We start from the raw sequence: 47750 nt of genomic DNA, 5'->3' as shown, positions 1-47750 counted from the left end.
ACCCACCGACCTTCAACTGCATCTCCTGGACCTTCTCGACATCGATCCACGAGACATCCGCTGAAGATCACTCACGTGCGGAAAACGGGGCTAGCGCCTCACCGCAGGGCGGCGACGGCCTTGTCGACGTCGTCGTGGAAGGACAGCAGGCGGGTCAGCCCCATGATCTTGAACGCGTGCTCGATGTCCGGGCTGAGCCCGGCCAGCGCCAGGCCGGCGCCCGCGTCCTGGGCTCGCTGATGGGCGCTGACCAGCACGGAGATGCCGGTGGAGTCGCAGAACCGCAGCCCCGACATCTCGATCACCAGGCCGTCGCCCGGCGCGAGGCCGAGCTCGTCCAGGGCCTCGTGCAGGCGGGGGGAGGTGTGGTGGTCGAGGTCGCCGGCCACCGCGAGGATGCGGATGCGCGCCGAATGGGGCCGGGAGGTGATGGTCAGACCGTGGTCGTGCTGCACTGGGGCTCCTCAGAAGAGACGCCCGTCGAGCGGGCGGGGACGGACAGGGCGAGCACCGCGGTGTCGTCCGACACGCCGTCGCCGAGGGTCGTGATCAGTTTGTGCACCGTGGCCAGCAGGCCGTCGGCGCTGGTGGGGGCGGCGGCGGCCAGGTAGGCGGCCAGGCCCTCCTCGTCGAGCCTGGCCCCGGTGCCGGTGCGCGCCTCGGTCAGACCGTCGGTGTAGAGCAGGAGGGCGTCGCCGGGCCCCAGACGGGTGCTCACCTGGGCGAAGTACGGGTCGCGCAGGATGCCGATGAGCTGGCCGCCCTCGGGATGGACGGCCTCGACGGCGCCACCGGCGCGCACCACCAGCGAGGGCGGATGCCCACCGCCCGCCAGGGTGACCTCGAAGCCGCCGTCCACGGGGTCGAGCACCCCGAAGACCGCCGTGCAGTACGGCGGCGGCATGACCTGACCGGCGTGCTCCTGCTGCAGGACCGCGTCCAGGTTGGCCAGCACCGCGCACGGGTCGGGGTCGTAGACGGCGGCGGCGCGCAGGGTGTAACGGACGAGCGAGGTCAGCACGGCCGCGTCGGCGCCCTTGCCGCAGACGTCCCCGAGGAAGAACGCCCAGCGGTTGCCGTCGAGCGGGAACAGGTCGTAGAAGTCGCCGCCCACCTCGTCCACCGAGACGGGATGGTAGGCGGCGGCCGCGCGCAGGCCCGGCACCTCCGGCAGGGTGTGCGGGACGAGCGTCTGCTGCAGGGTGCGCGCCAGGCGCTCGGCGTCGGCCCGCAGCCCCCGCTCGGTGGCCAGGGTGCGCGAGGCGGCCAGGCGCAGCTCCAGCTCGTCCATGACCAGGGCGGCCAGGTCCCGCAGGGCGCTCACGTCCTCGTCCGCGGCCTGCCGGGGACGGAAGTCCATGACGTTGACACTGCCCACGCAGCGGCCGTCGGGGCCGGTGATCGGGGCCGCCGCGAAGAAGCGCACGCCGGTCCCGCCGGGCGGATCGGCGGCCACCGCCGAGTCGGTCGTGACGTCCGGGATCACGCACACCTCGCCCCGCGCGAGCACGGCGGCGTACAGGCTCTCCTCCGAGCCGCCGGGGAACGGGCCGGCCGGCGGGCCGTGGGCGGCCACCCGGCGCACCCCGTCGTCACCGGCGAACGTCACGGTCGCGATGGGAGCGTGGAACATGCGCGCCGCCAGCGAGGCCACCCGGTCCAGTGTCGCCTGGCCCGGCACGGCGGGGAGTTCGTGCCGCCGGCGGGCCGCCGCGCGGTGCGTCTCATCGGCGGTGCTGACGTCCGGCTCCTTCCGCTCGCTCCGCTCGGCACACGCGCCGAGCAGGGACGGAGGCCCGACCCCCGGAGTGATTTGCCCTATTCTACCTACGGTCGAGGTGGTACCTGACCTGCCGGTCCACAGCCGCGACGGCATCACCGGCGCGACGCGGGGTAGACGCGCCCGCAGCGAACAAGGGGGAGCCGGATGACATACGACGACCACGGTGAGCGGCGGCCCGCGGCGGCGGCCGGTGCCGGGATCTTCACCGTGGACGACGAGGTCGGCCGCGACCTGGCCGAGGTCGACTGGGAGGCGACCCCGCTGGGCCGTCCGGAACACTGGCCACAGAGCCTCCAGACGGCGGTCAGCATCCTGCTGTCGTCCCGCTTCTCCATGTGGATGGCCTGGGGGCCGGAGCTGACGTTCTTCTGCAACGCCGCCTACCGCCGCGACACGCTGGGCCAGAAGTACCCGTGGGCGCTGGGCCGGCCGGCCCGCGAGGTGTGGGCGGAGATCTGGGACGACATCGGCCCGCGGATCGACACCGTCCTGGCCACCGGGAAGGCGACCTGGGACGAGGCACTGCTGCTGTTCCTGGAGCGGGCCGGCTACCCGGAGGAGACGTACCACACCTTCTCCTACAGCCCGCTGCGCGACGACCACGGCTCGGTGATCGGCATGCTCTGCGTGGTCAGCGAGGAGACCGAGCGGGTCATCGGCGAACGCCGCATGGCCACCCTGCGCGATCTCGGCTCCGACCCCAGCGTGGTCCGCACCCAGCAGGAGATGCTCACCTTCGCCTGCCGCCAGCTCGGCCGCAACCTCCAGGACCTGCCCTTCACCCTGACGTACCTGTTCGACGGCGACGGCCGGGCGCGGCTGGCCGGGGCGACCGGGCTGCCCGCCGAGCATCCGGCGGCGCCGGCCGTCCTCTCGCCCGGCGACCCGGACGCGGTGTGGCCGGTCCAGGCCCCGGCCCGCGGCGAGCCGGCGCTCGTGGCGCTCGACGCGGCCCCCCACGCCGGGCTGCCGCCCGGAAACTGGCCGGAGCCGCCCACCCACGCGCTGGTGGTGCCGCTGCTGCAGCAGGGAGGCAGGCCGTACGGGTTCCTGGTGGCCGCGCTCAACCGCTACCGCGCCCTGGACGACGGATACCGCGGGTTCGTCGAGCTGGCCGCCGGGCACGTCGCCACCGGCATCTCCTCGGCCCGCAGCTACCAGGCCCAGCAGCGGCGGGCCGAGGAACTGGCCGAGCTCGACAGGGCGAAGACCGTCTTCTTCTCCAACATCAGCCACGAGTTCCGCACGCCGCTCACCCTGATCATGGGCCCGGTGCAGGAGCTGCGGAACACGCTGGCCGGGGCCGCCCCCGAGGTGCGCCAGGACCTGGAGGTCGTCCACCGCAACGCCCTGCGCCTGGGCAGGCTCGTCAACACGCTGCTCGACTTCTCCCGGATCGAGGCCGGCCGCATGCAGGCCCGCTACGAGCCGGTCGACCTGGCGGCGGTGACCGCCGACCTGGCCAGCGTCTTCCGCTCGGCGGTCGACAAGGCCGGCCTGTCCTTCCACGTGGACTGCCCGCCGCTGGACGAGCCGGTCTACATCGACCGGACCATGTGGGAGAAGGTCGTGCTCAACCTGCTGAGCAACGCGCTGAAGTTCACCTTCGACGGCTCGATCGCCGTCCGGGTGGGCGTGCGGGACGGGCAGGCCGTGGTGACCGTCTCCGACACGGGCATCGGCATCCCGGCCGAGGAGCTGCCGCGCCTGTTCGAACGGTTCCACCGGATCGAGAGCGCCCGCTCGCGCTCCAACGAGGGCAGCGGCATCGGGCTGGCTCTCGTCCAGGAGCTCGTCGGCCTGCACGGCGGCACGATCGCGGCCGAGAGCGTCGAGGACAAGGGCACGACGTTCACCATCCGGCTGCCCTTCGGCGCCGACCACCTTCCGGCCGGGAGCCTGGTGCCGGGCCGCCCGGCGAAGGCGGTCTCGTCCGGCGCCGAGCCGTTCGTGCAGGAGGCGCTGCGCTGGCTGCCCGAGGACGACGTCACCGGCGCGGGGACGTCCTCGGACGTCTCGGCGGACGGCGGCGGCTCGCCGGGCCCGAGCGGCGGCCCGCCGGCCCGGGTGCTGATCGCCGACGACAACCGGGACATGCGCGAGTACCTCGTCCGGCTGCTCAAGGGCGCCGGCTACCACGTCACCGCCGTCGGCGACGGTCTCCAGGCGCTCGACGCCGTGCACGCCGACGAGCCCGACCTCGTGGTCAGCGACGTGATGATGCCGCGCCTGGACGGCCTGGCCCTGGTCGCCGCGCTGCGGGCCGATCCGCGTACCGCCGGGGTGCCGGTGCTGCTGCTGTCGGCGCGCGCGGGGCAGGAGGCCTCGATCGAGGGCCTGGCGGCGGGCGCCGACGACTACCTGGTCAAGCCGTTCTCCGCCGCCGAGCTGCTGGCACGGGCGCGGGCCAACGTGGAGCTGGCGCGGATGCGCAACCACCACACCCGCTGGCGCAACGCCATGATCGACTCCTTGCAGGAGGCGTTCTTCGTCACCGACGAGGACGGCGCGGTGATCGAGATCAATTCGGCGTTCACCGACATCCTCGGCTACGGCCCCGCCGGCCTGCCCTACCGGCCCCGCCACCCCTGGTGGCCGGACGAGGAGCGCGACCCGCAGGCCCACGGCCTGGTCGCCGAGGCGTTCGGGCGGCTCGTCGGCGAGGGCAGGGGCAGCGCGGTCATCCCCGTCACCCACCGTGACGGGCACCAGGTGTGGGTCGCGGTCACGTTCAACTCGGTCACCGACCCCGGCACTCGGCGGCGCCGCGTCGTCGGCACCCTGCGCGACGTGACCGCCGAGCACTACCTCGTGCAGCGCGAGAGCGCGCTCGCCGCGCTCGGCCTGCGCGTCTCGCAGGCCGGCAACCTGAACGACGCCCTGGCCGGCGGGCTGGACGCGCTGCAGGAGGTCTGGCACGCCCGGCAGGTCACGGCCGTCGTCTGGGACGAGGACGGTTCCCGCGGCCTGGTCACCGCCCCGTCCGGCCCGGCCTGGCAGGACCTGCCGGAACGGGTGCGGGCCGAGCTCACGGGCCTGCGTGAGCAGCCGCCCCTGCGGGCCGTCGCCTCCGAGACGGACGGGGCCGGCATCACCCTGGAGCATCCCGAGGGCCTGCTCGCCGTCTGGATCGACCTGGGCCGGAACCGGCCGTTCACCCGCGAGGACCAGACCCTGCTGGCGCTGCTGGCCGGCCACCTGGGCCAGGCCCTGCACCGGGTGCACCAGCTCGACCAGCAGCGTGAGGCGGCCGTGGCGCTCCAGCGCGCCATCCTCGGCCCGTCCCGGCTGCCCAGCGGCTTCGCCGTGCGCTACGAGCCGGCCACCCGCCCGCTGGAGGTCGGCGGCGACTGGTACGACATCGTGCCGCTGACCGGCGAACGCATCGGGATCGTCGTCGGCGACTGTGTGGGGCGCGGGCTGGAGGCCGCGGCCGTCATGGGACAGCTGCGCAGCGCCTGCCGGGCCCTGCTGCTCCAGGACGCCGGGCCGGCCCAGGTGTTCACCGCGCTCGACCGGTTCGCCGCCCTCATTCCGGGCGCCAAGTGCACCACCGTCTTCTGCGGCGTCCTGGACACCGCCACCGGCGACCTCGTCTACTCCAGCGCCGGGCATCCCCCCGGCATCCTGGCCCACGCCGACGGCGCCACCGAGCTGCTGGAGGGCGGCCGCTCGACCCCGCTGGCCGTACGGTCGGCCCGCGGGCGCACCGAGGCCCGGTGCACCATGCCGGCCAGGTCCACCCTGCTGCTCTACACCGACGGGCTGGTGGAGCGGCGGCGGCGTCCGCTGACCGCGGGCATCGGCGAGGCCAGCGCCGCCGTCCAGGTCGGGCGGTCCACCCCGATCGAGGAGCTGGCCAGCGACGTCATGTCCTCCCTCACCCCGGACGGCGGCTTCAACGACGACGTCGCGCTGCTGCTCTACCGCCAGCCCGCCCCGCTGGAGGTGGACTTCCCCGCCGAGTCGAGCCAGCTCGCCCCCGTGCGCTCGGCCCTGCGGGAGTGGCTGGCCCGCTGCCAGCTCACCCCTTCGCTGGTGCAGAACGTGCTCGTGGCGGCGGGCGAGGCGTGCGCCAACGCGATCGAGCACGGCCACCGCAACGCCCCCGGCCGGACGATCCGCCTGCGGGCCGTCGCGACCCCCGGCGACCTGCGGCTCACCGTCGCCGACACCGGCCGCTGGAAGCCTCCTGAGCCCGAGGCGAACCCGCACCGGGGCCGGGGCGTGGCGCTCATGCGCGCCCTGATGAACGAGGTCACCATCGAACCCGGCGCGGCCGGTACCACCGTCGACATGCATGCGAGGATCAGCTCATGACCACCCCTCTGACCCTTGCGGCCTCGACGCGGCCGGACGGCACCCAGGTCGTGGCCGCCGCCGGCGAGATCGACATGAGCAACGCCGGGGCCCTGGAGGAGGCGCTGGCCCGTACCGGCGAGAGCATGGTGCTCGTCGACCTGAGCGAGGTGGCGTACCTGGACAGCGCGGGCCTGACCGTGCTGTTCACGCACGCCGCGCGGATCCGGCTCGTCGCCAACCCGCTGCTCGAACCCGTCCTGACGATCGCCGGCTTCGCCGACGTCGCCGCCATCCAGGAGATCACGTACGCCGACCCGCCCCAGGACGGCCACAGCGCCTGAAGCAGCTCCGATCCTGCTGACCGGCGGGGGGAAGCGTTCAGGCCGGGTAGGCGTGCGTCTCGGTGGCCTTGACGGAGGCCCAGATCCGCTGGCCGGGGGTCAGGTCGAGGTCGGCGACGGCGGCGGGGGTGATGTCGGCGAAGGCCGTCAGGGGGCCGTCGAGGTGCACGCGCACGTTGTCGCCGTGCCGTTCGATGCCCTCGATCCGGGCGTGCCACAGGTTGCGCGGGCTGCCGTCGGGGCGGCTGCGGTACAACGCCACGGCGGCGGGCGGGAAGGCCACGAACGCCGGCCCGTCGAGCTCCTCGGACGTGTGCAGCAGCACCTCGCCGACCTTGACCCGCACGCCCTCGGCCACGCCGCGATAGAGGTTGAGCCCGACCAGGCGGGCCACGTAGTCGGTGCGCGGATGGCGGGCGACCTCGGCCGGCGGGCCCTCCTGCACAACCGTGCCGTGCTCGATGACGATCAGCCGGTCGGCCAGCACCATCGCGTCGAGCGGGTCGTGGGTGACCAGCACGGTGGCGCCCGCGAAGTCGGCCAGGTGGCGGCGCAGCTGGGAGCGGATCTCCAGCCGGGTGTGGGCGTCGAGCGCGGCCAGCGGCTCGTCCAGCAGCAGCAGCTCGGGCCGTACGGCCAGCGCGCGGGCGAGGGCGACCCGCTGCGCCTGCCCGCCGGACAGCCGCCGCGGCCTGGCCGCGGCGTGGGCGGCGAGGCCCACCCGCTCCAGCAGGGCGGCGGCCGTCCGGCGGGCCTCGGCCTTGGGCACGCCCTGGCAGCGCGGCCCGAAGGCGACGTTGTCGAGCGCCGACAGGTGCGGGAAGAGCAGGTAGTCCTGGAAGACCATGCCGATCGGGCGGCCCTCGGCGGGCAGCGTGTGCAGCGGCGCGCCGCGCAGGCTGATCCGCCCGCCGGTCATCGGGGTGAGCCCGGCCAGGGCGCGCAGGGCGGTGGTCTTGCCGGCGCCGTTGGGGCCGAGCAACGCCACCACCTCACCGGCGGCGACCCGCAGGGAGACGTCGAGGGTGAAGGCCGGCCGGGTGACCACCAGACGGGCGTCGAGGGTCACGGCGCGCTCACCCACCGGTCGCGCAGGCTGGCCAGGATGACCACCGAGACGGCCAGCAGCACCAGGCTGAGCACGATCGCCGCCTCCGGCTCGGTCTCCAGCGCCAGGTAGACCGCCAGCGGCATCGTGCGGGTGGTGCCGGGGAAGTTGCCGGCGAACGTGATCGTCGCCCCGAACTCGCCCAGCGCCCGCGCCCAGCACAACACGGCCCCGGCCACCACGCCCGGCATCACCATGGGCAGCGTCACCCGGCGGAACACCGTCCAGCGGGAGGCGCCGAGCGTCGCGGCGGCCTCCTCGAAGCGCTGGTCGGCGCCGCGCAGCGCGCCCTCCACGCTGATCACCAGGAAGGGCATCGCGACGAACGCCTCGGCGACGATCACACCGGCCGTCGTGAACGGCAGCGTGATGCCGAAGGCGGACTCCAGCCACTGCCCGGCCAGGCCGCGCCGCCCCAGCACCAGCAGCAGTGCCACGCCGCCGACCACCGGCGGCAGCACCAGCGGCACGGTGACCAGCGCGCGCACCAGCCGCCGCCCCGGGAACGACACCCGGGCCAGCAGCCAGGCCAGCGGCACGCCGAGCAGCAGGCAGAAGGCCGTGGCGACGGTGGCGCAGAGCAGCGACAACCGCAGCGCCTCCAGCACGTGCGGCTCGGCCAGCCGCCGGAGCAGCGTGGACCAGGGGGCCCGGATCAGCAGCCCGGCCAGCGGCAGCACCAGGAACGCCAGCCCCGCCAGCGCGGGCACGATCAACATCCACGGCGCCCGCCCCGAGACCTCACGGCCCGCGAGCGGACGCCCCCCGGGCGGCTCTGCCGGGCCGGGACGTCGGGAGCGAGCGGTCACGGGGCCTCGAAACCGGCCTTGGCCAGGACGTCCTTGCCCTGCTGGGACAGCACCAGGTCGACGAACCGCTTGGCCAGGTCACCGGCCGGGGCCTTGGTCAGGGCCGCGATCGGGTAGTCGTTGATCGCCTGGGCGGCCTCGGGGAAGTCGATGCCGGTCACCTTGCCACCGGAGGCGATCACGTCGGTCCGGTAGACCAGCGCGGCGTCCACCTCGCCCAGCTGCACCTTGGTGAGCGTGGCCTTGACGTCCTGTTCCAGGGTCACCGGCCTGACCTTGAGGCCGGCCGCGCCGAGCGCCTTGACCGCGGCGGCCCCGCACGGCACCTGCTCGGCGCAGAGCGCCACCTTCACCGCGGGGTCGGCCAGGTCCTTCAGCTCGTCGACCTTGGCCGGGTTGGCGGCGGGCACCGCGATCTGCAGCTTGTTGCGGACGAACGTGGCCGGGGCGCCCGCGAGGGAGGCGTCGGTGACCGTCTTCATGGTGGCCGGGCTGGCGGCGGCGAACACGTCTGCCGGGGCGCCCTGGACGATCTGCTGGGCCAGGGTGGCGCTGGAGCCGAAGTTGAACCTCACCGTCGTGCCCGGATGGGCGCTCTCGAAGCTCTTGCCCAGCTCGGTGAACGTGCCGGTCAGCGAGGCCGCCGCGAACACCGTCACCTCCCCGGCGCCCCCGCCGGCGGACGCGGCGGGAGCGGACGAGGCGGACGTGGCCGGCGCGCCCGAGCCGCAGCCGGCCAGCGCGAACGCGACGGGCAGGGCGATCGTCCATCGGGAAAGACGCCTGAACACCAAGGGGGGCTCCTCACACCTGACTGGCCACGCGCTCGTGGCCGGGGATCTCCACGACGACGTTGGTGGACTTGATCACGGCGACCGCCACCACCCCCACCTGCAGGCCCAGCTCGTCGGCCGCCTGCCGGCTCATCAGCGACACCACGCGGAACGGCCCGGCGGCGATCTCCACCTGGGCCATCACCGCGTCGCGGATCACCTCGGTCACGATCCCGCGGAAGCGGTTGCGCGCCGAGGAGCGACCGCCCTCGCCGTCGCTCTCGATCTGCGAACGGGCGAAGGCCGCCAGATCGGCGCCGTCGACCCGCCGATGGCCGTGCTCGTCACGCTCGGCCGCCAGCCGGCCCGCGTCGACCCACCGCCGGACGGTGTCGGAGCTGACCCCGAGCAGCGCCGCGGCCTCGCTGATCCGGAACGTCGTCACAAGCCCACACCCTACCTTCCGCATATTCCACCCTGAAGCCCGGTCTGGCTACGCAACAGCGAGATGATCGCCGGACATGCCATCGCATCCACGAGGGCACATCCGGCGACCGCGCCCGGTCACTGCCGCCGGACCATCTTCCCGCCCCCGGTCAGCGCGGCGTGACGCTCGCCGACGACCTGTGGACGAGGGCCGCCACGGCGAGCGCCACGACCACCAGCAGGGCGCTGACCCACAGCGCCGACCGGTAGCCGAGCCCGGCGGCGATGGCCGCGCCGCCGAGCGCCGGGCCCGCGGTGGCCCCCACGTTGAGCGCCGCCGTGGCGAAGGAGCCGCCGAGCGAGGGCGCCGCGGCGGCCGCGTACAGGACGCGGGCGATCAGGGTCGAGCCGACCGCGAAGGACAGCGCGCCCTGGACGAAGACCAGCACGAACACCGCAGCCGGAACAGCCGCCGCGAACGCGAACAGCGCCCACCCGACCGGCAGCGCGAGCCCACCCGCGACCAGGACCAGCGCCGGCCGCGCGTCGGACAGCCGGCCCGCGGCGGTCACCCCGGCGAACGACCCCAGCCCGAACAGCGCGAGCAGCACCGGCACCCACCCGTCGGAAACGCCGCTCACCTCGGTGACCAGCGGTGACAGGTAGGTGAAGGTGCAGAAGGTGGCGGCGTTGACCAGCGCGCCCAGCGCCAGCGCGACCAGCAGGCGCGGCTCGCGCAGCGCCCGCAGCTCGTGCCGGGCGCGCGGACGGTCGCTCTCCTGGCCGCCGGCCGGCACCGACCGCACGACGGCCAGGACGGCCGGCAGCGAGACCAGCGCCACCGCCCAGAACGCCGACCGCCAGCCGAACGCCTGACCGAGCACGGCGCCCGCGGGCACCCCGGCGACGCACGCCAGCGTGATGCCGCCGAGCAGGACGGACGTGGCCCGCCCCTTGGCGTCGGGGGCGACCATGCCGGCCGCCGTCGCCAGGCCCACGGCGAGGAAACCGGCGTTGGCCAGCGCCCCGAGGACGCGGGTGGCCAGCAGCACGGCGAAGTCGGTGGTGAGCGCGCCCGCCACGTGCACGAGCACGAACGCGACGAGGAAGACGAGCAGCGCCTGCCGGCGTGGCCAACGCAGGCTGAGCAGCGCCATGAGCGGCGCCCCGACGACCATGCCCGCGGCGAACGCGGACGTCAGCGCGCCGGCGGCCGGGACGGACACGCCCAGGTCGGCGGCGATGGCCGGGACCAGCCCGGACAGCATGAACTCCGACGTTCCCTGGGCGAACACGGCCAGCCCGAGAACGTAGATGGCGAAAGGCACGAGCGGTACTCCAAAAGGCAGCACGAAGGAACGCGGCGCGCCGGCGGCGTAGCAAGGGCGCGGGCGCTACCGCGAGGGGGAGAGGCCCGGGTTCGACGCCACGACGGTGGCGGAACAGCCGGGAGGAACCGGTCCGTACGAAGGTGATCGGATGACGGAAGGGCGCGCGGTCTCAGGGACGGCGCGGCCGCATGACATCACGAGAAGCCACCGACGATCGGTGGCTAGCGTCTTGACGCCTCGGGACCGGACACGCGCCATACCCTAGCCGGAGATCACGGAAGCCGTCCACCGGGTTCGCGCGCGGCCGGTCACGCGGTCTCGGCGCCGAGTGCCTGGGCCACGGGCCGGCGGGCGGCCAGCCGGGCGGGCAGGGCGACGAACGCCGCGGTCGCCAGGAGGGTGGCCGGCACGGCCGCGGCCAGCCAGGAGAAAGGCGCCTGCACCGAGTTCCCGGCCGCGAAGAGCGAGAGCAGGCCGAGGCCCAGGGGGACGCCGACGACGGCGCCGGGCAGGCTGGGCAGCAGCTGGGCGCTGGACAGGCCCGCAGCGACCTGCCCGGGGGTGGCGCCGAGCGTGCGGGCGACGGCCATGGTGGCGCGCGCCTCCATGGCGGTGGTCCAGGTGAGCGTGACGGTGTTCACGACGGCCAGGACGATCAGCAGCACGGTGACGGCGAGCATCGGCCGCCGGTCCTGTACGCCGCGCAGGTTGGGCAGGACGGAGGAGCCGTCCAGGCCGTAGCCACGCTCCGGCTGGGCGTGGAGGGTCAGCAGGGCGACCATCGCGATCACCGTGGTGGCGGTGGAGCACGCCTGGAGCACCGCCCGGCCGGGGCGGCGGGCGGTCAGCCGCAGTCCGAGCAGGAGCGGCGTGGGCAGCAGCGCCGACAGGGCGGTGATCCGGGGCCGGTGACGGGGCGGCCGCGCGGTCGCCGACAGCGCCGTGACGGTGGCCGTGCGCATGGCGCGCAGCGTGGGACGCAGCGTGGGACGCAGCGTGGACAGCACCGCGACCACCACGGCCAGGACGGTCGCGGTGACCACGACGGGGCCGCCGAGCTCGGCCGCGTCGCCGATCCGGCTGGCCGTGGGGCCGGCCAGGGCGGGCGCGGTCAGGCGGGCGATCGCCAGCCCCAGGGCGTCGCCGGCCAGCGCGAGCGCCAGGTATTCGGTGAGCAGGACGGTGGCGATCAGCCCGGGGGTGGCGCCGACGGCCTTGAGCAGCCCGGCCCGGCGCGCCTGCGCGGCGGCGCGCCCGGCGGCCAGCGCCGCGACGCCGGTGACGGCCAGGAAGCTGAGCAGCCAGCTCCCGACCACCAGGATCGGCCGGCTGTCCTTGAGGATGACGGTGTCCTGCGCGGCCGTGAACTGCCAGGAGTGGAAGTCGACCCGCAGCTCCGGGTCGCGGTGCGCGTCGCGGAACGCCTCGGTGGCGGCGGGGTCACGCAGCTTGAGGTCGATGGCCGTGGTGACCGGCAGGTGCCGGGCGGAGGCCAGCGTCCGGGCGTCCGAGCTGGTCAGCCAGGCCAGGCCGCCGTAGTCGCTGGGGCCGCCGCCCGGCCCGATCTGCGCCGCCCAGGGGTAGACGGAGGTGGCCGCGGTGACGGCGATCCCGACGACGGGGTACGGCCGGCCGGCGATGGTGACGCGGTCGCCCACGCCGACGCCCAGGGCGGTGGCGAAGCCGCGTTCGAGGACGGCGCCGCCGGGGCGCACCCACCGGCCCGAGGTCACCAGCGGCCGGTTGACCGGGCCGCGCCGCTCGGCGAAGCCGTGCACCACCACCTGGGACGACGTCGAGCCGCGGGTGGTGAGGTCGGCGTAGACGATGCGGTAGGGGCCGTGGCGGGCGACCACGTCGGGGTCGTCCGCCAGCGAGGCCACGAAGACGGCCGGTTCTCCTCGACGAACGTCCGCTCTCCTGATGGCACATTCAGGATATTGAACGGTCATTCAAAGACCGGCAAAGACTGCCTTGACCGAGGCCACCCGGCTGATCGTCGCCTGCCTCACCTGGCCAGCCCGTACCGGGTGGTGAGGGCGCGCAGCCCCTCGACCACGTCGGCGGCCGAGGGCGCGGCCTGCGGGTCGTTGAGCCACTGGGCCATCACCCCCAGCAGCAGCGCGAGCTGCACCGAGCCGACGGCGCGCACCTCGCCGTCGCCGATCTCCTCCTCCGGCACCCCGGTGAGCTGGGCGGCCATGCCCCGCCGCCCCTCGCGCTGACCGGCCACGAGCTGCTCGCGCAGCTCCGGCGAGTGCTCCGCCTGGACCAGCGCCTCCAGGTTGGCCAGCCACAACGTGCGGTGCTCGTTGATCGAGCCGATCAGCTGCTCCCACAGCGCCTCGAAGCTCTCGGCGGGCGACCTGCCGGGGTCGTCGAGGGCGGCCAGCGCCGCGCCGACCTTCTCCCCCCATTCGCCCATGGCCTCGACCAGGGCCGCGTTGAGCAGCGCCTCACGCGAGCCGAAGTGGTAGCCGATGGCGGCCATGCTCACGCCCGACGCCGTGGCGATGTCGCGGACGGTGGTGCGCCCCCAGCCCTTCTCCTCCAGGCAGCGCCGCGCTCCGGCCAGCAGGTCTTCGCGATTTCCCATGGCCGGAAGCCTAGCACGGACGCCTTAGACGCACGTCTTGCGCATTTGCCCAAATCTGCGTACGGTGTGGAGCGTTCACCCGACGAAAGAGGACATTCCAATGCGGATCCTGATCTCCGGCGGCAGCGTCGCCGGCCCCGCCCTTGCCTACTGGCTGCACCGTCACGGCCACCAGGTCACCGTCGTCGAGCGCGCCCCGGCCCCGCGCGGCGGCGGCGCGGCCATCGACTTCCGCGGCTCTGCCCTGGACGTGCTGGAGCGCATGGGCCTGCTGGTCGAGATGCGCCGGCACGCGACCACGATGACCTCCATGACGCTGGTCGACGAGACCGGCGACGCGCTCGCCGTGCTGCCCGCCACCGCGATCTCCGGCGAGCTGGAGGTGCTCAAGTCCGACGTCACGAAGGTCCTGTACGAGGCCACCCGCGACACCGCCGAGTACCTGTTCGACGACACCGTCACCGCGATCGACCAGGACGCGGCGGAGGTGCGGGTGCGGTTCGAGAAGGCCGCGCCGCGCACGTTCGACCTGGTGGTCGGCGCCGACGGGATGCACTCCAAGGTGCGCGCGCTCGCCTTCGGCCCCGAGTCGCGCTACGTGCGCGACCTCGGCATCTTCGGCGCGCTGTTCACCACCGGCAACATCCTGGACCTGCGGGACGCGGGCCTGATGCACAACACCCCCGGCCGCAGCGCGCTCGCCTTCACCGCCCACGGCAACACCGAACTGCGGGTCGGCCTGTCGTTCGCCGCCGACGACCTCGTCTACGACCGGCGCGACCGCGCCCAGCAGGAACGCCTGGTGGCCGAGCACTACGCGGGAGCGGGCTGGGAGGTGCCCCGGCTGCTGGCGGCCATGCGGGAGGCGGAGGAGTTCTTCTTCGACTCCTCCGGCCAGGTCGTGATGGACACCTGGACGAACGGCCGGGTCACGCTGCTGGGCGACGCGGCCTACTGCGCGGCGCCGACCTCCGGCCGCGGCACCTCACAGGCCCTGATCGGCGCGTACGTGCTGGCCGGGGAGCTGGCCGAGGCCCCCGACCACGTCACGGGCCTGGCCGCCTACGAGCACCGGATGCGCGACTACGTCGAGCGCAACCAGCGGCACGGCCGGGCCGCGGCCCGCTGGTTCTTCGGGGCGCCGGACGAGCCCATGCCGGACGACGTCGACGACGCGGTCGCGCTCAAGGACTACGCGGTCTGAGGTCGTGGCCGAAGACCCCGGCGGCTCAGAGCCAGCCGGCGTCGCGGGAGATGCGGATGGCGTCGATGCGGTTGCGGCCGCCGACCTTGCTGATCGCGTTCGACAGGTAGTTGCGCACGGTGGCCTGCGACAACGAGAGCTGGGTGGCGATCTGCGCGGTGCGGATGCCGGACGCGGCGGCGCGCAGCACCTCGGTCTCCCGGGCGGTGAGCGGGCTGCTGCCGGTCTCCAGGGCGGCGGCGACCAGCTCGGGGTCGATCACCCGTTCGCCGCGGGCGATGCGCCGGATGCCGTCGGTCAGGGTCTGGGCCGGGGCGTCCTTGACGATGAACCCCCGCGCGTGCACCTTCAGCGCGCGCAGCAGGTTTCCCGGCTGGCTGAGCCCGGTGAGCACCAGCGTGCGGCACTCCGGCAGCCGCCGCGACAGCTGCTCGGCGGCCGACAGGCCGTCCAGGCCGGGCATGTCGATGTCCAGCACCGCGACGTCCGGGCGTACCCGGAGGGCGGCGGCCAGCACCTCGTCGCCGCGCTCGATCTCGGCCACGACCTCCATGTCGTCCTCCAGCGAGAGCAGGGCGACCAGGGCCGAGCGGATCATGTGCATGTCCTCGGCGATCAGTACGCGGATCACGGGCCTTCCTCGGGAACCTCGACCGACAACCGGAAACGGCCGTCGTGGACGGCGGTGGACGACGAGCCGGACGCCGCGCGGGCGCGTTCGGTCACCCCGGCGAGCCCCGACCCCGGCCCGCCGACGCCGCGCACGCCGTCGTTGACGATCTCCAACCGTACCGTGCCGTCGCCGCGGGCCACGGTGATGGCGCAGGTCGTGGCCTCGCTGTGCCGCAGCAGGTTGGTGGTGCCCTCGCGGATGGCCCACGCCAGCGCGTCGTGGGCCGGGCCGGACAGCGGCGGCAGTGCGGCCACGTCGAGCCGGGTGTCGACCCCGGCCGCGCCGAGCAGGGCCGCCGCGCCGTCGATCTCGGTGCGCAGCGACACGGCCAGCTCGTCGCGGGTGATCGCGCGTACGTCCCTGAGGGCGTCGCGGGCGACTCCGGTCAGGCTCTCGATCTCGGCACGGGCCGCGCCGGCGTCCTTGGCGAGCAGCCGCAGGGCCAGGTCGCCCTTGAGGGAGATGGCCGACAGGCTCTGGCCGAGCAGGTCGTGCAGGTCGCGCGAGACCCGGACGCGCTCCTCGCCGACCGCGGCGGCGGCCAGCTCGGCCCGGGTGGCCTCCAGCTCCTCCAGCAGCAGCACCAGGCGGGCCCCGGCGACCAGCGCCCCGCCGAACACGACCAGGCCGAGCACGGGGTAGACGGCCAGCAGCAGGGCGTGCGGCACCGTGTCGCCGTCCCGCAGCATCTGCGCGACCTCCAGCGCGGCGGGGTGCAGGACCTGCGCGACGGCGGCCACCGCCCGCGCGGGGCCGCGCAGCAGCATGACGATCGAGGCCAGGGCGAAGACGGTCACGGCCTCCCACTGCGTGGCGAGCCACCACAGGGGCAGGTTCGCCAGCAGCAGGAGCGCCGCCAGGGTCCAGGGCCAGCCCGCCGGGCGGGCGCCGCGGGAGGCGGCCAGGCTGTGGCGGAGCTGGAGCGCGAGGGCCGCCAGGACGCCCAGGCCCGCCAGGACGGGGTTCCTGGGCGGCCCCTCCATGCCCATGCCGATGTAGACCGGCACCTGCGCGGCCAGCGGGACGTGCAGCGCGACGAACGGCCGGTGCGGATGCCGCAGCACCCAGGCCGGCGGGATCTGCGCGGTCATGCCGGCACCTCGATCGTCTCGGTCACGTCGTCGGCGCGGACCTCCAGCAGCACCCGGCCGCCCGCGACGGTGGCGGCGATCGTGCAGGCGCGCACTCCGTCGGCGCGCAGCAGGCGGGTGACGGCGGCGCGCAGGGCCGCGCGCGGCCGGGGCGGGATCGTCTCGGGGACGCCCTGCCTGGGCAGCTCCAGGCGGGTCGGCACACCCGCCGCCGACAGCAGCGTGGCGGCCGTCTCCAGCTCGGCCCGCAGCGACGGCTGCCGGTAGCCGCGCACCCGCCGTCTGGCCTCGGCCAGCGTGCGGCGCGAGTCGTCGGCGAGCCGCCCGAGCTCCGCCGCCAGCCCGGGGGAGGGTCCGGGATCGCTGCCAGGGGTGTTTCCGGTGGTCAGGGCCGCCGCCGCGCGCTCGCCGCGGGCGGCGAGCGACTCCAGCGCGCCGCCGAGCGTACGGCGCAGGTCGTCGTCGATGCGCCGCCGCTCCTGCGCGACCGCCTGCTGGGCCAGCGCCTGCCTGGCCGCCTGCAGCCGGGTCAGGGCCGCGGCGAGCCAGACGAGCAGCAGCACCGCCCCGCCGCCGCACAACACCGAGAACACCGGCCACGACGCCACCTGCCACGGCAGGCCCAGCAGCAGCGCCACCGGCGCGGCCGCCGCCACCAGGGTCACGCAGACCAGGTACGACCACGGCGCCGGCAACACCAGCACGGCCGACACCAGCAGCCCCGCGTACGCCCGCGGCCACATGTTCCCGGCCAAGGGCGTCACGCCGAGCACGACGACGGCCATGACCGCGAACGTCCAGCGACCGGCCGGCGGACGGCGGGCATGGGCGGCGTACCAGACGTGGCGCAGGTGCAGGGGAAGGTAGGCCGCGGTCGCGGCCAGGCTCCACAGCCCGGTGCGGCTGTCGTTGCCCTCGTAGCCGAACGACAGCGTCACCTGCAGCAGCGGCAGCAGGGAGCTGCACACGACGGCGACGACCGGCGCCAGCCGGACGACCCGGTCGGACCGCCAGAACTCCGCCCTGCCCGCCACCCTGCCCACCGCCCGTCGACGTTCCCCGGCTGACCAGGGTAGGCCGCCCGGCCGGACGGCGGCAGCGTCCGGCCGCCGAGGCCGGACCAGGGTGAGCGGCAGGGCCATGAGAGGTCGTCGCCGCCTTCCTCGGGGGGATGTCGAGGCCTCAGCCTGCACCCCGGAGGACGGCGGCGAACAGATGCAGATGTCATCGGACGGCCCGTGAGATTCGCGGGCTCGTCCGGGTTCAGCCGGTCTTGCGGATGGCCAGGCCGTGGTCGCCGCCGGCGGCGATGAACGTGAGCCCCGGCCCCCACGCGTTCGGCCGCGGCGGCATCGGCACCGGGACGCCGGTGCCCGTCTGGCCGGAGTTGTACTGCCCCCAGCCGTACGCCTCGCCGCCGCCGGTCAGGGCCAGGCCGAAGGCGCAGCCGGCCGCGACGTCCTTGACGTCCGACAGGCCCGGGACGAGCTGCGGCTGCTTGACGAGCGCGCCGGTGAAGGCCACCTGGGCCTCGGTGTTGTCGCCCCAGCCCCACACGTTGCCCGAGCCGTCCACCAGGTAGCTGTGCCGGCAGCCGGCGGCCACCGCGCGCACCTGGCCGTACCTGCCGACGACGTGCACCGGGCTGTAGGACGCGGTGACGGAGGTGGTGCCGTTGCCGAGCTGGCCGGAGTTGTTGGCGCCCCAGGCCAGCAGCGTGCCGTCGGAGCGGACGGCCAGCGAGTGGGAGAATCCGGCGGCGATGTCGTAGACCGGCCCGCTCTCGCCGCCCAGGCCGGGCAGCATGGTGGGGCTCGCCTTGGCCACGCCCGTGCCGTCGCCGAGCTGGCCGCGCGAGTTGTCCCCCCAGACCAGCACGCTGAAGTCGTTCCGCAACGCCATGCTGTGGAACCAGCCGGCCTCGATGTGGGTGATGCCGCGCAGCTCGCCGAGCGGCTGCGGGGTGGCGTACGAGCCGCCGAACGCGCCCAGGCCGAGCTGCCCGGAGTTGTTGACGCCCCAGGCCCAGACGTGGCCGTCGGCGGTGCGCGCCAGGCTGAACCCCCAGCCCGCCGCGACCTCCGCGACGCCGGTCAGGCCCTGGACCTTGACCGGGACGTTGCTGTCGGTGTGACCGCCGTCGCCGAGCTGGCCGTTGTTGTTCTGCCCCCAGGCCCAGACCGAGCCGTCGGCCGCGATGGCCAGGGAGTGGGTGAGGCTGCCGGCGACCTCGGTGAAGCCCTGCTCCTCGGCGCGTACCTTGACAGGGAGCTGCTGGTCGGCGTAGCCGCCGTCGCCGAGCTGCCCGAAACCGCCCTTCCCCCAGGCGATGGCGTGCGTGGTGGGCGGCGCCGCCGCCTGGGCCGGTACGGCGGCCGCGAGCGCGGCGGCCGCCACGGCCGCCACCAGGACGGCCCGCGATCGTCTGCCGAGCCTCCTCGGGATGGAGAGCTGCATCTGACCTCCTCATGGTCCGGGCGCCGTCGACGACGGCACCTCAGAGCATGGGCGTTCCGCGGCGTTCCATCCCGTTCCATCCGCGGGTCTTGCTCACCGGCAGGCAGCGGCCGATGACGGAGGTCGTCCCGCTGTTCGCCGGGATCGGCAGCGAGCAGGGGCACGAGGGGCTGGGCTCCGGCTACTCCAAGCGCGCCGGCGGCGGGGCGCGGCGGTGGCCGCCGACCCGCCCGCCGGGAGCACGGCGGACGGGACGGAGACGGCTAGTTCACCCGGGTGACCCGGTTCAGGGCCGGGGCGGCCAGCGGGCTCTTGGCCCGGATGTAGGACTCGAACGCCTCGATGTCGCGGACCTTCTCCACCCGCTCGGTGCCCTCGGTCAGCACCGAGAAGCCGTCGCCGCCGGTCGCGATGAAGGAGTTGGCGGTCAGGCGGTACTTCGCGGCGGGGTCGACGACGGCGCCGTTGAGCTTGATGCTCGCCGGGTCGACGCGGTCGCAGGCGGGCCTGGCGTTGTCGTAGGTGTAGGTGAGTCCCTGCGAGACGCCGAGCACGCGCGCGGTGCCCTGGCCGCACCACTGCTGCTCCAGCAGCCGTTCGAGCTGGGCGCCGGTGAGCGTCATGGTGACGAGCATGTTGGCGAACGGCTGTACGCGCAGCGCCTTGCCGTGCGTCACCAGGTTCGACATCTCGTTGCCGGTGGGGTTGACGATCAGGTCGCCGCCGATGCCGCCGCCGTAGGGCGGCTGGACGGCGATCTGGGCGCCGCCGTTCTCGGCGGCGGAGGTGGCGAACAGGCGGGCGTCGGCCAGGGCGTGGCCGACGGTGGACTCGCCGGCGGCGTTGCGCTGGGCGGTCAGGTCCCGGGCGAGCAGGCCGACCGGCCGGTCGAGCAGCTTCTGCGCCTGCTCGTCGGTCCTGCGGCGCAGGGCGGCGATCCGGGCGTCGGGCTTGATGTCGTGGGTGACGGTGATGTTCTCGGCCTTGGCGGAGGTCGGGTTGCCGGTCGTCCGGTCGACGGTCAGGACGACCTTGGTGAGCTCGCGCGTGTGGGCGGAGGTCTGCGTGACCGGGATGCCGTTGACCAGGCAGTTGTAGGGGTTGTGCGTGTGCCCGGAGATCACGGCGTCGACCTCGGGGTCGAATCGCTGCACGATGTCCTTGATCGGCCCGGCCAGGTTGTTGCACTCGTTGGGCAGGCCGCCGCCGGTCTGCCCGCCGCCCTGGTGGATCAGGACGACGATCGTCCGCACGCCCTTGGCCTTGAGCTCGGCCGTGTAGGTGTTGACCGCCTCGGCCTCGTCGCGGCCCTCCAGCGGCTTGGTGGGGCCGGGGGCCTCGTTGAGCGCGTTCTTGTAGTCGACGCCGATGATGCCGACCTTGACGCCCTTGACCTCCTTGACGATGTAGGGCGTGAGCGCGGGCTTGCCGGTGGTGGTGTCGACGATGTTGGCGCCCAGGTAGGGGAACGCGGCGCCCCTGAAGCCCGGCAGCGCGCACCCGTCGATCGGGTGGCAGCCGCCGTTCTCCATCCGGCGGAACTCGGCGATGCCCTCGTCGAACTCGTGGTTGCCGACGCTGGAGGCGTCCAGGCGCATCAGGTTCAGCGCCTGGATGCCCGGCTCGTCGTGCAGGGCGGTGGCGTTCATGGTGCTGGAGGAGTAGTTGTCGCCGGCCGAGAGCCGCAGCGTGCCGTCGGGGTTGTCGCGCTGCAGCCGGTCCATGTGGGCCGCCAGGTACTCGGCCCCGCCCGCCTCGACCGGCCCGGACGGTGTCGTGGCGAAGCTGGTCGGGAAGCCGGAGTGGAAGTCGTTGAAGGCCAGTAACTGGATGTCCACGGCGTCGGCGCGGGCGGGCAGCAGGCTGGTGCTTCCGAGCACCAGCGCCATGAGGAGGTTGCGCATGGCCACGAAAGTGACATAGTCCCATCGAGTCACACAAGAGGGAAATTTTCTAACATTGGACGTTGAATGTGAACTATTGACATACCTCGCGGGAAGCGGGAGGGTTCCTCCCATGTCACCGATCCTGGCCAGAATCCGAGGGATCGAGCCCACCCTCACGGCCACCCACCGGCGCATCGCCGAGACGATCCTCGCCGAGCCCGCCACCGTGGCCGCCTCGACCATCGGCGAGCTGGCGGAGCGGTGCGGCACCTCGCTCACCACCATCACCCGCTTCTGCCGGCAGCTCGGCCTGGCCGGCTACCCCGAGCTCAGGCTGGCGCTCGCCGCCGAACTGGGCCGCAACGACGCCGCCCCGCGCGAGCAGGGCCTGATCGCCTTCTCCCCGGACGACCCCGCGAGCCTGGTGCTGCGCAGCCTGCTGGCCAGCGACATGCGCGCCATGGAGGAGACGGCGGCCCAGCTCGACCTGGAGGCCGTGGACCGGGCGGTCGACGCCCTGGTGCGGGCCCGGTTCATCGACTTCTTCGCGGTCGCCGGCAGCGCGGGCGTGGCCATGGACCTGCACCTGCGCCTGCATGCCATCGGCCGCCCCGGCGCCTTGTGGACCGACGTGCACAGCGCCGTCTGCAGCGCCAACGCCCGCGACCGCGACGACGTGGCGCTCGGGATCTCCCACTCGGGCACCACGGCCGAAGTGGTCGAGCCGCTGGCCATCGCCAAGCAACGCGGCGCCACCACCGTCGCGGTCACCAACTTCCCCCGCAGCCCGCTGGCCGAGGTGGCCGACATCGTGCTGACCACCGCCGCGCAGGACACCCCCTTCCGCGCTGGCGGCGTGGCCGCCCGCCACACCCAGATGCTCGTCCTGGACTGCCTCTACATCGGCGTCGTCCAGCGCACCCACGAGACCAGCAACCAGTTGCTCACCGCGGCCACCGACGCGGTCAGCAAGCACCGCCTGCCCCCACGCTAGGAGCCCCCATGCGCCTTGCCGCCGCCGCTGTCGCCTTGGCGATGGCGGTCACCGCCTGTGCCCCTTCCGCCACGACGAGTGCCGATTCCGGCAAGATCACCCTCTCGGTCTGGGGCTGGGGCCCCGAGGCGAACTACGACAAGATGTTCGCCGAGTACGAGAAGCTCCACCCCGGCATCGACGTCGACGCCCGCTCCTTCACCACGGCCACCGAGTACGACACCATCCTGTCCACCGGCCTGGCCGGCGACAGCGGCCCCGACCTGGCCTGGCTGCGCGCCGGCGCCAACCTCCAGCCGCTGGTCGAGGCCGGACGGCTGCTCCCGCTCGACACCAAGGACGTGCCCGGCCTGGCCGCCTACGACGAGAAGGTCCTGCGCTACGCCAAGGGCGACAAGGACGGCAAGGTCTACGGCGTGCCGTTCGCCGTCCAGACCCTCCAGGTGATCTACAACAAGAAGATCTTCGCCGACAACGGCCTCACCCCGCCGAAGACGTACGCCGACATGATCTCCGCGGCCGACAAGCTCAAGGCCAAGGGCATCGTGCCGTTCGCCTTCGGCGGCAAGGACGACTGGATGTTGCCGATCGTGGCCGGCATCTTCGGCACCGCGCACTGGGGCGGCGACACGTTCATCGCCGACGTCAAGGCCAAGCGCAAGAAGTTCGCCGACCCGCGCTTCGTCGAGGGCATCGACCAGCTCAACAAGCTCAAGCCGTACTTCCCCGACGACGTGGCCGGCGTCTCCTACACCGACGCGCAGATCCTGTTCTCCTCCGGCAAGGCGGCCATGTTCCCCGGCGGCCTGTGGGAGCTGAACTTCTTCGGCGAGCACGCCAAGGGCGTCGACCTGGGTGTCTTCACGCCGCCCACGCCGGAGGGGGAGGGCGTCATGCCCGGCTTCACCGACGGCTCGTACGGCGTCAACGTCAAGACCAAGCACAAGGCCGAGGCGCTGAAGTTCGCCGCCTGGCTGGCCTCCAAGGACTACGGCCGGCTCTTCACCGACACCTTGCGCATCTTCTCCGCCGTGCCCGGCGTCACCCCCAAGGACCCGCTGCTCAACGAGGTCTCCGCCACCTTCGCCCAGCGCGGAGGCACCTACTTCATGAACGAGTTCGCCTACGGCAACCCGACCTCGGCCACCGTGTTCTCCAAGGCGTTGCAGGAGATGCTGCTGGGCCGCATCAGCGCCGAGGAGGCCGCCGAGCAGCTCGACAAGAGCGTGGCCACATGGCTCTAGCCGCGCGGCGGGGATCGTCGTACCTGTTCCTGATCCCCGCCTTCCTCCTGTACTCGGCGTTCGTGGTCTATCCGCTGTTCACCGGGCTCACCTACAGCTTCTTCTCCTGGAAGGGCACCCTGCGCGACCAGCCGGCCGGGCTGGACAACTACGCGAACCTGCTGTCGGGCGCCTTCCTGGACCAGCTGCTGCCGGCGCTGGGGCACAACTTCCTGCTCTTCGCCGGCACCATGCTGGTGCAGAACACGCTCGGCCTGGCCTTCGCGCTGGCGCTGTTCCGCGTACGGCGCGGCAAGCGGGCCCTGCAGACCATGTTCGCGCTGCCGTACCTGGTCAACCCGCTGGTCATCGGCTACCTGTGGACCCTGCTGCTCAGCCCGGCCTTCGGCCCGGTGAACGCGCTGCTCAAGCCGATGGGCCTGGCGATGCCGTGGCTGGGCGACCCCGGCACCGCGCTGCCGACCGTCATCCTGATCACCAGCTGGCAGTGGGTGGGCTTCCCGATGTTGCTGTTCAGCGCCGCGCTCGGCGGCATCCCGCAGGAGTACGCCGAGGCCGCCAGGACCGACGGCGCCGGCTCCTGGCAGGTGTTCTGGCGCGTCACGCTGCCGCTGCTCAAGCCGGCCATGGCCACCGTGACCATCCTCAGCTTCATCGGCAGCATGGGCACCTTCGCCCTGGTCTACGCCCTGGGCGGCTCCAACGGCGCCCCCGCGGGCGCGACCGACGTGCTCGGCCTGCTGTTCTACCGGACCGCCTTCGCCTCGGGCGACGTCAACGCGCTGGGCACCTCCTCGGCGCTGGCGGTCTTCATGTTCACCTTCATCTTCGGCTCGACGCTGCTGCTCGAACGGGTCCTGAGGAGGAAGTCGTGAAGGCCGTGGCGATCCGGGTCCTGCTGTGGGGCTACGCCGTCTTCTCCATGTCGCCGCTGCTCGTCATGCTGCTCAGCTCCCTCCGGCCGACCAGCGAGATCTTCGACCAGCCGCTCGGCTGGCCCAGCGGGCTCGGCAACTACGCCAAGGCCTGGACGGACGCCTCCTTCTCCACGTACGTGGTGAACTCGGCGATCGTCGTGGTCTGCTCGGTGCTGCTGGGGGCGGTGGTGTCGTTGCTGGCGGCGTACCCGCTGGGGCGCCGGGAGTTCCGGGGGCGCGGGCTGTTCGCCGCCTACTTCGTCTCAGGCATGACGCTGCCCGCCCACCTGGGCGTGCTGCCGCTGTTCTACCTGCTGGAGAGCATGGGCCTGGTGGACTCGCTGGCCGGGCTGGTGCTGGTCTACGCGGCCGGGTCGGTGCCGTTCAACGTGTTCGTGCTGACCGCGTTCTTCCGCCAGCTCCCGTTCGAGCTCGACGAGGCCGCCGCCCTGGACGGCGCGGGACCGTTCGCGACCTTCTGGCACGTGATGCTCCCGCTGGTACGGCCCGCGCTGGCGACCGTGGTGGTCTTCCAGTTCGTGCCGATCTGGAATGACTTCTTCTACCCCCTGGTCCTGATGCGGGACGAGAGCAAGCTGACCCTGCCGGTCGGCCTCACCCACTTCTTCGGCCAGTTCCAGAACGACTGGGGCACGCTCTTCGCCGGCCTGGTGATGACGACGATCCCCCTGGTCGTGCTCTTCGTCCTGGCCACGCGCCAGATCGTCGCCGGGCTCACCGCCGGCATGAACCGTTGAGGACAGTTTGATGGATCTTGTGATGGCCTTCGCCGACGAGACGCGCTCGCGGCTGGACCGGCTGATGGACGAGCAGTTGCCCGCCATCAGGCGCGCGGGCTCGCTGGTCGCGGCGACCGTGCGCGCCGGAGGCGTCCTGCACGCCTACGGCACGGGGCATTCGGAGGCGGTGGCGCTGGAGGTCGCGGGGCGCGCGGGCGGGCTCATCCCGACCAACCGGCTCACCCTGCGCGACCCGGTGGTGCTGGGCTCGGCCGATCCCGGCGAGTTCGACCCGCTGGCCGAGCGCGACCCGCGCACCGCCCACCAGGTGCTGGCCCTGCACACCGTGGAGGACTCCGACGCCTTCGTGATCGCCTCCAACTCCGGCGGCAACGGCTCGACCGTCGAGATGGCCCGGCTGGTCAAGGAGCGCGGCCTGCCGCTCGTCGCGATCACCTCGCTGGCCCACTCGACCGCCATCACCTCGCGGCATCCGTCCGGGGAGCGGCTGTTCGAGCTGGCCGACATCGTGATCGACAACCTGGCCCCGTACGGCGACGCCGTCCTGCCCACCGAGCACGGCCCGGTCTGCGGCATCTCCTCGATCACCTCGGCGCTGATCGTGCAGCTCATGGTGGCCGAGGCGATCGGCGAACTCCAGGCGGACGGCACGGTCCCGCCGGTCTACCTGTCGGCCAACATCCCCGGCTCCGACGCGCACAACGACGCCCTCGTGGCCCGCTACGCTGGCCGGATCAGGACGGGCGCGCTGTGAGCCTGACGATCGCCGCCTTCTGGCCGCCCCCGCCGCACGAGACGACGGCCGCACGCTACCGGGAGATCGCCGAGGCCGGCATCGACCTGGTCATCACCGGCAACTACCTGAGCGACCGGGTCATCCTGCGGCACGCCCTGGCACGCGCCGAGGAGGCCGGGCTCGGCATGCTGGTCGCCTCCGACCCGCGGGTGGACGTGCTCATGCGCGACCTGGACGTGGACCCGGCGCCGCTGATCGCCCAGGTCGTCGAGGACTATCGCCCGTTCCGCTCCTTCCGCGGGCTCAGCCTCATGGACGAGCCGGTGGCCGAGCAGTTCCCGCGGCTGGCGGCCGGGGTCGCCGCCGCGCGGGCGGCCGGCGCGTTCGCCTACGCCAACCTGCTGCCGAGCCACGCCACCGGCCCCTACGACGCGTACGTGGGGGAGTTCGCCCGGGTCGTCCGGCCGGACGTGCTCTCCTTCGACCGGTACCCGTTCCTGGCCGGCGGGTTCGACGAGGGCTACTTCGCCGACCTGGCCACCGTGCGCGAGCACGCCCGCAGGGCCGGGTTGCCGGCCTGGATGTACGTCCAGACGCTGGCCTACGACGGCCACCGCGAGCCGTCGGCCGCCGAGCTGGCCTGGCAGGTCAACACCGCCCTGGCCTACGGGTACACCGGCATCCAGTACTTCACCTACTGGACGCCCGACCCGGCGCGCGGCGAGGGCTTCCAGCCGGCGCTCATCGGCGGTGACGGCGTGCCGACCGAGCGCTACGGCGTCGTGCGCGACCTCAACACCCGCTGGCTGCGCCCGGTGGCGGCCGAGCTGACCGGGTGGACGTCGGTCGAGCACGCCGGCGACGTCCTGGTCGGCCACTACGGCGAGCGGCGGCTGGTCTGCAACGCCCGCTTCGACCGGCCGGTGGAGGTCACCCTCGACGGGATCACGCAGGCGTTCGACCCGGCGACCGGCTCCTACCGGGCGTGCGGCGCCACCCTCACGCTCGCGCCCGGCGCGGCGCGGCTGGTCCGGTGATGCTCTTCGCCGGGGTGGACGCCGGCGGCACCACCACCCGCGCCGCCGTCCACGCGGCGGACGGCGCCAGGCTCGGGCACGGCACCGCCGGCCCCGGCAACCCGGCCGCGCACGGGCCCGCGGCGGCCCGCCTGGCGATCGGGCAGGCCCTGCGCCGCGCGCTCGACGGCCTGGACCCGGCGCTGGTGGCCGCCTCGGTGGCCGGCGTCGCGGGCGGCGACGACGCCTTCGCCGCGACGCTGGGCCGGACGTGGGCCGAGTGCGGCATCGCCGCGCCGCCGCGCATGGTCGGCGACGTGGAGATCGCCTACGCGGCCGGGACCGCCGCGCCGTCCGGCACGCTGCTGCTCGCCGGGACGGGCGCCGCGGCGGCCCGCTTCTCCGGCCGGACGGTGACCGCGGTGGCCGACGGGCTCGGCTGGCTGCTGGGCGACGAGGGCGGCGGGTTCTGGATCGGCCGGGCGGGCGTGCGCGCCACCGTCCGCGCCCTGGACCGCCCCGGCGACCACTTGGGCCACGTCGGAGACCATCCCCAGGGCCCCGGCCCGGCTTACGGGCCGCTGGTGGATCTGGTGAGTGCGCACTTCGGGGTGACGGGCGAGCCGCGGCGGCGGGCGGACCGCGTCGTCCGGCTGGCGCAGGCCGACCGGATGCTCGTGGCCGCCGCCGCGCCGCTGGTGTCGCGGGCGGCCGCCGCCGGGGACGAGCGCGCGGCAGGCATCGTCGCCGAGGCCGCCCGGCGGCTGACCGCGACGGCGGCCCGGCTGTCCGGTGACGGGCCGCTGGTGCTGGCGGGCGGCGTGCTGACCACGGACGGCCCGGTGCGCGCCGCCGTCCTGGCCCGGCTGGCCGGGCGGCAGGTGACGACCGCCCGCGACGCCACGGCCGGGGCGTGCTGGCTGGCCGCCCTCGACCGGCTGGGCGACGAGGCCGCCCACGAACGCTTCACGGCCCTCGCGCCGCCCCGCTAGTACGGGGACGGAAACGATTGGCGCGTTCGGTGCCCGTGCCGCTTTGATGGGTTGATCCTGTTCGATCAGCGCTCGCGCGGCCGCGTGACGCGGCCTCATGCGCATCGCCTGCCCGAAGGAAAGGACAGTTCGCCTCTCATGCAGATCCTGCAGATGAATCGCGCTCTGCTGAGCCGGCTGCTGCCGGGCGTCGAACCGGAGGAACTCACCGTCCGTCAAGGGCAGTTCCATCAGGTGGTGATCGGCTCGGATCGTGTCGTGTGCCTGCCGCGCACCGAGGCCGCGGCCGCCCGGCTGCCGGAGCGGGCCGCCGTCCTGCGCCTGCTCGCCGGATTCGAGCTCGGCTTCCGCACGCCTCGGCCGTTGCCGGAGGCCGGCACTCCCGGCACGGACCAGCCGCGGTTCCTGGTCCTCAGCCGCGTTCCCGGTGCCCCGCTGGAGGCCGAAGCACTCGAAGATCCCCAGGTGGCCGAGGCCGTGGCGGCGCAGTACGTCACGCTGCTCACCGAACTGGCCAGGATCGGCGCCGAGGACGACGTGCGAGCGGCCCTGCCGGCACCGCAGGATCGATGGCGGCAGTTCACGGCGGGCGTCCGCGCCGAGCTGTTCGGGCTCATGTCCGATCGCGGGCGTCAGCGAGCCGGGCGAGAGCTCGCGGCGCTCGACGGCCTTCCTCACATCACCGACGCCGTGGTCCATGGTGACCTCGGCGCGGAGAACGTCCTGTGGGAGCACGACGACGGGCTGCCGGTGCTCAGCGGGGTGATCGATTGGGACGAGGTCACGATCGGTGATCCCGCCGAGGACCTCGCGGCCGTCGGGGCCGGCTACGGCCCGGCCTTCCTGAATCGGGTGCTCACGCTGGGAGGCTGGACGGACAGGATGACGGCCACCCGCATCGCCGTCATCCGCGCGTCCTTCGCCCTGCAGCAGGCTCTGTCCGCGCATCGAGACGGTGACGAGGAACAACTGGCGGACGGCCTGACCGGCTACCGGTGAAGTCATCCGGGGGAACGGGGCTCAGGTGGACGGCTCCTCGGCCGGGAACAGGATCGGGCTGATCAGGTGGCGGGTGCGCTCGGGCGTGGGCGGGTTGGCGATCCTGGGCAGGAGCGCGGCGCGCAGGTCGGCGATCAGCGCGGCGCGCTCGTCCGGGCTGAGCCAGATCGCGTGCTGGCGGTAGCCGACCAGGTCGGCGGCCGGGTCGGCCTGGTCGCGGTCGAGGTAGGCGCCGAACTCGGCGAGCAGGGCCGCCATGGCCACGGCGAACGCGCGGCGGTGGTCGTCCCGCGAGGCCGAGGCGGCGGTTTCGGCGTCGATGGCCGCCCGCGCCGGGCGTAGCCGGTAGCGGCGCTCGACGGCCCCGCGTACGCGCTGCTCGCCCTCCACGTCGAGCAGGCCGCCTTCGGCCAGCAGGCCGACGTGCCGGTAGACGGTGGCCTTGGAGACATCGGGCAGCAGGTCGCACAGGCCGGAGGTGGTGAGCGTGCGGCCGCCCGCCATGGCGTGCACGATGCGCAGCCGTACGGGGTGCAGAAGCAGGTCCACCGTGTCCATGGACGTACGATCTCACACCTGCTACCTTTCTCAAACCTGAGAAAGGATGAATCATGACCGACCACGCCCTGGACGCCCCTCCGCTGGGCCGGCTGCATGACGTCGCCGGCCGCCGGATCATGCTGCACCACTCGGGCACCGGCGGCCCGCCCGTGGTGTTCCTGCCCGGCGCCGGAGTCGTCGGCCTGGACTACCTCAACGTGCACGACCGCGCGGCCGAGCTGACGACCAGCGTGCTCTACGACCGCGCGGGCACCGGCTGGAGCGAGCCGGTCGAGCTGCCCCGCACCGCGGCCGAGGTGACCGACGAGCTGCGCGAGGCGCTGCGGACGGCGGGGGTGCGCGGCCCGTACGTGCTGGCCGGGCACTCCCTGGGCGGCGCGTACGCGCGCCACTACGCCCGCCGCTTCCCCGGCGACGTCGCGGCGCTGCTGCTGCTCGACCCCTTCCACGAGGACATGGCCGCCCGCGCGCCCCGCAAGGCGCGCGAGATGCTGGACCGGATGCGGGAACAGGCGCTCCCTGAGCCGACGCCGGAGCAGCTCGACGCCGCGCGTCCGGCCGTCGAGCAGCTGCTGGCGGCCTGGCCGGACGGCGTGCGCGAGGCCCTGGTCGACCACCACCTCACCGCCTGGCGCACCGGCTGGCTGGAGGGCCGCAACCTCTACGACGAGGTCTCCGAGGAGTTCAGGGCCGCGCCGCCGGCGCCCGACGTGCCGGTGATCGTGCTGTCGGCCATGGGGGAGGACGCCACCCAGTCCCACCTCTGGCCGGAGGACGTGCTGCGGGAGATCAACGCCGGCAAGCTCGCCCTGCACGCCGAGCTGGCCGCCTCCTTCCCGCGCGGCGAGCACCGGGTGCTGGACGACGCCGGGCACGGCTGGCTGCACGAGGAACGGCCCGACGCCGTGCTCCAGGCGCTGGCCGACCTGCTGCGGGCCCTGTGAAACCCGGGGGCCGGCCGTGACTCAGGGACGCAGCGCCTTGAGCGCCAGGTCGACCAGCGCGTCGGCGTACTGCGGGGTGAGCGGGCCGGAGCGCAGCAGCCAGCGCTGGTAGAGGGGGGCGTAGAGCAGTTCGAGCGCGAGGTCGAGGTCGGCGTCGGGAGCGATCTGGCCGGCCCGCTGGGCACTGCGCAGGCGGGCCTTCTTGCCCTCGTCGACCGGGCCGGCCAGCTTCTCGCGGTATTGGGCGGCCAGCTCGGGGTCGCCGACGATCTCCAGGTTGAGCGCCCGGATCGGCGCCTCGAAGCCGGGGTCGGCGAACTCCGCCACGGTGGCCCGCATGACGGTCTTCAGGTCGGCCTCGATGTCGCCCGTGTCGGGCAGCACCACGCCCTGGTCGCCCTCGCTCAGCTCAAGAAAGGAGTCGAAGACCACGGCCCCCTTGGACCGCCACCACCGGTAGATCGTCTGCTTGCCGACGCCGGCCCGCGCGGCGATCGCCTCGACGGAGACCTTGGCGTAACCCACCTCGGACACCAGCTCCCTGGCGGCCTGGAGGATCGCCTGCCGGGAGCGCTCGCTGCGGCGCGCGGGATCGGGTTTCTGCACGCCGGTCATCATAGCCCATCGGCGAGACGATACGGTTCGTCTTGACAAGTCGCCCCGCCTTGCCGGCACACTGATGGACATGCGGCGAGACGGACCGTCTCGTCTTGGGTTGAGAAGGAGGCGAGAGCGCATGCGCGTATGGTTCGTCACGGGCGCGTCCCGCGGGCTGGGCCGGGCGTTCACCGAGGCGGCCCTGGACAGGGGCGACCGGGTCGTGGCCGCCGCCCGCGACGTCGGCCCGCTGGCCGAGCTGGAGGCCCGGCACCCGGGCTCGCTCGTCCGGCTGCCGCTCGACGTCTCCGACCGCGCCGCGGTGCGGGAGGGCGTGGACAAGGCGGCGGCCGCGTTCGGCAGGCTCGACGTCGTGGTCAACAACGCCGGCGGCCTGCTGTTCGGCATGCTGGAGGAGGCCACGGAGGAGCAGATCAGGGCGCACTTCGACGTCAACCTGTTCGGCGCGATCTGGGTCACCCAGGCGGTGGTGCCGTACCTGCGGGCCCAGGGGTCGGGGCACATCCTCCAGGTCACCTCGATGGGCGCGGGCGGCGGCGTCGCCTCGGTCGGCCTGTACGCGGCGGGCAAGTCGGCGCTCGACTCGATCACCCAGGCGCTGGCCATGGAGCTCGCGCCGTTCGGCGTCAAGGTCACCAACCTGCAGATGGGCGGCTACGACACCGGCCTGTTCACGATGGGCACCACGGCCACCGAGCCCGACCCGGTCTACGACGGGCTGCGGGCCGAGCTGGCCGCCATGTGGGGCGAGGACGCCGGCCCGCCGCCGAGCAACGCCGCGCCCGTCGTCATGGAGCTCGTGGACCTGCCCGAGCCGCCGCGCCGGCTGATCGTCGGCAGCCGCTCGTACGACCTCGTCCAGCAGATGGACGAGGCCCGCACCGCGGAGTACCGCGCCTGGGAACACCTCAGCCGCAAGGCCGACGGCTGACCTCGCCAACCCCGTCCGACCTGCGACTCCAGGGGGCGGCCGGGCGGGGATGGGTCAGGTGTTGTCCTGCTTCCGGCACAATTGCGGTGTGCGAGTCGGATTGCTGGGACCCTTCGAGGTCCGGAACGCCCAAGGGGCCGTGGTCGAGGTTCCCGGTGTCCGGCTGCGTGCGCTGCTCGCCGCCCTCGCCCTGGAGCCGGGCCGGATGGTCACGCGCGCGCGGCTGATCGACTGGATCTGGGGGGAGCGGCCACCCGCCGACGAGGTCAACGCCCTGCAGGCGCTGGTGTCCAGGCTGCGCAGGCTGCTGCCCGACGGCGTGATCGAGGCCGATTCCGGCGGCTACCGGCTGGCCGTGCCACGCGAGGCGGTGGACGTGTGCCGCTTCGAGCAGCTGATCGCCCAGGCCCGCGCGGCCGTGCCCGCCGCCCGCGCCGACCTGCTGCGCAGTGCCCTGGAGCTGTGGCGCGGCGCCCCCATGGCCGACATCGTGATGCAGGACAGCGACACGTTCGACGCCGTGGTCACCCGGCTCGACGATCTCCACGTCGCCGCGCTCGGCGACCGCATCGACGCCGACCTGCGGCTCGGCCGGGGCGCGGAGCTGGTCAACGAGCTGACCGGGCTGGTGGCCGCGTACCCGCTGCGCGAGGGGTTCGTGGCGGCGCTGATGCGGGCGCTGGCCGAGGCGGGCCGCGGGAACGAGGCGCTGACCCTCTACCAGCGCACCCGCGAGCGGCTGGCCGACGAGCTGGGCGCCGACCCGTCGGCCGAGCTGTCGGAGCTGCACACCGCGCTGCTCCGCGGCGAGGTGGGGGAGCGGACGGACAACCGCAGGACCAACCTGCGGGCCGAGCTGACGAGCTTCGTCGGCCGGCACGACGACGTCTCGGCGGTCGCCGATCTGGCCGCCAGATACCGCCTGGTCACCCTGACGGGGGCGGGCGGCTCCGGCAAGACGCGGCTGGCCACCGAGACCGCCCGTACGATGCTCCCCGAGCTGCCCGACGGCGCCTGGCTGGTCGAGCTGGCCCCGGTCCGGGCCGGCGGCGAGCTGGCGCAGGCCGCCCTGACCACGATCGGCCTGCGCGATCAGGGCATGCTCGGCGGCGGGCGCGGCGGCGACCCGATGGACCGGCTCATCACCGCGATCCGGGACCGCTCGATCCTGCTCATCCTGGACAACTGCGAGCACGTCATCGAGGCCGCCGCGGCGTTCGCGGACCGGCTGCTGGGCGAGTGCCGCGGCCTGCGCGTCCTGGCCACGAGCCGCGAGCCGCTCGGCATCACCGGCGAGGTGTTGTGGCAGGTCGAGCCGCTCACGCTGCCCGCCGAGGGCTCCTCGCCCGCCGAGAGCGGGGCCTCGCCGGCGGTGCGGCTGCTGCGCGACCGCGCGGACCTGGTGCGCCAGGACATCGGCTCCGACGCCCCCACCCTTGCGGCCATGGCGCGGATCTGCCGGGCGCTCGACGGCAACCCGCTGGCGATCGAACTGGCCGCGGCCCGGTTGCGCACCATGTCGGTCGACCAGCTCGCCCGCCGTCTCGACGACCGGTTCCGCCTGCTGAACAGCGGCAGCCGTACGGCGCTCGCCCGGCACCGGACGTTGCGCGCGGTCGTCGACTGGAGCTGGGACCTGCTGAGCGAGGCCGAGCGCGGCGTGCTGCGCCGGTTGTCGGTGTTCTCCGGCGGGGCGAGCCTGGAGGCGGCCGAACGTGTGTGCGGCGACGAGGCGTCCGCCGGCGAGCTGGTCTTCGACGTGCTGACCGCGCTGACCGAGAAGTCGCTGCTGCTGGCCGACGACGAGGGCGCCCCGCGCTACCGGATGCTCAACACCATCAGGGAGTACGCGGCCCAGCGGCTGGAGGAGGCCGGGGAGTCCGAGGCGGCGCGGCGGGCGCACCTGGCCCACTTCACCGAGCTGGCCGAGAGCGCCGACCCGCACCTGCGCCGGGCCGAGCAGCTGGAGTGGCTGGCCGTGCTCGACGCCGAGCACGACAACATCATCACCGCCCTGCGCGGGGCGATCGCCGAGGGGTGGGCGTACGAGGCGATGCGGCTGGTCGGGGGCGCCGGCTACTACTTGTTCCTCAGCGGCCACCGGGCCGAGGGCACCGAGCTGAGCCTCGCCGCGTCCGCGCTGGAGGGTGAGGTGCCCGACGAGGTGCGGGCGATGGCGTACCTCATGGTGACCATGTTCGTGACGTCCGGCGTGGGTGGCGACCAGTTCCAGGCGCGGGAGTGGATCCAGGAGGCCCACCGGCTGGCCCTGAGCAGCGGGTCGCGGCAGCCGCTGCTCGGGTTCGCCGGGCTGCTGGAGCGCACGCTGCAGGGCCCGGCGGCGTTCCTGCCGGCGTTCGAGCCGCTGATCGCCGACGCCGATCCCTGGGTGCGGGCGCAGGGCAGGCTGGCCCGCGGCCGGTTCCGGCTCACGCTCGGCGCCGACGAGACCGACGTCGACGTCGACGCCGAGACCGCGCTCGCCGAGTTCCGCGCGCTGGGCGACCGCATGGGCATCTCCCTGTCGCTGACCTTCCTGGCCGATCGGCTCGCCATGCGCGGCGAGTTCGCCCGTGCCTGCGAGTACTACCAAGAGAGCGCCGTGGCACTGACCGAGGTGGGCGCGACCGAGGACGTCGTGGGCGTGTGGGCCCGGCAGGCCCAGCTCCACTGGCTGCTCGGCGACGAGCGGGCCAGCGCCTCGGCCATGGCCGAGGCCCAGCGGCACGCCGACGGGATCGTCTGGCCGGACTCCCTCGCCGAGCTGGCGCTCGGGCAGGCGAAGCTGGCGCGCTGGCGCGGCGAGGCGGACCAGGTGCGCGAGCACCTGGCCACCGTTCGGGCGGTGCTGGCGGACGAGGAGATGGTCGCCTCGGTCCGCTCCACGATCATGGACCTGTACGGCTACCTCGCCGACGACGTCGAGCAGGCCCGCGCGTACCGGCGCAGGGCGTTCGACGCGGCCGTGGAGAACATGTTCCCGCCCACCATCGCCGAGGCGCTGGTCGGGATCGCCGACGTCGCGCTGCGCGAAGGCCAGGACGAGCAGGCCGCGCGGCTGATCGCGGCCAGCGAGGCCGTGCGCGGCACGCCGGACCGCTCGCTGCCGGACGCCGCCCGCATCGCCGGACAGGCGCGCGAGCGCCTCGGCGAGACCGGGTTCGCCGAGGCGGACCGCGACGGCCGCCGCCGCGACTTCCGGGAACTGGCCGAGCTCACCCTCACCCGCTGAACGTCCCGCGCGCCCACGATCGATCCGCCGACCTGCTGCGCCCGCCCGTCAGGGACCAGGGCGATAGATCAGGTGCAGGACGCCGGTGGCGAAGGCGGCCGAGTGGACCAGGCGCAGCGGGGTCGGACCGCCATCGGCGAAGAGCCGCTCCCCACGGCCGAGGACGACCGGGTGGATGAGGAGATGCAGTTCGTCGAGCAGGTTGTCGCGCAGCAGCGATCGCACCAGGGTCAAGCTGCCGCTGATGGTGACGTGCCGGTCCGGCCCCTGCTTGAGGGCGGCGAGTTGACCGGAGACCGGGCCGGGGATGACTGTGGTGTTCTGCCAGGCCGGGGATGTCAGCGTGGTCGAGGCCACCAGCTTGGGCATCGAGTTGATCCGGTCGGCGAACGGCACCTCGCCACCTCTGCCGGGCCAGGAGGCGGCGAACACCTCGTAGGTCCTGCGTCCGAGCAGGAGGATGTCGGCTTCGTCGAGCTGGCCGGAGACGGCCGCGGCCATCTCCTCGTCGTAGTACGGGAAGTGCCACTGCTCGGGGGCTTCCACGACACCGTCCAGCGACACGAACAGCTGCGAGACGATGGTGCTCATGCTGTGGCCGCGGTGAAGAACGCGGCGAGCGCGGGGGCGATGGCCTCGGGGGCCACGTTGTGCGGCTGACCGGTGAGGGTGGCTCGCCGGACGTCCGGCAGCAGGTCGGCCACGGCCTGCGCCGTGCTGCTGATCCACGGGATGGTCTCGCCGTCGATCACCAGAGTGGGCACCGTGACGCCGGTCAGCCGATCGGCGGGCAGGGAGAAGTCGCCGGTGATGGTGGCGTCGTAGATGAGCGTGTGGGCCACGGCCTCCATCGCCGGCCAGCCCGGGAAGTCGCGCATCGGGGCCACGAACTCGGCCGGGATGCCGACCGCGGCGGTGAGGAACAGCTCGCACATGTCGCCCCTGCGGCCCTCGGCCAGCAGCGCCACGAGCTGCTCGCGGTAGTCGGCCGGCACCGGCGTACGGGTGCCGGGCAGGATGTAGGGAACCTCCCACACCGCCAGCCTGTCGACGGCGAGCCCGCGGGCGGCGGCCTCCAGGGCGATGATGCCACCGCCGGAGGTGCCGTACAGGTGCGCCGACCCGCCCGCCGCGGCGATGACGGCCTCGATGTCCTCGAACTCGCGGTCCACCGCGTAGGGGGCGGTGTCACCGCTGTCGCCACGGCCGCGCCGGTCGTAGTTGTAGACGGTCAGGTCCTTGGCCAGCAGCTCGACCAGGGGCGCGGTCGCGGATCGGTCGTTGGGGCCGGCGCCGATGAGGATCACCGCCGGCCCCTGCCCGATCCGGTCGTAGGCGATCGCGGTGCCGTCCTGCGAGATGACCTTGTCCATGTCGCTTCCTTCGTGTTGGTGTTCGTCGGTTGCATGATCAGAATGCTGCACGTGACGGCTGTTCCACATCCGTGGTCTCCACTGATTCGCTACTGAGACCTCCGTGACGTCCGCACGTACGTGATGATGTCCGAATGATCGCAAAGGTGTCCCAGCGCGAGGCCGAGGTGCTGGCGGCGGTGGCGGCGCGGCTGTCGAACGCGCAGATCGCGAACAGGTTGCGCATCTCCGTCCGCACGGTCGAGAGCCACGTCGCCTCGCTGCTGCGCAAGTACGGCGTGGCCGACCGGCAGGAGCTGGCGCAGCAGGCGACGCAGGCCGGTGCGGACCGCGACATCCCCGATGGGCCGCACCTCGGGGTTCCCACCCCGATGACCTCGTTCGTCGGGCGCGAACGTGAACACGAGGCGGTCCTGGCGGCGTTCGGCGCCTCCCGGCTGGTCACCCTGCTGGGGCCCGGCGGCGCGGGCAAGAGCCGCCTCGCGGCGGAGATCTGCGCCACGTACCCGGCCGGCGGGGCGTTCGTGGACCTGGTTCCCGTACGGGACGGGTTCGTCGCGCAGGCGACGGCCAAGGTGCTCGGGGTCAGTGAGCGCGCCCAGCAGCCGTTGGAGGATGCCGTCATCGAACGGCTTCGCCGCGATCGGGCGCTGCTCGTCCTCGACAACTGCGAGCATGTGCTGGACACCGCCGCCGGCTTCGCGGAGCGCATGCTGGCAGCCTGTCCGGGCACCCGGATCCTCGTGACGAGCCGCGAGCGCCTCGGCGTGCCCGGCGAACGAACCGTGCCGATCGGCCCGCTGCCTCTGGCCTCCGACGCGGAGGCGCTCTTCCTCGACCGGGCCACCGCGGCCGATCCGGAGTTCGACGCCGACCTGGCCCTGCTGACGGAGATCTGCGCCCGGCTCGACGGCATTCCCCTGGCCATCGAGCTCGCCGCGGCCCGCAGCGCCTCTTTGGGGCTTGCCGGGCTGCTCGTCGCGCTCGACGACGCGCTGAGGCTGCTCACCGGAGGACGGGCAGCCGACCGGCGGCATCGATCCCTGCGCGCGGTGCTCGAATGGAGTCACGACCTGCTCGACGAGGAGGAGCAGGCGCTGTTCCGACGACTGTCGGTCTTCTGCGGCGGCTTCGACCTGGCCGCCGTGACGGCGCTCGCCGCCGGCCGCCCATCCGGCGCCGTGAGCCATGTGCTGGGGCGACTCGTCGACAAGAGTCTCGTCTTACGCGTCCCGGGGACGGCGAGCCGATGGCGGCTCCTGCAGACCGTCAGAGCCTTCGCCGAGGACCTGCTACGAGACTCCGGCGAGTACGAAGCGGCTCGGGAACTCCATCTGCTGTGGGCCGCCGGTACCGCGACGGCGATGCGGGAGCGGCTGATCGCCGCCGGGCAGCACGGCGCCGGGACAGCGGCGCCGTTCGAAGACAGCCAGAAGGACGGCGCCGAGGGCTGGCGGCGGGAGTTCGACGAGGTCTCGGACGATCTGCGTGCGGCGCTGGCCGCCGCACCGCCCGGACCGGGCGGGGCGGCGCACCGGCTGGCCCGCTCGCTGGGACACCTCACCTTCGCCCGCCGATTCCTGGCCGAGGCCCAAGGCCACTACCGGCAGGCAGCCGAACGAGCGCCCGGTCCCGCCGAAGCGGCCGAAGACCTGCGGCACGCGGCCGACTGCTCCCTGGACAACATCTCCGGGCAATACGTGTTCGACCTGCTGCTCGCCTCGGCGGCGCAGGCCCACGCCGCGGGCGACGAGAACGGCCGCGCGGTCGCCCTGGCCCGTGCGGTGGAGACAGCGGCGAGGTTTCTGGCCTCCTTCCCCGAGGGCATTCCCGGCGAGCGGCTTCGCCGTCATCTCACCGAGGCCGCCGAGGCCGGAGACCCGGGCGACCCGACCGTGGCCGCGGCCCTCGCCGCGGCGGCGGCCTGGACCGCGCGGCCGGGCGCCTTCGACCCGGACCCGGCCCTGGCCGCCCGCGCGCTCGCCGTCGCACGGACGACGGGCGACGCCGTGCTCATCAGCGCGGGGCTCGACGCGGTGACGACCGCCGCCGTACGGGCCGGCCGGCATCACGAAGCCCGGCGGTACACCGAGGAGCGGCTGGCACTGCTGTCGGAGATGAACCGCGACGACCCGCGTTCGGCCATCGAGATCGTGGACACCCTGCACGTGGCCTGCACCGACGCGATCGTCGCGGGCGATCTGCCCGCGGCGATCACCGCCGGTCGGATCATGATGGCCGACGACCTCGTCGGAGACCACCCCTACATCTCGGCCAGCAGACTGATCCCCGCGCTCGTCCTCACCGGGGACCTCGGCGCGGCCCTGCGCTACGGCGAACGGATGTGGGAGGGCTGGGAACGAGCCGGCCGGCCGCCGGCCGGATGGCTGCTGCCTTCCGTGTCGGCCATCGCGCTCGCCCATGGACTTCTCGACGACCCGGTCCGTTTCCGGCTCTGGCGTCACAGGGCCGGCGTGGTGGTCGACCACGCGCAGGCCGGGCATGCCCGGCTGACTTCCTTCGGCGCGTTCGTCGATGCCCGTGCCGCGCTGCAGTCCGGTGACCTGAGCGACGCCGGCGCCCTGGTGGAGCGGGCTTTCGGCACGTTCTCGATGGGACGTTACGCGCCGTACGCGCAGGCGGCGGGAGCCGAGCTCGCGGTCGTCGCCGGGCTGCCCGACGCCCCGGACCGGCTCGCGGCCGCGCTCCTGACAGCCGGTGAGAACCTCTGGGCCTCGGCATGCCTGGCTCGCGCCGGCGGCAGGCTCCACGCGGACCCGGACGCGCTGGCGGCCTCGGTCGCCCAGTGGGAGGGCATCGACGCTCGGCTGGAACGAGCCCATACCCTGCTGCTGATCCCGCATCGCGCCGAAGAGGGCCGAGCCGCCCTCGACGCACTGCTCTTGGCCGACGATCTCGGGTCGATCAGCTCCCCAGCTGGGCGAGCCCGGCGGCGCCGGACACCCCGGTAGCCGGTTATGGGGCGTTCGTGCCGTCGCGCGCTGCGATGGCCGCGGCCATGAAGTCCTGGAAACGCGCGAACTGTTGCTGATCCATCTTCAGCGGCACCCCGTTGACGATCCGGTCCTTGTACCGGGTACCGATCGTGACCTTGAAGCCGTCACCGTGTGGTTTCGCGTCCACGCCGAGGAACGCCACGTGGTATCGCCTGGCCTCAGTCAGGCAATGGAAGATTTCGAAGGTCCTCCCGTCCTGCACCAGGATGTACTCACCGATCGCGAACTCCGCTGCCATGGTCTCCCGTTCATGCCGCTTGCTGTGTCCAGGGTCATTCGAGCCGGCACGACGGGTGGTAGGCCCGACTCGCACCAATCATGAACCGCTACCGCGAACTACCGCAAAGCTACTTGAGCCGGTGACCGGGATCGTCCTCATGCCTTCAGCTTGCCTCCGCCGTCGACGGTGAGGACCGTGCCCGTGGTGAAGGTGTTGCCGATGACGAACGCGATCGCGGAGGCGATGTCGGCCGGCTCGGCCACGCGGTTGAGCGGCGAGGCGGCGGCGAAGCCCTTCATGGCCTCGGCCCTGACCGCCTCGTCCAGCCAGCTCCACCACTCGGTGTCCACCACGCCCGGCGAGACCGCGTTGACCCTGATCGGCGCCAGCTCCACGGCCAGGCCCGGGACGACGGCCTCGATCGCCCCGTTGATCGCGGCCAGCCCGCTGGAACCGGGGAAGGCGGCGCCTGCCGAGGCGGCGGCGACGAAAGTGAGCGAGCCGCGCTCCGACAGTGCCGTCGCCGCTGCGAGGAGCGAGACATCCAGGCACGCGATCCTGCGCGCGGCCCTGGATCTGTGCGAGCGCGACGGTTATCAGAACGTCACGTTGAAGGGCATCGCGCAGGCCGCGGGCACCGGCAGGCAGACCGTCTACCGCTGGTGGCGGACCAAGGCGGAGGTGATGCTCGAAGCGCTGACCGCGTTCGTCGAGGCGCCCACAGGCAGCGAGGACCTGCGCACGTTCCTCCTGGAGACCTTCCGGCTGAGCGGTGGCCCGGCGGGCGGGGTGGTCGTGGGTCTGATGGCCGACGCGCAGAGCGACGAGGCGTTCGCCGTAAGCATGCGCGGGTTCATCGACTCCCGCCGGTGCGCGCTGCGTACCGTGCTCGCCAGGACGCTGCCCGCGGACGTGGATCTGGAGTTGGCGGTCGACATGGTGTTCGGCGCGATGTGGTACCGGTTGATGAACCGCCACGCGCCCGTCGACGAGTCGCTCGCCGACGATGTCACCGCGATGCTTGCCCGGCTGTCGTCGTGACGTGAACGACCGCCGCCGACTGGACGTGCCAGGGGTCTCGGATTGTCAGTGACTACCGGCATTGTAGTGCTATGACCGAGACGCCCCCTTTTACCGTCCTCGCTGATGACACGGCCTACGCCGAGGCCGTGCAGCTCGCCGTGGACTCCGCCGCCGCCTACTACGCCGACGGCACCTCCACCCTCGACGACGACGCCTACGACCGGCTGGTGCGCGGTATCCAGGCTTACGAGGAGGCCCATCCCGAGCAGGTGCTGCCGACCTCGCCGACGGGCAAGGTCGCGGGCGGCGCGGTCGTGGGGGACGTGCCGCACACCGTGCCGATGCTCAGCCTGGACAACGTGTTCGGCGCCGAGCAGCTCGCCGACTGGGCCGCCTCGGTCGAGCGCAGGCTCGGCCGTCCGGTCACCGCGTGGAGCGTCGAACCCAAGCTCGACGGCCTGGCCATCTCGGCCCGCTACCGCGGCGGCCGGCTGGCCCAGCTCGTCACCCGGGGCGACGGCACCGCGGGCGAGGACGTCTCGCACGCCATCGGCACCATCGTCGGCCTGCCCGAGCGGCTGGCCGAGCCGGTCACGGTGGAGCTGCGCGGCGAGGTCATGATGACGACGTCGCAGTTCGAGGAGGCGTGCGCCAAGCGCTCGGCGCACGACGGCACCACGTTCGCCAACCCGCGCAGCGCCGCCGCCGGCACGCTGCGCGCCCAGGACCGGCCGTACGTGTGCGAGCTGACGTTCTTCGGCTACGGCGCGCTGCCCGCGCCGGGCGACGACTCCGAGCTGGCGGTGCGGCTGCGCGAGCTGCCGCACAGCCAGGTCATGGAGTGGGTGGCCGGGCAGGGTGTGCAGACCACGGCCGCCACCGCGGTCGCCGGGATCGTCACCGACACGCTGGAGCGGGTGCAGGAGCGCGTCGGCGAGATCGCCGCGGCCCGCGGCGGGCTGCCGTTCGGCATCGACGGCATCGTGATCAAGTGTGACCTGGCCTCCGACCAGGCCGAGGCCGGGTTCAGCTCACGCGCGCCGCGCTGGGCGACCGCCTACAAGCTGCCCGCCACCGAGAAGATCACCAAGCTGGTCGGCGTGGAGTGGAACACCGGCCGCACCGGGATCATCGCCCCGCGCGCCGTGCTGGAGCCGGTCGAGCTCGACGGCAGCGTCGTCACCTACGCCACCCTGCACAACGTCGCCGACATCACCCGGCGCGGCCTGATGCTGGGCGACAGCGTGGTCGTCTACAAGGCGGGCGACGTGATCCCGCGGGTGGAGTCGCCGGTGGTGCACCTGCGTACCGGCGAGGAGCGGCCGATCCCGATCCCGCAGGTCTGCCCGTCCTGCGGCGACGCCATCGACAGCTCGCAGGAACGGTGGCGGTGCGTGCGCGGGCGGGCCTGCCGGGCCATCGCCTCCATCGTCTACGCCGCCGGACGCGACCAGCTCGACATCGAGGGCCTGGCCGAGAACCGCATCAAGCAGCTGCTGGACGCCGGTCTGATCGCCGACTTCGCCGACCTGTTCTTCCTCACCCGCGAGCAGCTGCTCAGCCTGGACCGCATGGGCGAGACCAGCACCGACAACCTGCTGGCCGCCTTCGAGCAGGTCAAGGGGCGGCCGCTGAGCCGGGTGTTCGCGGCGCTCGGCGTCCGCGGCACCGGCCGGTCGATGAGCCGCCGCATCGCCCGCCACTTCGGTTCGATGGAGGCCATCCGGGCCGCCGACGCCGAGGCGATCCAGGCGGTCGAGGGCATCGGCCCGGAGAAGGCCCCGGTCGTGGTGGCCGAGCTGATCGAGGTCGGCCCGCTGATCGACAAGCTGGTCCAGGCGGGCGTGAACATGGCCGAGCCGGGCTGGACGCCCCCCGCCGAACCCGGCTCCCCGGAGACCGGCGGCGGGACCGGGCTGCCGCTGGCCGGGATGTCGGTCGTGGTGACCGGCGCGATGAGCGGCACGCTGGAGGCGTTGAGCCGCAACCAGATGAACGAGCTGATCGAACGCGCCGGCGGCAAGGCGTCCTCCAGCGTCTCGGCCAAGACGTCGCTGCTGGTGGCAGGGGAGAAGGCCGGCTCCAAGCGGGCCAAGGCCGAGAGCCTGGGAGTGCGCATCGTGACGCCGGAGGAGTTCGCCGAACTTGTCAGCTCCTCTCTGTAGCTTCATGAGCCGAAGCAGGTTCCGTGGAGGCGAGCTGCCGCCACGGAACTGCCCAGTGGTAACGGCTGAGTGCCGTGCTCAGAACTTGCGGTCGCGGGTGGCCTCGGCTCCGCAGCTGGGATCTGCTCGGGAGGGGGGCGGCCCCGCTTCCCCCGGCCGCCGCCTCCTCGGCGATGTCGAGGTCACCGAAACGCCTGGTCAGAGCGCCCAGCACCCGTGCCTACTCCTCGTGGTGGACCCGGGCGATCGCCTCCTCGACGTCGCTCACAGGAACGGCCGCACCTCGATCTTCCGATCGCAGACCTTCGACGCCTCCGCGGCGAGCTTGAGCGCCACATCCAGATCGGGGGCCTCCCACACCCAGACGCCGGCGAGATACTCCTTCGACTCCACGAAAGGCCCATCGCTGAACACCGCCTGCTCGCCCCGGTTGTCGACGACCGTGGCCGCGTCGGTGTCCGCAAGTCCGCCCGAGAAGACCCAGTAACCCTCGGCGATCAGCCGTTCGTTGAACGCGCTGATGGCGGGCCGTCTGTCCGTGCTGCCAGGATCGCTCTTGTCATCGATCACGGAAACCAGGTACCGCATTTGAAGATCAACTCCTGTGGTGTCAGGACAGCGTGGTCCGGTGGCCAGGGACTTCAGGCCGTCGCGTACTGCGGGCGTCCAGCCGGCCGGTAGACCTGGATCGACACACCCTTGGAGTCGACCCGCGATTCGACCAGGTCGAGCGCAAGATCGGGGCCGGCGTCGGGGAACAACCGCGCGCCCTGGCCGACGACCACCGGGACGGTGATCAGAATCATTTCGTCGACCAGGTCGTTCTCCAGCAGCCACTGGATCAGGATGCCACTGCCGTGCACCTGCAGCTCACCCCCGGGCTTGGCCTTCAGCTCGCTGATAGCCGCCGCGAGGTCACCGCGGAGAACGGTCGTGTCCTGCCAACGCGGGGCGGTGAGCGTGGTCGAGGCAACGTACTTGGGGGCCTCGTTCAAGGCCGCGCCGATGGGATGTGCACGCATCTGGTCGATCGCCCCCCAAGAGCCGGCGAACAGCTCATAAGTGCGCCGGCCGAACAGGAACGCCTCGGCGCGCTGATATGCCTGCCTGATGAACGTCCTGGTCTCGTCGTCACCCTTCCCCCGGGCCCATCCGCCGCGCTCGAATCCGTTCCCGCGGTCATCCGACGCGGCGCCGTTTCCCTGCATCACTCCGTCGACGGTGACCTGAGTCATGGTCGTCAGCTTCATGGTCGCGCTTCCTCCGCCTGTGGCGCCGCCCCTCGCGGGCGGCCTCACCCCTGCTACGAACGCCACCGCCCCGATCCGACACCGGCTCCCGGATTTCTTCGCAGAATTCCCGGGACGCCGGTCGTCAGCGATCCGACACACCGACGCGGACATCGGCGGCGAACGCTCCGCACACATCGCCCAGATCATTCTCGACGGAATACGGCCCCGATCCCGATGGCAGCACGGGCCCCAGCCGCTCTACTCGCCACCAGGCCAAGGACCTCCACTCCCACGACGTCCCCGGAGGAGGCGCGATCAGTACCCTGACGAGGTGACGATGGACGCCGCCATGTCGAGGGCCACGAGTGGCGCAGTCGACTCTCCTCCGATCCCTCTGCCAAAACACATCGCGGAGCTGCTGTCCGACGTGGGAAGCCCGCTGCGACTGGTGGCCCACCTGCGGGCCGTCCACGATGTCGCGCACCAACTGGTCGCCTGGTTGGAGAGGCACCGTCCCACCTTGATCTTCGACCATGAGGCGGTGCTGTTCGGGGCCGCGACGCACGACATAGGAAAGGCCGTCCATCCCGGCGAGCTCTCCGGCCCTGGATCGGCGCATGAGGAAGCGGGGCAAGCCCTTCTGCTCGGCCGCGGCGTCAACCCGGAGCACGCCCGCTTCGCCGCGACGCACGCATCCTGGACGCGGCAGGATGTCGGCCTGGAAGACCTTCTTGTCAGCCTCGCCGACAAGATCTGGAAGAACAAACGCGTCCCGGACCTGGAGGACCTCATCGTGGCCCGCCTGTCCGAGGCCACCGGCCGAGCAACGTGGGAGGAGCTCATCGCCCTCGACGAGGTCCTCTCTCACATCGGCGACGGGGCCGACGAACGATTGGCGTTCCAGGCATCCTTCCCGATCCACAGCTGAAAGCCGGCGACACACCATGACGATGAACTCCGGCACCTCCGGTCGGATACCTCGGATTCCGCCGAGGCCAGAGCTTCCCGATCTCGCCGCTGCCCGCAGGCTCGGCCCCGCGGAGACCGTCGAGGCCCGCTGGCAGCAGTTGCTGCTCGTCTGGCGCCGGCATCACGAGCGGCATGAAGCCTTGCACCCCGGCAACGCCTACCCAGGCATCGTGGCTCTGATCGAGGCTGCCGGCGCGGAACCGAAACTCCGGCAGCTCTATCCCTTCACCAGCCATTTCAGGGTGCTGTTCAGCAGCTGCACGAGTTATCCGTGGTCGGTCCGGGCGCCGTCGATCGAACCGCTACGTGACGGCCGGTTTCGTGTCCGTCGTCCCGGAAGCTCCGAAGCCATCGGGGTCACCCACACCGCGGGCATCGCAGTGGCCCTCGCCGTCGACAACCTCCCAGCCGGGCTCGGCCCAGCTGGCGACTGTCAAGGAGATGGCACTCGTGATCTTTGAGGAAAATGCGAAGCAGCGGTTCCTGATCTTGCATGACTACGGCATGGGTGGTTCGTGGTGGTGGGTCCGCGCCCGTTCGGCTCGCGAGGTCCTGGAGACGTTCGCGAAGGTCGAGGTGATCGAGGCCCCGGAAGAGATCGAGCGGGCTGAGGGATGGAACCTGGACGAAGCCGATGTCGACGCGCCGACGATGCCTGCGGGCTTGGACTGCTTGCACGCCCAGCGGCAAGCACACCGGCACCTTCCCGGCTTCGGAGCGCTTGCCGATCGAACCATCGTCCACCTTCGGCGCCGCTGGGACGGAGACGACGGAGTCGACCCGGCCGACCACCTGATGGAGATCGGAGCGGCTGCTCATCTGGCAGTCATCGAGAAGACTGCCAGGTCATGAGCCTCGCACCCGTCCCGCTCAGCGATCCGCACGGTGCCCTCCCGCTGGTATCCAGCCTTCTCTGCCACCCGCAGGGAAGCGGCGTTGTCGATGCGAGAGCGCAACTGGACACGCCGTATCCCACCGTTGACAAGCGCCCACCGTCCAACCGCGCGCGCGGCCTCGGTCGCATGGCCGCGACCTCGCTGACTGGTGTGAATTCCGTAACCGATCTCGGTGCGGCCGACCTCCCAGTCGGTGTCGCGCAACCCGATACTGCCGACGATCTGGCCGGTGGCCTGCTCCACGATCGCCAGGTGTACGCCCTCACCGTCCAGCCGTCGCCGGTGCACAGTGTCGGTCAGCCACCCGTGCACGTCGGCGACCACCTCTGGGGAGCCGGGGGGCAGCGCCGTTCGATCACCGGAGGCCACGAATGCCGCCACGGGCCCGGCATCCTGCGGCCCGAACTCACGAATCACCAATCCATCGGCGATGATCTTCACTGGAGGGAACACGGCGTGCAGTTTAAGCCCCCCACCTGGCGCGCGATGTGTCGGGTGGTCGGACGCCCGGGTCGGACCTCCCTTGTCCCTCAGCGCCCCGGGAATCCTCCACCACGACCGCGCCCTGCGACACCAAAGGCTGGAGGGCGTGGACACCGCCGTGCCATGCGGGACCCTGCGCGCCGCGGGCTTCGCGCCGACCGCGGCCATCCCGGCATGAGCATGTCAGGTCGTCGAGGGTGGCCGGAGCGTCCTCGCAGCGCATTGCGGCGACGCGTCCCTCATTGCGTCAGGAGGTTGGTTCGGACGGTGGTTCAGGGCAGCACTGCAGGCAGGCCGCGCGAGTCGACCTTCGCGACGATCAGCGCGGGGGTGCTGGACGACGTCTTCACGGTGGCGAGCGCCTGGTCGAGCTCTGCCGCGGTGTCCACGGAGTACGTGGACCGGACGCCCAGAGCGTTGGCGAACTTGACGAAGTCCCATTGGTTGAGCACGACGTAGGGCTTCGGCGTCACGCCGGGGTTGGTGAAGTAGTCCGAGTCGATGAGGTACTGCTCCAGGCCGTAGATGCCGTTGTCGATGACCACCACGACGGGGTTGCGGTCATAGCGTACGAACGTGGACAGTGCCTGGGCGGTCATGTGGAAGCCGCCGTCGCCGCAGATGACCAGGGGACGCCTGCTCGACCCGAAGGACGCGCCGACGGCAGCGGCCACGGAATGGCCGATGGAGGCCCACACGGCGCTGCTCAGGAACCCGTCACGGCCCTTGACCGGCAGGTTCGCCGCCGACGCGCCACCGAGGAAGGTGTCCGGCATCGCCAGCCATGAGGCTTCCAGGGCGACACCGACGCGGTCGAACACCTGGGCGTAGGTCAGCGGGCCGGTGGCGACGGGCGGGGCCGGGTCGACGGCCGCGGAGATGGGAACAGGCGCCTCCTTCGCCGCCTCGGCCACGAGTGCGGTCACCAGGGCGGTGATGTCCGCGTTCTGCTTGCTCCCGTTCTTGATCTTCACCTTGCCGTCGTAGGCGGTGACGATGTGGTCGGTGTTGTCCCGGATGAACGTGGCGTAGCTGCCGGGGAAGACGCAGCCGAGCATCACGATCAGGTCCGCGTCCCGGACCTCGGGGGGCTGGCAGCTCGGCGGGGCGAAGACCCCGACCCAGCCGTCGTCCTGTTCGGACAGCACCGATTTGGCCAGCACCTGGGTCGACCAGCGGACACCGAGCTTGGCGATCAGGGCGGCGACCTTGTCGGCCAGTCCGTAACGCTGGACCTCGACGCCCAGCAGGAGCACGGGTTTCGTGGCGGCGCGCACGAGGCCCACGATCGTGGTGGCGAGCTGCTGCTCCGTGCCCACCGCCGGATTGGTGACGGGCAGCGCGCCGGCCGGGGGCGTACAGGCCGCCGTCCAGATGGTCCTATCGATCTCGATGTAGACCGGCCGTTTCTTCCTGATCGCCGTGGAGATCGCGCTGTCGACCAGGGCGGGCACGTCGGCGGCCTGCCCGGCGCGGGCGGCGCTCGCGGTGACCAGCCGGTAGGCGTTGAGGTCTCCGTCGGGCTGGCCGGTCGAGTGCGAGAACAGGACGTCCAGGTTCTTCAGGTTGGCCAGGTTTGCGGCGCTCGGGCCGCCGTTCACGACGACGACCGGGCTGCGCTCGACGAACGCGCCGGCGATGGCGTTG

At 72.8% G+C, this 47750-nt stretch carries 44 protein-coding genes (1 of these 44 only partly in view); 20 read left to right on the top strand and 24 right to left on the bottom strand.

The window, feature by feature from the left end; translation table 11 throughout:
* Window positions 1-98 precede the first annotated feature (98 nt).
* Window positions 99-455: an STAS domain-containing protein gene (locus ABZ444_RS31865; protein WP_358004845.1), complete on the bottom strand. Its 357-nt coding sequence runs from the start codon at window positions 453-455 to the stop codon at window positions 99-101.
* Window positions 434-1681, bottom strand: a complete 1248-nt coding sequence (locus ABZ444_RS31860; RefSeq protein WP_358004842.1) for a GAF domain-containing SpoIIE family protein phosphatase — start codon at window positions 1679-1681, stop codon at window positions 434-436. The genes ABZ444_RS31865 and ABZ444_RS31860 overlap by 22 nt, the downstream gene beginning before the upstream one ends.
* Before the next feature lie 246 nt (window positions 1682-1927).
* Between ABZ444_RS31860 and ABZ444_RS31855 the strand changes: the two genes are divergently transcribed.
* Both ABZ444_RS31855 and ABZ444_RS31850 read left to right on the top strand, forming a co-directional pair.
* Complete coding sequence (locus tag ABZ444_RS31855) at window positions 1928-6103, top strand: SpoIIE family protein phosphatase (RefSeq protein WP_358004840.1); 4176 nt, start codon at window positions 1928-1930, stop codon at window positions 6101-6103.
* A complete protein-coding gene (locus ABZ444_RS31850) occupies window positions 6100-6426 on the top strand; it encodes an STAS domain-containing protein (RefSeq protein WP_358004837.1) in 327 nt (108 codons plus the stop codon). The genes ABZ444_RS31855 and ABZ444_RS31850 overlap by 4 nt, the downstream gene beginning before the upstream one ends.
* A 37-nt stretch (window positions 6427-6463) precedes the next feature.
* Here ABZ444_RS31850 and ABZ444_RS31845 read toward each other — a convergent pair whose 3' ends face one another.
* The 7 genes from ABZ444_RS31845 to ABZ444_RS31815 all read right to left on the bottom strand — a co-directional run bounded on the left by ABZ444_RS31845 (window position 6464) and on the right by ABZ444_RS31815 (window position 13469).
* The gene (locus ABZ444_RS31845; RefSeq protein ID WP_358004834.1) at window positions 6464-7510 is read right to left on the bottom strand and encodes an ABC transporter ATP-binding protein; all 1047 of its coding nucleotides are present in this window, start codon (window positions 7508-7510) and stop codon (window positions 6464-6466) included.
* Window positions 7492-8253 carry an ABC transporter permease gene (locus ABZ444_RS31840; protein WP_358004831.1) on the bottom strand — a complete coding sequence of 254 codons (762 nt, stop codon included), beginning with the start codon at window positions 8251-8253 and terminating at the stop codon, window positions 7492-7494. The genes ABZ444_RS31845 and ABZ444_RS31840 overlap by 19 nt, the downstream gene beginning before the upstream one ends.
* An 86-nt stretch (window positions 8254-8339) precedes the next feature.
* Entirely contained in the window at window positions 8340-9137 is a 798-nt protein-coding gene (gene modA / locus ABZ444_RS31835) for a molybdate ABC transporter substrate-binding protein (RefSeq protein WP_358004828.1), read from the bottom strand.
* Window positions 9138-9147: 10 nt separating this feature from the next.
* On the bottom strand, window positions 9148-9561 hold the full coding sequence (locus ABZ444_RS31830) for a helix-turn-helix transcriptional regulator (RefSeq protein WP_357979097.1): 414 nt from the start codon (window positions 9559-9561) through the stop codon (window positions 9148-9150).
* Between the two features lie 151 nt (window positions 9562-9712).
* Entirely contained in the window at window positions 9713-10870 is a 1158-nt protein-coding gene (locus tag ABZ444_RS31825) for a Cmx/CmrA family chloramphenicol efflux MFS transporter (RefSeq protein WP_358004825.1), read from the bottom strand.
* A gap of 311 nt (window positions 10871-11181) precedes the next feature.
* Window positions 11182-12756 carry an FtsX-like permease family protein gene (locus ABZ444_RS31820; protein WP_358004822.1) on the bottom strand — a complete coding sequence of 525 codons (1575 nt, stop codon included), beginning with the start codon at window positions 12754-12756 and terminating at the stop codon, window positions 11182-11184.
* Between the two features lie 125 nt (window positions 12757-12881).
* Window positions 12882-13469, bottom strand: a complete 588-nt coding sequence (locus tag ABZ444_RS31815) for a helix-turn-helix domain-containing protein (RefSeq protein ID WP_358004819.1) — start codon at window positions 13467-13469, stop codon at window positions 12882-12884.
* A gap of 100 nt (window positions 13470-13569) precedes the next feature.
* On the opposite strand from ABZ444_RS31815, the gene ABZ444_RS31810 reads away from it, so the two are divergent.
* Window positions 13570-14673, top strand: a complete 1104-nt coding sequence (locus ABZ444_RS31810) for an FAD-dependent monooxygenase (RefSeq protein ID WP_358004816.1) — start codon at window positions 13570-13572, stop codon at window positions 14671-14673.
* 25 nt (window positions 14674-14698) lie between these two features.
* Here ABZ444_RS31810 and ABZ444_RS31805 read toward each other — a convergent pair whose 3' ends face one another.
* The 5 genes from ABZ444_RS31805 to ABZ444_RS31785 form a co-directional block, all read right to left on the bottom strand.
* Entirely contained in the window at window positions 14699-15304 is a 606-nt protein-coding gene (locus ABZ444_RS31805; protein ID WP_358004813.1) for a response regulator transcription factor, read from the bottom strand.
* A complete protein-coding gene (locus ABZ444_RS31800) occupies window positions 15301-16437 on the bottom strand; it encodes a histidine kinase (RefSeq protein WP_358004811.1) in 1137 nt (378 codons plus the stop codon). Before ABZ444_RS31800 ends, ABZ444_RS31805 begins: the two co-directional genes overlap by 4 nt.
* On the bottom strand, window positions 16434-17471 hold the full coding sequence (locus ABZ444_RS31795; protein WP_358004809.1) for a hypothetical protein: 1038 nt from the start codon (window positions 17469-17471) through the stop codon (window positions 16434-16436). The genes ABZ444_RS31800 and ABZ444_RS31795 overlap by 4 nt, the downstream gene beginning before the upstream one ends.
* Before the next feature lie 229 nt (window positions 17472-17700).
* On the bottom strand, window positions 17701-18894 hold the full coding sequence (locus ABZ444_RS31790; RefSeq protein WP_358004807.1) for a hypothetical protein: 1194 nt from the start codon (window positions 18892-18894) through the stop codon (window positions 17701-17703).
* Between the two features lie 263 nt (window positions 18895-19157).
* Window positions 19158-20798: a bifunctional metallophosphatase/5'-nucleotidase gene (locus ABZ444_RS31785; RefSeq protein ID WP_358004804.1), complete on the bottom strand. Its 1641-nt coding sequence runs from the start codon at window positions 20796-20798 to the stop codon at window positions 19158-19160.
* A 112-nt stretch (window positions 20799-20910) separates the two neighbouring features.
* Between ABZ444_RS31785 and ABZ444_RS31780 the strand changes: the two genes are divergently transcribed.
* The 8 genes from ABZ444_RS31780 (at window position 20911) to vph (ending at window position 28439) form a co-directional block, all read left to right on the top strand.
* Complete coding sequence (locus ABZ444_RS31780; RefSeq protein ID WP_357979067.1) at window positions 20911-21774, top strand: MurR/RpiR family transcriptional regulator; 864 nt, start codon at window positions 20911-20913, stop codon at window positions 21772-21774.
* A gap of 8 nt (window positions 21775-21782) precedes the next feature.
* Window positions 21783-23018, top strand: coding sequence for an extracellular solute-binding protein (locus ABZ444_RS31775; RefSeq protein WP_358004801.1), 1236 nt, complete (start codon window positions 21783-21785; stop codon window positions 23016-23018).
* Entirely contained in the window at window positions 23009-23893 is an 885-nt protein-coding gene (locus tag ABZ444_RS31770) for a sugar ABC transporter permease (protein ID WP_358004798.1), read from the top strand. Before ABZ444_RS31775 ends, ABZ444_RS31770 begins: the two co-directional genes overlap by 10 nt.
* The gene (locus tag ABZ444_RS31765) at window positions 23890-24693 is read left to right on the top strand and encodes a carbohydrate ABC transporter permease (protein ID WP_358004795.1); all 804 of its coding nucleotides are present in this window, start codon (window positions 23890-23892) and stop codon (window positions 24691-24693) included. Before ABZ444_RS31770 ends, ABZ444_RS31765 begins: the two co-directional genes overlap by 4 nt.
* Before the next feature lie 10 nt (window positions 24694-24703).
* Window positions 24704-25450 (top strand): SIS domain-containing protein, encoded by a 747-nt coding sequence (locus tag ABZ444_RS31760; RefSeq protein WP_358004792.1) that lies wholly within the window; start codon window positions 24704-24706, stop codon window positions 25448-25450.
* Window positions 25447-26469: a hypothetical protein gene (locus ABZ444_RS31755; RefSeq protein WP_358004789.1), complete on the top strand. Its 1023-nt coding sequence runs from the start codon at window positions 25447-25449 to the stop codon at window positions 26467-26469. Before ABZ444_RS31760 ends, ABZ444_RS31755 begins: the two co-directional genes overlap by 4 nt.
* Window positions 26469-27440, top strand: a complete 972-nt coding sequence (locus ABZ444_RS31750) for a BadF/BadG/BcrA/BcrD ATPase family protein (RefSeq protein ID WP_358004786.1) — start codon at window positions 26469-26471, stop codon at window positions 27438-27440. The genes ABZ444_RS31755 and ABZ444_RS31750 overlap by 1 nt, the downstream gene beginning before the upstream one ends.
* Before the next feature lie 84 nt (window positions 27441-27524).
* The gene (vph, locus tag ABZ444_RS31745) at window positions 27525-28439 is read left to right on the top strand and encodes a viomycin phosphotransferase (protein ID WP_358004783.1); all 915 of its coding nucleotides are present in this window, start codon (window positions 27525-27527) and stop codon (window positions 28437-28439) included.
* A 21-nt stretch (window positions 28440-28460) separates the two neighbouring features.
* Here vph and ABZ444_RS31740 read toward each other — a convergent pair whose 3' ends face one another.
* Complete coding sequence (locus ABZ444_RS31740; RefSeq protein ID WP_357979053.1) at window positions 28461-28997, bottom strand: helix-turn-helix domain-containing protein; 537 nt, start codon at window positions 28995-28997, stop codon at window positions 28461-28463.
* Window positions 28998-29050: 53 nt separating this feature from the next.
* Here ABZ444_RS31740 and ABZ444_RS31735 point away from each other — a divergent pair, with 53 nt between their 5' ends.
* Window positions 29051-29944, top strand: a complete 894-nt coding sequence (locus ABZ444_RS31735) for an alpha/beta hydrolase (RefSeq protein WP_358004780.1) — start codon at window positions 29051-29053, stop codon at window positions 29942-29944.
* 21 nt (window positions 29945-29965) lie between these two features.
* Here ABZ444_RS31735 and ABZ444_RS31730 read toward each other — a convergent pair whose 3' ends face one another.
* Window positions 29966-30559: a TetR/AcrR family transcriptional regulator gene (locus tag ABZ444_RS31730; RefSeq protein WP_358004856.1), complete on the bottom strand. Its 594-nt coding sequence runs from the start codon at window positions 30557-30559 to the stop codon at window positions 29966-29968.
* A 121-nt stretch (window positions 30560-30680) separates the two neighbouring features.
* Here ABZ444_RS31730 and ABZ444_RS31725 point away from each other — a divergent pair, with 121 nt between their 5' ends.
* Window positions 30681-31493: an SDR family NAD(P)-dependent oxidoreductase gene (locus ABZ444_RS31725; RefSeq protein WP_358004777.1), complete on the top strand. Its 813-nt coding sequence runs from the start codon at window positions 30681-30683 to the stop codon at window positions 31491-31493.
* An 88-nt stretch (window positions 31494-31581) separates the two neighbouring features.
* Complete coding sequence (locus ABZ444_RS31720; RefSeq protein WP_358004774.1) at window positions 31582-34725, top strand: BTAD domain-containing putative transcriptional regulator; 3144 nt, start codon at window positions 31582-31584, stop codon at window positions 34723-34725.
* Between the two features lie 48 nt (window positions 34726-34773).
* Here ABZ444_RS31720 and ABZ444_RS31715 read toward each other — a convergent pair whose 3' ends face one another.
* Window positions 34774-35316 carry a dihydrofolate reductase family protein gene (locus ABZ444_RS31715; RefSeq protein ID WP_358004771.1) on the bottom strand — a complete coding sequence of 181 codons (543 nt, stop codon included), beginning with the start codon at window positions 35314-35316 and terminating at the stop codon, window positions 34774-34776.
* Window positions 35313-36098 carry an alpha/beta hydrolase gene (locus tag ABZ444_RS31710; RefSeq protein WP_358004768.1) on the bottom strand — a complete coding sequence of 262 codons (786 nt, stop codon included), beginning with the start codon at window positions 36096-36098 and terminating at the stop codon, window positions 35313-35315. The genes ABZ444_RS31715 and ABZ444_RS31710 overlap by 4 nt, the downstream gene beginning before the upstream one ends.
* 134 nt (window positions 36099-36232) lie before the next feature.
* Between ABZ444_RS31710 and ABZ444_RS31705 the strand changes: the two genes are divergently transcribed.
* A complete protein-coding gene (locus tag ABZ444_RS31705) occupies window positions 36233-39070 on the top strand; it encodes a LuxR C-terminal-related transcriptional regulator (protein WP_358004765.1) in 2838 nt (945 codons plus the stop codon).
* A gap of 4 nt (window positions 39071-39074) precedes the next feature.
* Here the strand turns inward: ABZ444_RS31705 and ABZ444_RS31700 are convergent, their stop codons facing one another.
* A complete protein-coding gene (locus ABZ444_RS31700; RefSeq protein WP_358004762.1) occupies window positions 39075-39353 on the bottom strand; it encodes a hypothetical protein in 279 nt (92 codons plus the stop codon).
* A gap of 137 nt (window positions 39354-39490) precedes the next feature.
* The gene (locus ABZ444_RS31695; protein WP_358004853.1) at window positions 39491-39850 is read right to left on the bottom strand and encodes an SDR family oxidoreductase; all 360 of its coding nucleotides are present in this window, start codon (window positions 39848-39850) and stop codon (window positions 39491-39493) included.
* Here ABZ444_RS31695 and ABZ444_RS31690 point away from each other — a divergent pair.
* Both ABZ444_RS31690 and ligA read left to right on the top strand, forming a co-directional pair.
* Window positions 39828-40376, top strand: coding sequence for a TetR/AcrR family transcriptional regulator (locus tag ABZ444_RS31690; protein ID WP_358004851.1), 549 nt, complete (start codon window positions 39828-39830; stop codon window positions 40374-40376). The genes ABZ444_RS31695 and ABZ444_RS31690 overlap by 23 nt on opposite strands.
* Window positions 40377-40447: 71 nt before the next feature.
* The gene (ligA, locus tag ABZ444_RS31685) at window positions 40448-42523 is read left to right on the top strand and encodes an NAD-dependent DNA ligase LigA (protein ID WP_358004759.1); all 2076 of its coding nucleotides are present in this window, start codon (window positions 40448-40450) and stop codon (window positions 42521-42523) included.
* 264 nt (window positions 42524-42787) lie between these two features.
* Here ligA and ABZ444_RS31680 read toward each other — a convergent pair whose 3' ends face one another.
* On the bottom strand, window positions 42788-43111 hold the full coding sequence (locus ABZ444_RS31680; protein WP_184618060.1) for a YciI family protein: 324 nt from the start codon (window positions 43109-43111) through the stop codon (window positions 42788-42790).
* A gap of 53 nt (window positions 43112-43164) precedes the next feature.
* The gene (locus tag ABZ444_RS31675; RefSeq protein ID WP_358004755.1) at window positions 43165-43773 is read right to left on the bottom strand and encodes a dihydrofolate reductase family protein; all 609 of its coding nucleotides are present in this window, start codon (window positions 43771-43773) and stop codon (window positions 43165-43167) included.
* A gap of 319 nt (window positions 43774-44092) precedes the next feature.
* Between ABZ444_RS31675 and ABZ444_RS31670 the strand changes: the two genes are divergently transcribed.
* From ABZ444_RS31670 to ABZ444_RS31660, 3 genes are read left to right on the top strand one after another with little or no spacing between them, the layout of a single operon-like run.
* Entirely contained in the window at window positions 44093-44683 is a 591-nt protein-coding gene (locus ABZ444_RS31670) for a phosphohydrolase (protein ID WP_358004848.1), read from the top strand.
* 16 nt (window positions 44684-44699) lie between these two features.
* Window positions 44700-45185 (top strand): DUF6193 family natural product biosynthesis protein, encoded by a 486-nt coding sequence (locus ABZ444_RS31665; RefSeq protein WP_358004752.1) that lies wholly within the window; start codon window positions 44700-44702, stop codon window positions 45183-45185.
* Window positions 45166-45576 (top strand): hypothetical protein, encoded by a 411-nt coding sequence (locus ABZ444_RS31660; RefSeq protein WP_358004749.1) that lies wholly within the window; start codon window positions 45166-45168, stop codon window positions 45574-45576. The genes ABZ444_RS31665 and ABZ444_RS31660 overlap by 20 nt, the downstream gene beginning before the upstream one ends.
* Here the strand turns inward: ABZ444_RS31660 and ABZ444_RS31655 are convergent.
* On the bottom strand, window positions 45540-46061 hold the full coding sequence (locus tag ABZ444_RS31655) for a GNAT family N-acetyltransferase (protein ID WP_358004746.1): 522 nt from the start codon (window positions 46059-46061) through the stop codon (window positions 45540-45542). The genes ABZ444_RS31660 and ABZ444_RS31655 overlap by 37 nt on opposite strands.
* A 314-nt stretch (window positions 46062-46375) precedes the next feature.
* Window positions 46376-47750 carry the 3' portion of a thiamine pyrophosphate-dependent enzyme gene (locus ABZ444_RS31650; RefSeq protein ID WP_358004743.1) on the bottom strand. The gene runs 239 nt beyond the window's last position, so the window shows 1375 of its 1614 coding nt (coding positions 240-1614); the start codon falls outside the window, past its right edge — the gene reads right to left on this strand; the stop codon is at window positions 46376-46378.

Source organism: Nonomuraea sp. NPDC005730, assembly GCF_040630865.1.
In the GTDB taxonomy this organism is placed as follows: Bacteria; Actinomycetota; Actinomycetes; order Streptosporangiales; family Streptosporangiaceae; genus Nonomuraea.
The sequence above is the reverse complement of the archived record's forward strand: the minus strand, read 5'-3'. Positions and strand labels throughout refer to the sequence as shown.

What these genes read in the sequence shown, in the direction of transcription:
- ABZ444_RS31730 (WP_358004856.1), bottom strand. Translation starts at nt 30,559, where the DNA reads ATGACCGGCGTGCAGAAACCCGATCCCGCGCGCCGCAGCGAGCGCTCC.
- ABZ444_RS31775 (WP_358004801.1), top strand. Translation starts at nt 21,783, where the DNA reads ATGCGCCTTGCCGCCGCCGCTGTCGCCTTGGCGATGGCGGTCACCGCC.
- ABZ444_RS31780 (WP_357979067.1), top strand. Translation starts at nt 20,911, where the DNA reads ATGTCACCGATCCTGGCCAGAATCCGAGGGATCGAGCCCACCCTCACG.
- ABZ444_RS31725 (WP_358004777.1), top strand. Translation starts at nt 30,681, where the DNA reads ATGCGCGTATGGTTCGTCACGGGCGCGTCCCGCGGGCTGGGCCGGGCG.
- ligA (WP_358004759.1), top strand. Translation starts at nt 40,448, where the DNA reads ATGACCGAGACGCCCCCTTTTACCGTCCTCGCTGATGACACGGCCTAC.
- ABZ444_RS31700 (WP_358004762.1), bottom strand. Translation starts at nt 39,353, where the DNA reads ATGGCAGCGGAGTTCGCGATCGGTGAGTACATCCTGGTGCAGGACGGG.
- ABZ444_RS31710 (WP_358004768.1), bottom strand. Translation starts at nt 36,098, where the DNA reads ATGGACAAGGTCATCTCGCAGGACGGCACCGCGATCGCCTACGACCGG.
- ABZ444_RS31800 (WP_358004811.1), bottom strand. Translation starts at nt 16,437, where the DNA reads ATGACCGCGCAGATCCCGCCGGCCTGGGTGCTGCGGCATCCGCACCGG.
- ABZ444_RS31840 (WP_358004831.1), bottom strand. Translation starts at nt 8,253, where the DNA reads ATGTTGATCGTGCCCGCGCTGGCGGGGCTGGCGTTCCTGGTGCTGCCG.
- ABZ444_RS31785 (WP_358004804.1), bottom strand. Translation starts at nt 20,798, where the DNA reads ATGCGCAACCTCCTCATGGCGCTGGTGCTCGGAAGCACCAGCCTGCTG.
- ABZ444_RS31670 (WP_358004848.1), top strand. Translation starts at nt 44,093, where the DNA reads ATGGACGCCGCCATGTCGAGGGCCACGAGTGGCGCAGTCGACTCTCCT.
- ABZ444_RS31850 (WP_358004837.1), top strand. Translation starts at nt 6,100, where the DNA reads ATGACCACCCCTCTGACCCTTGCGGCCTCGACGCGGCCGGACGGCACC.
- ABZ444_RS31815 (WP_358004819.1), bottom strand. Translation starts at nt 13,469, where the DNA reads ATGGGAAATCGCGAAGACCTGCTGGCCGGAGCGCGGCGCTGCCTGGAG.
- ABZ444_RS31740 (WP_357979053.1), bottom strand. Translation starts at nt 28,997, where the DNA reads ATGGACACGGTGGACCTGCTTCTGCACCCCGTACGGCTGCGCATCGTG.
- ABZ444_RS31665 (WP_358004752.1), top strand. Translation starts at nt 44,700, where the DNA reads ATGACGATGAACTCCGGCACCTCCGGTCGGATACCTCGGATTCCGCCG.
- ABZ444_RS31705 (WP_358004765.1), top strand. Translation starts at nt 36,233, where the DNA reads ATGATCGCAAAGGTGTCCCAGCGCGAGGCCGAGGTGCTGGCGGCGGTG.
- ABZ444_RS31750 (WP_358004786.1), top strand. Translation starts at nt 26,469, where the DNA reads ATGCTCTTCGCCGGGGTGGACGCCGGCGGCACCACCACCCGCGCCGCC.
- ABZ444_RS31660 (WP_358004749.1), top strand. Translation starts at nt 45,166, where the DNA reads ATGGCACTCGTGATCTTTGAGGAAAATGCGAAGCAGCGGTTCCTGATC.
- ABZ444_RS31680 (WP_184618060.1), bottom strand. Translation starts at nt 43,111, where the DNA reads ATGCGGTACCTGGTTTCCGTGATCGATGACAAGAGCGATCCTGGCAGC.
- ABZ444_RS31715 (WP_358004771.1), bottom strand. Translation starts at nt 35,316, where the DNA reads ATGAGCACCATCGTCTCGCAGCTGTTCGTGTCGCTGGACGGTGTCGTG.
- ABZ444_RS31760 (WP_358004792.1), top strand. Translation starts at nt 24,704, where the DNA reads ATGGATCTTGTGATGGCCTTCGCCGACGAGACGCGCTCGCGGCTGGAC.
- ABZ444_RS31810 (WP_358004816.1), top strand. Translation starts at nt 13,570, where the DNA reads ATGCGGATCCTGATCTCCGGCGGCAGCGTCGCCGGCCCCGCCCTTGCC.
- ABZ444_RS31675 (WP_358004755.1), bottom strand. Translation starts at nt 43,773, where the DNA reads ATGAAGCTGACGACCATGACTCAGGTCACCGTCGACGGAGTGATGCAG.
- ABZ444_RS31735 (WP_358004780.1), top strand. Translation starts at nt 29,051, where the DNA reads ATGACCGACCACGCCCTGGACGCCCCTCCGCTGGGCCGGCTGCATGAC.
- ABZ444_RS31855 (WP_358004840.1), top strand. Translation starts at nt 1,928, where the DNA reads ATGACATACGACGACCACGGTGAGCGGCGGCCCGCGGCGGCGGCCGGT.
- ABZ444_RS31770 (WP_358004798.1), top strand. Translation starts at nt 23,009, where the DNA reads ATGGCTCTAGCCGCGCGGCGGGGATCGTCGTACCTGTTCCTGATCCCC.
- ABZ444_RS31790 (WP_358004807.1), bottom strand. Translation starts at nt 18,894, where the DNA reads ATGCAGCTCTCCATCCCGAGGAGGCTCGGCAGACGATCGCGGGCCGTC.